Annotated in this window: 34 protein-coding genes, 2 tRNA genes and 2 pseudogenes (1 of these 38 cut by a window edge); 18 read left to right on the plus strand and 20 right to left on the minus strand. The window is 63.0% G+C overall.

From position 1 onward, the window contains the following. Positions 1 to 139: 139 nt before the first annotated feature. Both CS006_RS03295 and CS006_RS03300 read right to left on the minus strand, forming a co-directional pair. Complete coding sequence (locus CS006_RS03295; RefSeq protein ID WP_133119524.1) at positions 140 to 4,411, minus strand: SpaA isopeptide-forming pilin-related protein; 4,272 nt, start codon at positions 4,409 to 4,411, stop codon at positions 140 to 142. A 343-nt stretch (positions 4,412 to 4,754) separates the two neighbouring features. Continuing rightward, positions 4,755 to 4,828 (minus strand) — tRNA-Gly (locus CS006_RS03300). 187 nt (positions 4,829 to 5,015) lie between these two features. Here CS006_RS03300 and CS006_RS03305 point away from each other — a divergent pair. Continuing rightward, a complete protein-coding gene (locus tag CS006_RS03305; protein ID WP_100510316.1) occupies positions 5,016 to 6,503 on the plus strand; it encodes an AAA family ATPase in 1,488 nt (495 codons plus the stop codon). Further along, on the plus strand, positions 6,496 to 7,254 hold the full coding sequence (locus CS006_RS03310) for a hypothetical protein (RefSeq protein WP_100510317.1): 759 nt from the start codon (positions 6,496 to 6,498) through the stop codon (positions 7,252 to 7,254). The genes CS006_RS03305 and CS006_RS03310 overlap by 8 nt, the downstream gene beginning before the upstream one ends. Positions 7,255 to 7,331: 77 nt before the next feature. On the opposite strand, the gene htpX is transcribed toward CS006_RS03310, so the two are convergent. The 3 genes from htpX to CS006_RS03330 all read right to left on the minus strand — a co-directional run bounded on the left by htpX (position 7,332) and on the right by CS006_RS03330 (position 11,329). Continuing rightward, complete coding sequence (gene htpX / locus CS006_RS03315; protein WP_100510318.1) at positions 7,332 to 8,261, minus strand: zinc metalloprotease HtpX; 930 nt, start codon at positions 8,259 to 8,261, stop codon at positions 7,332 to 7,334. Positions 8,262 to 8,495: 234 nt separating this feature from the next. Further along, the gene (locus CS006_RS10930; RefSeq protein ID WP_243386645.1) at positions 8,496 to 9,542 is read right to left on the minus strand and encodes a LysR family transcriptional regulator; all 1,047 of its coding nucleotides are present in this window, start codon (positions 9,540 to 9,542) and stop codon (positions 8,496 to 8,498) included. Positions 9,543 to 9,880: 338 nt separating this feature from the next. After that, positions 9,881 to 11,329 carry an FAD-dependent oxidoreductase gene (locus CS006_RS03330; RefSeq protein WP_100510319.1) on the minus strand — a complete coding sequence of 483 codons (1,449 nt, stop codon included), beginning with the start codon at positions 11,327 to 11,329 and terminating at the stop codon, positions 9,881 to 9,883. Between the two features lie 376 nt (positions 11,330 to 11,705). Here CS006_RS03330 and CS006_RS03335 point away from each other — a divergent pair, with 376 nt between their 5' ends. Together CS006_RS03335 and CS006_RS03340 are read left to right on the plus strand one after the other, a co-directional pair. Further along, positions 11,706 to 13,232: an amino acid permease gene (locus CS006_RS03335; protein WP_100510320.1), complete on the plus strand. Its 1,527-nt coding sequence runs from the start codon at positions 11,706 to 11,708 to the stop codon at positions 13,230 to 13,232. A 210-nt stretch (positions 13,233 to 13,442) separates the two neighbouring features. Next, a complete protein-coding gene (locus CS006_RS03340; protein WP_100510487.1) occupies positions 13,443 to 14,438 on the plus strand; it encodes an asparaginase in 996 nt (331 codons plus the stop codon). A gap of 680 nt (positions 14,439 to 15,118) precedes the next feature. On the opposite strand, the gene CS006_RS03345 is transcribed toward CS006_RS03340, so the two are convergent. Both CS006_RS03345 and CS006_RS03350 read right to left on the minus strand, forming a co-directional pair. Continuing rightward, a complete protein-coding gene (locus CS006_RS03345; RefSeq protein WP_100510321.1) occupies positions 15,119 to 17,938 on the minus strand; it encodes an HAD-IC family P-type ATPase in 2,820 nt (939 codons plus the stop codon). Positions 17,939 to 18,434: 496 nt separating this feature from the next. Continuing rightward, entirely contained in the window at positions 18,435 to 20,429 is a 1,995-nt protein-coding gene (locus CS006_RS03350; RefSeq protein WP_100510322.1) for a S1C family serine protease, read from the minus strand. A 185-nt stretch (positions 20,430 to 20,614) separates the two neighbouring features. On the opposite strand from CS006_RS03350, the gene tgt reads away from it, so the two are divergent. The 4 genes from tgt to CS006_RS03370 all read left to right on the plus strand — a co-directional run bounded on the left by tgt (position 20,615) and on the right by CS006_RS03370 (position 23,930). Continuing rightward, entirely contained in the window at positions 20,615 to 21,946 is a 1,332-nt protein-coding gene (gene tgt / locus CS006_RS03355) for a tRNA guanosine(34) transglycosylase Tgt (protein WP_100510323.1), read from the plus strand. A gap of 94 nt (positions 21,947 to 22,040) precedes the next feature. Beyond that, positions 22,041 to 22,787 carry a nitroreductase family protein gene (locus tag CS006_RS03360; RefSeq protein ID WP_100510324.1) on the plus strand — a complete coding sequence of 249 codons (747 nt, stop codon included), beginning with the start codon at positions 22,041 to 22,043 and terminating at the stop codon, positions 22,785 to 22,787. Between the two features lie 184 nt (positions 22,788 to 22,971). Then, positions 22,972 to 23,054, plus strand: a tRNA-Leu gene (locus tag CS006_RS03365). Between the two features lie 528 nt (positions 23,055 to 23,582). Next, the gene (locus CS006_RS03370; protein WP_243386647.1) at positions 23,583 to 23,930 is read left to right on the plus strand and encodes a hypothetical protein; all 348 of its coding nucleotides are present in this window, start codon (positions 23,583 to 23,585) and stop codon (positions 23,928 to 23,930) included. 22 nt (positions 23,931 to 23,952) lie between these two features. Here CS006_RS03370 and CS006_RS03375 read toward each other — a convergent pair whose 3' ends face one another. Then, positions 23,953 to 28,224, minus strand: coding sequence for an AAA family ATPase (locus CS006_RS03375; protein WP_165777209.1), 4,272 nt, complete (start codon positions 28,222 to 28,224; stop codon positions 23,953 to 23,955). Between the two features lie 689 nt (positions 28,225 to 28,913). Between CS006_RS03375 and CS006_RS10725 the strand changes: the two genes are divergently transcribed. Further along, positions 28,914 to 29,081, plus strand: a complete 168-nt coding sequence (locus tag CS006_RS10725; RefSeq protein WP_165777210.1) for a hypothetical protein — start codon at positions 28,914 to 28,916, stop codon at positions 29,079 to 29,081. Positions 29,082 to 29,151: 70 nt separating this feature from the next. On the opposite strand, the gene CS006_RS03380 is transcribed toward CS006_RS10725, so the two are convergent. Both CS006_RS03380 and CS006_RS03385 read right to left on the minus strand, forming a co-directional pair. Continuing rightward, positions 29,152 to 30,228, minus strand: coding sequence for an AAA family ATPase (locus tag CS006_RS03380; RefSeq protein WP_100510327.1), 1,077 nt, complete (start codon positions 30,226 to 30,228; stop codon positions 29,152 to 29,154). Positions 30,229 to 30,412: 184 nt separating this feature from the next. Next, on the minus strand, positions 30,413 to 30,637 hold the full coding sequence (locus CS006_RS03385) for a helix-turn-helix transcriptional regulator (protein ID WP_243386649.1): 225 nt from the start codon (positions 30,635 to 30,637) through the stop codon (positions 30,413 to 30,415). A 120-nt stretch (positions 30,638 to 30,757) separates the two neighbouring features. On the opposite strand from CS006_RS03385, the gene CS006_RS03390 reads away from it, so the two are divergent. The 3 genes from CS006_RS03390 (at position 30,758) to CS006_RS03400 (ending at position 34,110) form a co-directional block, all read left to right on the plus strand. Then, positions 30,758 to 31,234 (plus strand): helix-turn-helix domain-containing protein, encoded by a 477-nt coding sequence (locus tag CS006_RS03390; RefSeq protein WP_165777211.1) that lies wholly within the window; start codon positions 30,758 to 30,760, stop codon positions 31,232 to 31,234. A 12-nt stretch (positions 31,235 to 31,246) separates the two neighbouring features. After that, positions 31,247 to 32,338 carry a site-specific integrase gene (locus CS006_RS03395; protein ID WP_100510329.1) on the plus strand — a complete coding sequence of 364 codons (1,092 nt, stop codon included), beginning with the start codon at positions 31,247 to 31,249 and terminating at the stop codon, positions 32,336 to 32,338. Between the two features lie 506 nt (positions 32,339 to 32,844). Beyond that, positions 32,845 to 34,110, plus strand: coding sequence for a hypothetical protein (locus CS006_RS03400; RefSeq protein ID WP_100510330.1), 1,266 nt, complete (start codon positions 32,845 to 32,847; stop codon positions 34,108 to 34,110). A 105-nt stretch (positions 34,111 to 34,215) separates the two neighbouring features. Here the strand turns inward: CS006_RS03400 and CS006_RS03405 are convergent, their stop codons facing one another. Next, positions 34,216 to 35,511 carry an O-acetylhomoserine aminocarboxypropyltransferase/cysteine synthase family protein gene (locus CS006_RS03405; RefSeq protein WP_100510331.1) on the minus strand — a complete coding sequence of 432 codons (1,296 nt, stop codon included), beginning with the start codon at positions 35,509 to 35,511 and terminating at the stop codon, positions 34,216 to 34,218. A 265-nt stretch (positions 35,512 to 35,776) separates the two neighbouring features. On the opposite strand from CS006_RS03405, the gene msrB reads away from it, so the two are divergent. Continuing rightward, on the plus strand, positions 35,777 to 36,793 hold the full coding sequence (msrB, locus tag CS006_RS03410) for a peptide-methionine (R)-S-oxide reductase MsrB (protein WP_100510489.1): 1,017 nt from the start codon (positions 35,777 to 35,779) through the stop codon (positions 36,791 to 36,793). A 135-nt stretch (positions 36,794 to 36,928) separates the two neighbouring features. On the opposite strand, the gene CS006_RS03415 is transcribed toward msrB, so the two are convergent. After that, positions 36,929 to 37,480, minus strand: coding sequence for an NADPH-dependent FMN reductase (locus CS006_RS03415; protein ID WP_100510332.1), 552 nt, complete (start codon positions 37,478 to 37,480; stop codon positions 36,929 to 36,931). Positions 37,481 to 37,690: 210 nt separating this feature from the next. Between CS006_RS03415 and CS006_RS03420 the strand changes: the two genes are divergently transcribed. Both CS006_RS03420 and dcd read left to right on the plus strand, forming a co-directional pair. Further along, positions 37,691 to 38,059: a GntR family transcriptional regulator gene (locus CS006_RS03420; RefSeq protein ID WP_165777212.1), complete on the plus strand. Its 369-nt coding sequence runs from the start codon at positions 37,691 to 37,693 to the stop codon at positions 38,057 to 38,059. Between the two features lie 117 nt (positions 38,060 to 38,176). Next, on the plus strand, positions 38,177 to 38,758 hold the full coding sequence (dcd, locus tag CS006_RS03425) for a dCTP deaminase (RefSeq protein WP_100510334.1): 582 nt from the start codon (positions 38,177 to 38,179) through the stop codon (positions 38,756 to 38,758). 19 nt (positions 38,759 to 38,777) lie between these two features. Here dcd and CS006_RS03430 read toward each other — a convergent pair whose 3' ends face one another. Together CS006_RS03430 and CS006_RS03435 are read right to left on the minus strand one after the other, a co-directional pair. Beyond that, a complete protein-coding gene (locus CS006_RS03430; RefSeq protein ID WP_100510335.1) occupies positions 38,778 to 39,866 on the minus strand; it encodes a LacI family DNA-binding transcriptional regulator in 1,089 nt (362 codons plus the stop codon). A gap of 110 nt (positions 39,867 to 39,976) precedes the next feature. Then, a complete protein-coding gene (locus CS006_RS03435; protein WP_243386651.1) occupies positions 39,977 to 43,027 on the minus strand; it encodes a cation-translocating P-type ATPase in 3,051 nt (1,016 codons plus the stop codon). Positions 43,028 to 43,535: 508 nt separating this feature from the next. On the opposite strand from CS006_RS03435, the gene rlmB reads away from it, so the two are divergent. Then, complete coding sequence (gene rlmB, locus CS006_RS03440) at positions 43,536 to 44,534, plus strand: 23S rRNA (guanosine(2251)-2'-O)-methyltransferase RlmB (protein ID WP_100510336.1); 999 nt, start codon at positions 43,536 to 43,538, stop codon at positions 44,532 to 44,534. Between the two features lie 241 nt (positions 44,535 to 44,775). On the opposite strand, the gene CS006_RS03445 is transcribed toward rlmB, so the two are convergent. The 6 genes and pseudogenes from CS006_RS03445 to CS006_RS03470 all read right to left on the minus strand — a co-directional run bounded on the left by CS006_RS03445 (position 44,776) and on the right by CS006_RS03470 (position 52,903). Further along, entirely contained in the window at positions 44,776 to 46,179 is a 1,404-nt protein-coding gene (locus tag CS006_RS03445; protein ID WP_100510337.1) for a DUF4032 domain-containing protein, read from the minus strand. A 446-nt stretch (positions 46,180 to 46,625) separates the two neighbouring features. Continuing rightward, positions 46,626 to 47,756 (minus strand): ABC transporter ATP-binding protein, encoded by a 1,131-nt coding sequence (locus CS006_RS03450; protein ID WP_100510338.1) that lies wholly within the window; start codon positions 47,754 to 47,756, stop codon positions 46,626 to 46,628. Between the two features lie 424 nt (positions 47,757 to 48,180). Beyond that, positions 48,181 to 49,147 (minus strand): annotated as a pseudogene (locus CS006_RS03455) (glycosyltransferase); the annotation flags it as partial. 99 nt (positions 49,148 to 49,246) lie between these two features. Further along, positions 49,247 to 50,263, minus strand: coding sequence for a LacI family DNA-binding transcriptional regulator (locus CS006_RS03460; RefSeq protein ID WP_207759991.1), 1,017 nt, complete (start codon positions 50,261 to 50,263; stop codon positions 49,247 to 49,249). A 150-nt stretch (positions 50,264 to 50,413) separates the two neighbouring features. Beyond that, the gene (locus CS006_RS03465; protein WP_165777213.1) at positions 50,414 to 51,679 is read right to left on the minus strand and encodes an oligosaccharide MFS transporter; all 1,266 of its coding nucleotides are present in this window, start codon (positions 51,677 to 51,679) and stop codon (positions 50,414 to 50,416) included. Positions 51,680 to 51,877: 198 nt separating this feature from the next. After that, positions 51,878 to 52,903 carry a glycoside hydrolase family 43 protein gene (locus tag CS006_RS03470; protein ID WP_100510341.1) on the minus strand — a complete coding sequence of 342 codons (1,026 nt, stop codon included), beginning with the start codon at positions 52,901 to 52,903 and terminating at the stop codon, positions 51,878 to 51,880. Between the two features lie 851 nt (positions 52,904 to 53,754). Here CS006_RS03470 and CS006_RS10935 point away from each other — a divergent pair. Further along, positions 53,755 to 54,735: pseudogene (locus tag CS006_RS10935) on the plus strand (serine/threonine-protein kinase); the annotation flags it as partial. A gap of 2,143 nt (positions 54,736 to 56,878) precedes the next feature. Next, a protein-coding gene (locus CS006_RS03480; RefSeq protein WP_100510343.1) for a DsbA family protein crosses the window boundary here: on the plus strand, positions 56,879 to 57,671 show its 5' portion. The gene runs 152 nt beyond the window's last position; 793 of the gene's 945 nt are visible here — the first part of the coding sequence; it begins with the start codon at positions 56,879 to 56,881; its stop codon lies beyond the right edge, outside the window.

A 57,671-nucleotide genomic window follows, 5' to 3' on the forward strand; every position in this document is an offset into this window, starting at 1 on the left:
GAGGAGCTGATTGTTGTTGGTTACCAACCGCAATCAACCCGTTCGGCGGCGTTTCTCACGCCAATGAACTCCGCTGCCGAACGGCCTAATCGCATCCGTCGCACGCAATGCCGCATGCCACGGAAGTCTCTTTTCAATGTCAGATCATCGTCACCGTCTTGCGACGACGCCATTCGTTCCAGATCGCCCCGGCGAGCGCGGCGATCAGTCCGATGCCGCCGCCGACGATCAGCCACGCGCGGGCCGTTCCATCGCCGCCGGTGAGGGGCAGGAAGGACAGGAACGGACGGTTCGGGACCGGAAGCACCTGACCTGCGCTGGCACGGTCCGTCCACTTCCACTGCCACTTGTTGGTGGACGTGGAGCTCGAGTCATACCACACGCTCAGCACGCGTTCGGTCGTGTCGAGCCGGTAGCCGTCCGGGGCCTTGGTTTCGACCAGTTTGTACTGGATCGGATCGTCCTTGGTGGCGTATCGGGTCGGGGTGATCTGCACCTTCAGCCAGCCATCCCGACTGTCGAGATCCGAATCTCCGTTGTCGACGACCGAGATGGTGTCATAGGAGTTGCGCGTGTTCGTCAGCTGCCATTCCGATCCGGGCAGCAGCTTCCCCGAATCCGCGGAGCTGATCTTCGTCCACATCGGCTGCACCGGCATCGAGTTGCCGATTCGACCGTTGTTCGAGCCCACTGCCGTGCCGACGCCCGGCTTGACGGTCACCGTGTACTTCGGCGGATCGGACGGCAGATAGTACCCGGTCGGGGCTTTCGTCTCCTCGAGCACGTAGTCGCCCGGCTTGAGGTTCGGCACCATGAACACGCCGTCCGGTATGCCCTGCGTCAGTACCGATGAACCGGCCTTGATGTCGCAGCCGACGCCGTACGAGCATGCGGACCAGTCCGTGCCCGTGCCGGCGACCGGCTTCACCGCGCGCAGCTTCCATTCCGAACCGGTGAGGAAGTTCGTGGACGAGGCATCCTCCGCATTGTCGACCTTGTACCACACCAGCGAGCCCGGCTTCAGACGGTTGGTGATGTCGATGCTCAGGTCTTCCGGCGTGGTGGTCGGCCCGGCCACGGTATCGCCGTTCGGCGCCAGCCACGAGTAGGCACGGGTGACCTTGCCCATGATCATGCTGCCGGTCCTCGTGGTGACGACCTGCAGCTTGTAGACGCCGGTGACCTTCTCGTATCCGTCAGGCGCGGTCTTCTCGGTCAGGGAGTATGTGGTCGTAATGGAACCGGTGGAAAACGGGGCGCCGGTCTCCTGAATCAGCACCCTGAAGGAACCGTCCTTCGAGTCCTGGTCGTACGAGCCGTTGTCCGACACGTCCACGCCGTTCTTGAACGGGTCATCCGACGGGCATTCGGACTCGCACTTGAGCGTCCATACGGAACCCTTCAGCAGGGTATCCGCATCTTCGGCATCGGTCTTACGCCAGCTAATCGGAATGCCCTTGTGGTTGACGATGCCCGAGCCGAGCGTAGACACTTCGGTGTCCTTGTTGCCCTCCACCGTCACCGTGTAGGTTTCGGTGCTCAGGATGTAGCCGTCCGGGGCCTTCGTCTCACGCAGGGTGTACCGGCCGGATGCGAGCGACCCGACCTTGAACTCGCCGACGGCCGAATTCGTGTCGTTTTCGCCGTCCGAGTTCGGGGTCTTGTCCTTCACCGTAATGGTCTTCGCGCCTGTGGTGCCTTCGGTGCAATCACCGGTCGAGGCGGCGCACGGTCCGGTGAGCTCCCACTCCGAGCCAGCCAGACGAGCGCTGATGCTGTCGGACGGGCGCTTGTACCAGCTGATAGAGCCGGTCTGCTTTTCGTTCGGTACGGACTCGTAGGTGGTGCCGGAAGGCTCGCCCCTCAGCTTGGCGGGATTGCTCTCGGTGGTGTTCGCCGTGATGGTGAACCTGTATATAGCATCCGACTTGTTGTAGCCGTCCGGCGCCTTGGTCTCCCAAATCTGATAGGTACCGGTCGGCAGGCCAGACACCAGGAACTCACCGTTGGTGTCGTTGCGATCGTGGTCGCCATTGTCGACCACGTCCCATTGCACGTTTCCATCGTCGCTGCTGATATGCCATTCGGAGCCGGCGAGACGGGTCTGCGTATCCGCATCCACCTTGTTCCACATCACCGCGCCCTTGATGCGCGTATTGGGCACCTTGCCGTCGGTATTGCCGTTCACGGTAAGGGTGGTGATTTTACCATTGGACACGGTAAACGTATAAGTGGTGTTGTCCTTGGTGTATCCGTCAGGAGCCCATGTCTCCTTGAGAGTCCATGTGCCCGCTTCAAGACCGGTCACCTGCAGGTAGCCAGGAAGTGCGTCCTTGTCGGAGCTTCCGTTGTCGACCACTTCCATGTTCGTGGAGCCCTTGGCGAGCTGCCACTTGGAGCCCGGCAGCGCCTGTCCGCGATCGTCGGCATCGACCTTCGACCACTGCACGCCGCCGGTATCGGAACCGCGGCAGGAGGTGATGGCGCTGCCGGTCCAAGGAAGATTGTGGTGTTCCTGAGCCATGCCCACACCAAGACCATGGTTGCCGTCCGCACGCTTGAGGTTCTGCGGGTAGAGCTGCGACAGCCACAAATCACCGCCAACATACAGACGTCCGTTGGTGCTCACCCACGTCTGCGTTTCCTTGGCATTTGCCGCAAGAACGCTGCCAAGAAGTCCGGCAGCGGAATCACCGCTGGCATTATCGTCCTCGTAGCCATTGGCATACATCTTGTAGTAATCGCCAAGTTCCTTCTTCGTGCTGTTCGGAACGGTCTTCCACTTGTCGCCATTGTGAATCTTCAGCGTGCCGGTCACATCAGGGAAGTTCCACATGATCGAACCGGACGCCACGGCAAAGTTATTGTCTATCTCACTACCCTTTTGAACGTCCTCGCCGTTCCAGCCGAATCGCCAGCCGGTGTTCATGGTCAGGTTGCCGTTGGAATCGGCACCGGTCACGTTCACCAGCACGGAGGCGCCGGAGGGGATGTCCTGGAAGTCGTAGTAGACACCGGTGGCATTGCTGCTTTTGAACAGCGCATTCACCTTAGCCATGTCCAGAGTGAATACCTGAAGCTTATTCTCCTTGCTGCCGTCGCCCTTGAAAGTGACATGCACCTCGCGAATATCTGACAACTGGGTGTATCGCCGATACGCATTTACACTCTGGACGAATTTACGATCGGTTCGCGGGTCGCCATCGCTTTGCCAATCGTATCGGGGTTCGTCTATACCCAGGTACCATTTACTCACACCGGCGCTGGGCGCCGCCTCAACAGAGGCTTTGGCGAAATGAACATTGTCATAGGCAATGCCGTTGCCGGACTTGGTATTGGCCAAGGTCTTTGAAAAGTCCTTGATTGCCGCACCGAAATTGTTGTAGTCAACACCGTTCACATCGCTGAGAGCTTTTTCAGTGCCCATGTTCTGACTGATTTGGCCGTCATCAGTCACATTCACAGCAGAAGACAGTGGAGAAAAATTACCGGCGTGATAATTACTTCCACCGATACGCGCATTCACGCCCAGCCATTTTTTCTGAACACTGTCGTATGAGCCAGGCGAATAAATACGGCCACCATAAGAATTGGCGGCCCCTCCCACTGCCAGTCCCGTTCCATGATTGGGTGTTGGATGACCCGATCCCCACGATACACGACCACCCATAAGGGTATCGGAATCATTACCGTAACCCTGCGTTCCCCTGTAGGTCGCTAGGTTTCCGCGAACCACGGTAACGCCTTCAGATTCGACAAAGTATCCGGCAGAGCCGGACTGGAAATTCACATTATCGCCATTCTTAAGGGTCTGCTCCGGCGGAACCGATGCAAACAAGTTGCCATCGACATAAATGGAAGCACCGGCATCCGTAGACAGCACATTCTCGCCGCCCCACTGCAGCTGATTACCAGGGACGCATTCCTGAGTGTTCGAAGCGGCTCGTGCGGCGCGACTGCTCTTGAACGTTTCGTAGGACTGCGTATCGTTCGTCGCGTTGGTGCCGGACGTCGCCGCACTGCTCGACTTCGACTTTGCGGCAGACTTGAAGCTGCTGCCATCGGCCGCCTTGCTCTTCTGAGCGGAGGCCTGCTTCTTCGCGGCGCTGGACTTGGACTGTGTGGCACTCTTCGAGGCGGCGTCACTGGAGGCGGAGCCGGAACCGGTCGTCTTCGACGTGTTCTTCGACGTTTCGGAATTCGTTGCCGAATTATCGCCCGCCTGCCCCTGCTGCGACTGCGACTGGGTTTGCTGCGACTGGGTCGACACGGTCCCTTCGGCTGCGGTCGGGTCGTCAGCGGCGAACGCGACCGGCACGCCGGCCAGCAGCATTGCCCCGGCAACCGAGCAGGCCGCAATACGGGAGATCAGACGAAAGCCCCCCCCCGGCATTTTCCTCATCTGGCTCATAACCTCTACTCTCCTTCACAATTCCTCACCGCACGGATGCCGGTTTTCCCCATCAGCGCCTATGCAGTTCTGGTCGAAAGTATAGGGTGCCCACCCCCCAGACTTTTGACAATACCCCGTCAATACCCCCGATATAATCGGCGCCCAATCCCCGATACCAGGCAAAACCCATGAATATTCAACGATTCACGCCATCCGCAGAAGGCCGGCACCGCCGTTCGGCGCAGCACCGTTCCCGATACCCCCAATGAACCGTGCCTTTTCCGCGCCTTTTTATGGACGCAACCGACGTTTTTCCATCCTCGAAAAACAAAAGGACCGTTGGAATTCCAACGGTCCCGAGTGGAGCGGACGACGGGAGTCGAACCCGCCTCTAAAGCTTGGGAAGCTTTCATTCTACCGATGAACTACGTCCGCAGAAACGCGCAATCATACGGCCATCAGCCGCACGTTTGCACAAAGCATCAGTCTAGCACAGCGTATGCCGAGTATCGAACGCTACGAAATAGATAAACCTCAGATAGCCTACATATAACTTCTGTTATATAATATTCACGCATATCAATAAAAAATTGATTTTTAGACTTTATAGAATGGCAATGCGATGATTCGTTTGAAAAAACTGGTTCTAGACAACATGAGGAACATATCGCACGGCGTCTTGAATTTCGATGACCTGCCCGCCGGCGGCAGCGTGACGGGCATCTACGGCCAGAACGGGTCGGGCAAAACCACCGTCATCGATGCCATCGGCATGTTACGTGCACTGCTTTCCGGAGCGATGCTGCCGGAGACCGCCGGCGATGTCGTCAACGCCAGCACGGGTCTGGCTGCCATGACGGCGACTTTCCTCATCGGAGAAAGGCAGAAGCCCAGCTATCTTGAATACAAAGTTTCCATACGTAAGGCGAATCCAGATTCGACACGAGCCCGAGTCGTGGCAGAGTCGATCCGCATCGGCGACAACCCCTCACGCCTGGGCAGGGAAGTGCTGGGACACAGAATGGAGGATTCCCAAACCGGAGGATTCGTATCGACCCCGGCCTACGTATGGCGCTCCATCGAGGCGATCGCCGCGGCAAAAACCGTCGTGCCCCGCACGGCGGATCGCGCATACATGGAGGGCCGCTCCTTCCTGTTCTCTCGATGCGCCACACTTGATGACCGAACAGATTCCGAATTCCTGATTGACTGGTTGGTGACGTGCGCATGCAAGACGAAGAGCATATCCTCCAGATCATTGGCGTACATCAACGAACATTTCGATGAATTCGTACATCTGCGCAAGGCTCTATGCGATTACGCGACCAACGACATATTCGTCTCCACCACCAGACGAGGCTCTTATGCCGCGTATGCACTTATCCCCATCATGGAAGAGAACTCCGAAGGACGTAACACGGAATTCCTGTTCGATCTGCTACAGCCCAATCCGCTGACCCCCGGCCAAGCGAAGCGGCTCGGGGAGACCGTGGAATCCTTCGATCGCATCCTGCCCACCATCGTGCCCGGACTGCATGTCTCGCTGAAGACCGGTACCGCACCATCCGGCAAGGATGGCGAGGACCGGGTTACTGCGGAACTGTTCTCGCACAGAGGCGACGTTACCGTTCCTTTCCGCTGTGAAAGTGAAGGAATCATCCGCATCACCGCGCTGCTTGGCTATCTGAAGCATGCATACAACGACGAGAGCGCGTTGGTTGCCGTGGACGAATTCGACTCGGGAGTGTTCGAACTACTGCTCGGCGACATGCTATACCAGCTCGCGAACGGTTGCGCGGGGCAACTGGTGTTCACGGCCCATAACCTGCGAGCGCTGGAGGTACTGCCGAACAGCTGCATCCGTACAACGGTAACGAACCCCGACAATCGGTTCACGACCATTCCACGAAAGTCCGCCACGAACAACCAGCGCAGGCGGTACCTGACGGCCAGCGAACTCGGCTGGAACGGTCCGGACATCTACGATTCGCCCACTCCCCGCATGTTCGGCAATAGCCTCTACGCCGCAGGTCATCCCGACGAGGATGACGACATCGACGGCGCTTTGGCCGAACTCAACAACGCCGGAACGGAGGAGGACCGTGGCTAAGCGCAAAATCGTGCTGCTGGTGGTGGAAGGCACAAGCGACGCCAACCTGCTTGTGCCCGCTTTCTCGGCATTGATTGAACATCGCCGGTTTCAGGGACAGGAATTCCACTGCGACGTATTGACTGCGCCCAACCACAGCGGGGAATTCTACAGAAGCAACGGATTCTACCCGGCGGACAACCCCTCTCAGACGGTGCGTGAACTTGTGGAGCACTATCTCAAAGACCGCGACTACACATGGAGTCAGCTCGGCCATGTTCTCCAAATATGCGATCTGGATGGAGCGTTCACGCCAGACGACTGTGTAGTGGAGAATCCCGCTGCCGGCGGTACCCAATACTCAACGACCGGCATCATTACACGGAATCGTACCGCCTTGGTAGCCGACCGAACGATTAAAAGAAACGGCGTGAACACTTTGCTGAAATTCAGCGGCTTCAAGAAAAAATCGGGCCGTTCCACGCTTATGATTCCCTACCGACTGTTCTATGTCAGCCGCAATCTCGAGCACGCGTTCCTCGGAAGAATCGATAATCTGGACGCTCGACACAAACAAAGCGGCGCCATCAAACTGGCGAATCGCTTCACGAAAGATCCGAGCCTGTTCGCAACGACTCTTCAATCATTACGCCGCATACATGGCAATCCAGAAACATGGGAGGAATCCTGGCGATACGCGATGCAGGACCTCCATTCGCTCGAACGCGGCAGCAATCTTGCCTTCGTGGAGCCCTATCTGGCAGGCGAGTAGCATGCAATGGGGGAATCATTCAATCGACGTGTTGTACAGTCCATACAACGGTCGTATCGGCTACCCATCGCAACCGTCTATCGCAGTGAGATGCGCTGGCCGGGCACGGCTCCGGCCTGCCGCAGCTCGTAGCTCATCTGCATGAGCCGGCGAATGCGCTCCTCGGTCGGCGGATGAGTGGAGAACAGCCGGCTGAAACCGCCGGCGGAGAACGGATTGGCGATCATCAGCGCGGCGGCGCTTTGCGTGCCGGCGGTCTGGCGCATCGGCGACATCTGCACGCCGGCGTCGATCTTGCTCAATGCCGAGGCCAGCGCCTCGGGATCGCCGGTCAGACGGCTGCCGTCCTCGTCGGCGTCGAATTCACGCGTGCGGCTGATGGCCATCTGAATGAGCGATGCGCCGATCGGCGCGAGAATCATGCTGACCAATAGACCGATGAGGCCGCCGCCGCGATTCTCGCCGTCTCGGTCGCTTCCGCCACCGAAATACATGAGCGAATAGCCGAGGTAGGTGATCACCGTGGACATGGCCGATGCGATGGCGCCGGTGAGAATATCGCGATTGTAAACGTGCATGAGCTCATGGCCGAGCACGCCGCGAATCTCGCGTTCGTTGAGCAGTTGGAGAATGCCCTGCGTGCAGCAGACCGCCGCATGGCGTTCGTTGCGGCCGGTGGCGAACGCGTTGGGCGACATCGTGGGCGCGATGTAGATGCGCGGCATGGGCTTGCCGGCACGGGCGGAGAGTTCGCGGACGATGCGGTACAGTCCCGGCGCCTCCTGCTCGGAGACCTGGCGCGCGCCCATCGATGCGATGGCGAGCTTGTCGGAGAACCAATACGAAACGAACGTGGTGCCGAGGCCGATGCAGATATAGATGCCGAGCGTTCCTCGGCTGCCGCCGGTGAGCCACCATATGAGCATGATGATCGCCCACATCAGCGCAAACAACAGCGTGGTCTTCAAACCGTTGAAATGACCACGCACGCGAATTTCTCGGTCCATGGGACCAAACGTAACTATCGAGACTGGAGATTTGCTGAATATCAGATGTTAACGCTGCTCATACCTGCGAAACGCCGAGCTTCAGATCAAAAATGCGAGTTGTGAGGCTTTGCTCCGAGAAACCGTGGAAATTCGCTCAACCACGGCCGAAAGAAACGTTGAAAAATCGCGGTTTTCGTTTTCGGACCATCGGATTGCCCAAAGGCAAAGCCTCACAACTCAACATTTTGCCGTTTATTCGGCGGCCGGGAGCGGCTGGAGGTAGTGCCGGGCGGTTTCGGCGAGCTCGCTGCGCAGCAGGCCGAGGGATTCGCGCGTATCGTTGGCGCGCGTGAGGATGCCGACCTGGCGGCTGGCGTTGGCGTCACGCAGCGTGCAGGCCACAAGATCGTCCTGCACATGGATCTTCGTGTCGAGCGTGGGCACGATGGAGACGCCCATGCCCATCTCCACCAGATTCTGCGTGGCCCAGTAGTCGTCGGTGGAGTGGCGGATGTCGGGCTGGAATCCGGCGCGGGCGGCGAGCTTGAGCAGGTTGGCGCGGCATGTGGCGCAGCCGGCGATCCATGCCTCGTCGTGCGCGGCGGTGAGGTCGACCGGTTCATGGTTCCGTTCGTACGCCTTGCCGATGGCGCTCGCACGGCGCACCAGCAGCCGTAGCGGGTCGGCGCCGAGCGGTTCGAAATGCAGGGATTCGTCGATGCGCAGGAAGTGCGGGAGCGTATCGTAGCGGAAGATGATGGCCGCGTCGGCCTCGCCTCCGGTCACCTGTTCGATGGCTTCCGGCGGCTCCATCTGTGCGAGGCTGATTTCAAGACGCGGCGTGGTGCCGGCAGCTGCGGCGTTTGCCACGGCTCCGTTTGCCACGGCCCCGTTCTCGCTGCCGATCGCGCCGGATTCGTCGGACCGCCGGGCCTTTTCGTTGGCGATGCTGAGGCGCACGACCGTCTTCGCCACGATGGTCGAGCAGATGGACGGCGGAGCGACGATGCGCAGATGGGCGAAGCTGCCGCGACGGTAATCCTCGAGCTGGCGCTGCGCCTGGGCGAGTTCGTCGGCCATGGCGCCGCCGTGACGGGCCAGCATGGCCCCGGCCGGTGTGAGTTCGACGCCGCGCGCGGTGCGGGTGACGAGCTGCATGCCGCATTGGGATTCAAGCTTCTTGATTTGCTGGCTGATTGCCGGTTGGCTCCATCCCAGCGCCTTCGCGGCGGCGGAGAACGAACCACAGCGTTCGATCTGCCATAGAGTCACCAGCATCTGGGGATTGAGTTCAGCCATGCCTCCCAGTGTAGCCGCTGGGCATTGCATGGCTTGGGAGCGGATGGCGGAGGTTTCGGGCTTGTTGTAAGGGAGCAAGCCGCGAAAGCGACCTGCGCGAGGGCGCCATCCTCCCCTCAGTCGGCCTGGGGCCGACAGCTCCCCTCCTTGCAAAGGAGGGGAGCCGAGCAAAAGAGGCCGAAAACCTAACCTCCTGCTCCCCCACTGAAGGGGGCCAAGAAAGCAGGGACGCGGGTCGGCCTACGCAACACGGCGCACCCGGCCCGCTCACCCCGGCCTGCGGCGCGCCTCGGTCTACGCGGCGCACTCGCCCCGGCTCGCAGCGCGGCGGCGCTACATCACTCGCCGGCGGCGAGCTTGCGCATCTGCTCGGGTTCGATGACCTTCTTGTGCTCGCGGCCTTCCTTCGCACCTTCGGCGCGCTCGAACTTGTCGATGCGCTTCCAGCCGGCGAAGTCGATGGGCCTGATGCCCTTGCCGGCAAGCAGCTCGTCGATGGACTCGGGGTTGCGGTCCTCGGCGAACAGGCCGTGCTCCGGGGCGGCGGCGAAGTCCTCGAGCATGTGGTTCACGATCATCAGCGCATCGGACTTGGTCGAACCGATGAGGCCGACCGGACCGCGCTTGGCCCAACCGGTGGCGTACAGGCGCGGACGCACCTCGCCGCCGTCGGCCTCGGTCGTGATGCGGCCGTCGCCGTTCGCGTTGGCAAGGTGTGCACCCTTCTCGTCGTAGGCGATGCCCGGAGCCTCGGCCGGCTTGTAGCCGATGGCGTGGTACACGGCCTCGACCGGGTAGTCCACGAATTCGCCGGTGCGGTGCATCTTGCCGTCGGCGCCGGTCTCGGTCACCTCAACGCGGATGCCCGTCACCTTACCGTCCTCGCCGAGCACCTCGGTGGGCGCGGAGTTGAAGTGGATGTAGTACTTGCGGTCGGCGGGGTTGCCTTCGAAGTCCACGTCGCCGTCGTCTTCCATGTCCTCGGCCATCTCGCGGATGGTGAAGAGCTCCTCGACCATCTGGCGGGCGAGCTTGTCCTTGCCGGCCACCTCGATGGTCTCCTCGTCGAGGTCGAAATCGTCCTCGTTGATGATGAGCTGCACGCCGGGCAGCTTCTCCATCTCGCGAAGCTCCTGCACCGAGAACTTGGCCTGGGCCACGCCACGGCGGATGAACAGGTGCAGCACCTTGGCCTTGTTCTTCTGGATGCCCTCGTACACGTTGTCGGGGATGTCGGTCTTGGCCTTGAGGTCGTCGGCGTTGCGCATGAGCTCGCGCGCCACGTCCATGGCCACGTTGCCGCCGCCGATCACGGCCACGTTCTCGGCGTCAAGCGGCCATTCGCGAGCGCCGGTGGGGTAGCCGTCGTACCATTCGACGAACTTGGCGGCGCCGTACACGCCTTCGAGGTCCGAGCCGGGCAGGCCGAGCGGCTTGTCCTTCACGGCGCCGGTGGCGAACAGCACGGCGTCGTAGCGGGCGAGCAGTTCGTCGAGCGTGACGTCCTTGCCGAACTCCACGTCGCAGTACAGGTGGATGTTCGGGTTGTCGAGCGTCTTCTCGAGCGCGCCGGCGATGAATTTGATGGACGGATGGTCGGGGGCCACGCCGTAGCGGACCAGGCCGAACGGCACGGGCAGCTTCTCGAACAGGTCGATGCGCGCGGTGGCGGGCAGACCCAGCTCCTCGCTGCGCTTGGCGAGCTGCTTGAGCAGGATGTCGGAGGAATATACGCCGGCCGGGCCGGAGCCGATCACGGCAATACGAAGTTCATTGTTTTCAGTCACGCATTACAGCGTAACGCATTTGAGGCTTACGGAACAGAGGGATTCACGAGGATATGACAATCGTCACAGGCCGTCGGTTCCCGCATCGACGACGATGTCAACTCCCATACGAAATCCCAAACCCCCTCAGTCCGCCTTCGGCGACCAGCTCCCCCTGATCCTCAGGGGGAGCCAAGACACCGGACCATCAACCATCGTTAACTCCGTTGACCAATCGCCGTCCTATGATGTTGACGTTTGTGCGTACATCGATCTACGACGGCCGTCGCGCCCCGCGCGCGGCCGATGCGCATGCCCGACACGATATCCCGTCGATGTCCCCAATACTGCGGATTCGCGGATATCCCCGATATATCAACCGATATAAGGACACGTCATGACAGAGAAGAAAGAAGAGGTGACGACGGCCACATCATCGACCGCCGCCAATCAGCCGGCCAACGCCGACGCAGCAACCACGACCGCGGCCACGAAGACCGCGACGAAGACCCACGTCACGCAGGACAAGAGCGACGCCGGCTACGCGAAGGACCTCAAGCCCCGCCACATCCAGATGATCGCCATCGGCGGCTCCATCGGCACCGGCCTGTTCCTCGGCGCCGGCGGCCGCCTGTCGCAGGGCGGCGCGGGCCTGACCATCGCCTACGCCATCTGCGGCGTCTTCGCGTTCCTCATGGTGCGTGCGCTCGGCGAGCTCGCCATCCGCCGCCCGTCCTCCGGCGCGTTCGTCTCCTACGCCCGCGAGTTCCTCGGCGAGAAGGGCGCGTACGTGACCGGCTGGATGTTCTTCCTCGACTGGTCCACCACCGTCATGGCCGACATCACCGCCGTGGCCGTGTACTTCCACTACTGGCAGGCGTTCCAGGTCGTGCCGCAGTGGGTGCTGGCCCTCGGCGCGCTGGCGCTGGTGTTCATCCTCAACATGATGAGTGTGAAGATGTTCGGCGAGGCCGAGTTCTGGTTCGCCGCCATCAAGGTGTTCACCATCATCGCGTTCATGGTCATCGCCATCTGGGCCATCGTCACGGGCGCCCCGGTCGGCGACACCCATGCCGGCATCGCCAACATCACCGAGCACGGCGGCTTCTTCCCGATGGGCATCGCCCCGGTCTTCGCCCTCACGCTGGGCGTCGTCTTCGCGTTCGGCGGCACCGAGATGGTCGGCGTCGCGGCCGGCGAGGCCAAGGAGGCCAAGCAGGTCCTGCCGAAGGCCATCAACTCGATGATCATCCGAATCTTCGTCTTCTACGTCGGCTCCGTCATCCTCATGGCGCTGGTGCTGCCGTACACCGCCTACTCGTCGAACGAGTCGCCGTTCGTCACGTTCTTCTCCGGCATCGGCATCCCGCACGCCGGCGACGTGATCCAGGTGGTCGTGCTCACCGCCGCCCTCTCGTCGCTGAACGCCGGCCTGTACGCCACGGGCCGTACGCTGCGTTCGATGGCCGTGGCCGGCTCGGGCCCGAAGTTCGCCGCCCGCATGAACAAGCATCACATCCCGTACGGCGGCATCATCATCACGTCCGCCCTCGGTCTGATCGGCGTGGTCCTCAATGCCGTGCTGCCGGCCGACGCGTTCGAGATTATCATGAACCTGGCCGGCATCGGCATCGCCGGCACGTGGGCCGCCATCCTCGTCACCCATCTTGCGTTCCTCAAGAAGGTCAAGGCCGGCGAGGAGACGCGTCCGGAGTACCGCATGCCCGGCGCCCCATACACGAATTACGTGTCGCTGCTGTTCTTCGCGATCGTCGTGATCTCGAACCTCACGAGCGCGTCCGGCCGTTGGACGCTCGCGCTGTTCGTGGTCGTCGTCATCGCGATGGTCATCGGCTGGTACTACGTGCGCGGCCGCATCGACGGCAACCTCATGGACGAGATGCTCGACACCAACGAGGACTGATTCCGTCCCCGGTCCTCCGGCGGCTCCCACGAATGGTGGGCGCTTGAACGGTGCGGAATGTTCCCGCCCTCTCCCCGGCTTCCCCGCAAATGGCGGGAGCCGCCGGACGTATGCGAGGCCGAAGGGCCCGCCAAGCCTATTCTGTCTATATATACGTATCCATATACGTAGTTCCCAATGCGGAATCCCAACCGTGGAAAGGACGCGATGATGCGCATTCATATCACGTATACCGGCGGCACGATCGGCATGGTCGATTCGCCGCATGGACTCGTCCCCGGCGCCGACATGCGCGGCTGGCTGTACGGCCTCATCAACGGCACGCAGATCGCTCCCGATCAGGTCTCGTTCACCGAGCTCGACCCGCTCATCGATTCGTCGAACGCCACGCCCGCGAACTGGCAGGCCATCGTCGACGACCTGCGCTCGCATTACGACGACGCCGACGCGTTCATCATCCTGCACGGCACCGATACGATGAGCTATTCGTCGGCCGCCGTCTCGTATGCGCTCACGGATTTCGACAAGCCCGTGGTGTTCACCGGCTCGCAGTACCCGCTCGGCATGGTCGAGACCGACGCGACGGCCAACGTGACGGGCGCGCTCAACGCCGTGCTCAGCGGCCGCGCGCATGGCGTCTCGCTGTTCTTCGGCCATCATCTCATCGCCGGCAATCGCGTGAGCAAGGTGTCGTCGTGGGCGTTCGAGGGATTCGCCGCGCCGTCGGTCGGCCTGCTCGCGCAGACGGGTGCGCCGTGGCATTGGGAACCGTATGAGAGCCGCGGCCTCGGATGGGCCGACCCGAAGCCGTATACGCGTCACGACGTGGCCGTCATCGACATGGCGCCGGGTATTACGGCGGCCCGTCTGGAGGCCATGTTCACGCCGCGACCCGAGGCCGTGCTGATTCGCGCGTATGGCGTGGGCAACGTGCCGTGCGACGAGCCGGGCCTGACCGATGCGATTGCCGCGCTGCTCGCCGAGGACATTCCCGTGGTCGTGGCGTCGCAGTGCCAGCAGGCCACGGTGCTGCTCGGCCATTACGAGGCCGGCGACGCCATCGCCCGCGCGGGCGCGATCGGCACGGGCGACATGACGCTCGAGGCCGCATACGCCAAGATCGTGTTCCTGCTTTCGCAGGGATTGCGCGGCCGTGAGCTCGCCGAATGGATTCCCAAGCCCATCGCCGGAGAAATCACCGCATAGCGTCGGTTACCATCGCCGGAGAAATCACCGCATAGCGTCGGTTATAACGCACCCATCCGTAAAACCCGTCTCGTAGGGATGCCACGAGGCGGGTTTTACGCATCCATGCGTTATAACCTCCCCTGGCACCATCCCAGCGTCGGCTTTTGCGCATGCTTGCGTTATAACCGACGCAAAGCTCCGCTAAGCAGTGGTTATAACGCACTCGTGCGCAAAAGCCGCCACTAAGTAGTGTTCAGCGTCGGGTTTTGCGCACGTATGCGTTATAACCGCTATGGCGGCGAGAACCACGGCACTCCCCCCGGTTCCCTTTCGTCGCTAACCTTCAACCGCGGCATCTTCTCAGGTCCCGTTGGTCATACAAAACGCAACCAATGGGAACCGCGGCACCTTTTCGGTTCCCGTTGGTTGTGCAGAACACGACCGATGGGAACCTACCATGTGTCACGGGTCCCATCCGTTGCATCACTCGCGACGAACGGGAACCGGCCCCATTCCCCGCTTCCTGTTGGTTGTGCAGGCTACGACCGATGGGAACCTAACGCACTTCTCGGTTCCTGCTGGTTGTGCAGCACGTAACGGATAGGAACCGGAAACGTCCCATGGTTCCCATCGGTTGCGTAAGTTGCAGCGGACGAGAGCCAACCCATGGTTCCCGTCCGTTGCGTGGAGCGTCGGCGTCAGTCGCGGTCCACGAGCGCGGTGAGGGCCCAGAGGATGCTGACCACGTCGATGGCCTCCTGCATGAACGCGCCGACGACCACGGGAATCAGGTTGAACGCGGCGCAGACCATGCCGACCAGCGCCAGTCCCAGTCCCAGCAGCACGGCCTGCATCATCACGCGCTTGGTGCGCCGCGCGATGGCGACGGCGTTCGGCACGGCGGCGATGTCGTCGTTCATGATGACCACCTGCGCGGACTGCGACGCGGCCGTGCTCGTGCCGTCGGTGATGGCCATGCCGATGTCGGCGACGGCCAATACGGGCGCGTCGTTCACGCCGTCGCCCACCATCATCGTCACGGATTTCGTGGTGGATTCGCCCACGAACCGCTGCAACGCGCGATCCCACCACGGCTGCTTGCGCGGCTGCTCGTCGGTGGCCGCGCGCACGGCCGCCACCTTGTCTTCGGGGAACAGTTCGGATTTGACGTCGTCGATGCCGACCTCAGCGGCGATGACGTTCGCCGACGCGGCCTTGTCGCCGGTGAGCATGGAAAGTCGATTGACGCCCAGCGAACGCAGTCGTTCCAACGATTCCCTGGCATTGGCGCGCGGCACGTCCTTCAGGACGATGCGCGCGACGAGCCTGCCGTCGACGGCCACGTAGGCGGCCATTTCGTCGGGTGCGAGGTCGGCGAAGTGGTCGGAAGGGAAGAGCGCATCGCGCATGGCATGGTTCCGGGCGCGAGCGGCGGCCTTGTCGGCCCGTTCGCGCAATGAGACGGCCGCCGACCGAGAACGGTCCGCCTTGAGAACCTTGCGGAAACCCGTGCTGCGCGGAACCTCACCGACGCCGCGCGGGCCGGAGTCGGCCGATGACCTCGCCGCCGCAGTCTCGGAAACCGATGCGGATACCGCGCGGAAGCCGCGCTCGGCCCGTTCCGGCAACGAGGGCGACGAATCCGATGGATCCGAAGAGCCTGTGGCCCCTGTGGCCACTGATTCCGCCGCCAACGCTGCCGCAGACGCCGATGCAGAAGCCGAAGCAGACACAGAAGCAGAAGACGATGCCGATGCGCCCGGCAGTACGACAAACTGTTCGGCGACCGCACCCATGCCGCGCATGCCGGCCGTTACGAAGCCGAATCGTCCGACGCGAACGGTATGGCCGTCGACCTCGCCGCTGACGCCGTTGCCGGCGTCCTCCTCGATATGCCTGACCACCGGATATGCGCGTCCATGGCCCGGACGTCCGTTTTCGGGGCAATTGCGCTGGCCGGAATCGTATTTCGCGTGAAGCCGTTCGACCGCCGCCGCACCCGCCTTGGCGATACCCTTGGCGAGGATGTGCACCGAATAGCTTTCCACCACGCCGGCGAACATGAGGATGTGATCCTCGTTGAGTGCGGCGGACCGGGGCCTTACCTGCTCGGCAGACACCGACGGCTGCGCCGCGCCTGATGCGCCCGATACCCCGACAACGCACGGCGCCTCGGCAGATCCCGCACCAGCCACAGCGTCCGCACCGACACCCGATGGCACGGCCACCACGCCGACCGGCTTGTCCACGCGCACGACCTGCGGCTTCTTGACGGTCAGCGTGCCGGTCTTGTCGAAGAAGATGTGCGAGACGCGGCCGAGATTCTCCAGCACCTCCTGCGCCTTGATGAGGATGCCGGCCTTGGCGAGCCGCCCCGTGCCGGCCATGTAGGCCACGGGCGCGGCGATGAGCAGCGGGCAGGGTGTGGCGAGCACGAGCACCTGGGCGAATCGCGTGGGCACGCCGGAGATGATCCACGCCGCACACGCGATGATGAACGAGACCACGGTGAACGGCACGGCCAGCAGGTCGGCGGTCTTGACCACGGTGGCGCGTGAGCTCTGCGCCGACCGCACAAGCTCGAGGATGCGCTGGTACTGCGAGTCGCGCGACAGTTCGGTGGCACGCATGGTGAGCATGGTGGCGCCGTTCACCGCGCCGGACATCACGCGCGCGCCGACGAACACCTCGCGCGGCATCGGTTCGCCGTTGATGTTGGAAAGGTCGAGCGTGGCCGAACCGCTGAGCAGTTCGCCGTCGACGGGCACGGTCTCGCCCGGCAGCACCTGTAGCACGTCGCCGCGTCGCACCCGTTCGACCGGCACCGTGCGCAGATGCGATGCCGCGCCGCCGCCCGGATTCGCTCCGTCCGCGCTACCAGCACCAGCCACCAAGCTCCCGACGTCCGCACCTCCCGCAGCAGCACCGTCAGCGCCGCCGCTCAGGTTCACCCCGTCCGCAGCTCCCGCAGCTCCCGCAGCTCCCCCGACGACGCCCGGCAGGTTCACCACATGCGCGGTCTGCGGCGCTGCCTCCATCAGCGCGGTCAGGCTGCTTTCGGCCTTGGCCTGCGCATATTCCTCGATGGCCTCGCCGGAGCTGATCATCAGCACCACGGCCCAGCTCGCCCAATACTCCTGCACGGCCAGGGTGGAAAGGATTGCGACGACGGCGAGCACGTCCACGCCCACATGACCGTGCCGGATATCGTCGATCATGCCACGCAACGTATCAATCACCGTGTAGACGACCAGCACGATGACCAGCCATTGCCCCACGCTCGGATCGACCCCCCAGAACGGCCTCCCCCACGGCCGCCAATCCCACAGTCCGGCCACGACGAACGCGGAGAGGATGGTGATCGGCAGCAGCGGCACCTGCCGGCAGATGCGGCCGCACGCGCGCACGACACGAACGGCGATGTTGGGTTTGATGGGGTTCCCGATGGATTTTCCACTAGACTCCCCGCCAGGCTTTTCGACGGGTCTTTCGTCGGGTTTCCCGATGGCTGTGCTCATCAGATGCTCCTTACACTGGTTGTAGGGGGCCGACATCAGCGTCAGCCACATCCCAGCCGGGAGCGTATGCGCGGGGATTCCGCGATATGCCGCGTATCGATGATATCGATGGATATCGAATCGGGTAGGACGTGATTGCGCGCTGTCGGCGCTGCAATAATCACGCCTTGTTAACCCACCCCAACGTGCGGCCGGCCGAAGGCCATGGCCGCCGTTGTGATACACGGCGTAAAGATTTCGATATTCAATTATTTCGGTAGCCACCATACCAGCGGCCGGCCGGCGGACACGCCGGCGCCGGCCGCAAATGCGATCACCGACGAAGCACGACCACGGCAAGCACGACCACGATGGAGCATGGTCACGATGGCAAACGCGATGAACGCAACCGACGAACGCGTATGCCGCAATCGCATAGAAAAACGGCCCGGGCAGTCGCCTGCCGGGCCGTTTTTCGTATCAGCGAATCAGCGGATTCTCAGATCAGCGGGAATCATCACCATCCGAAGTTGAACGGGTCGCTGCCGCTTCCTCCGTTGTCGGAGTTGCCGTTGTTGTCGGAGTTGCCGTTGTTGTTCTGGTTGTTGTTGCTGTAGCCGTTGGATTCGGAGCGGTTCGAGCCGTTGACCGCGCTTTCCTCCTTGTTCATCGTGACGGACAGTTCGATGGTCTTGCCGTCGCGGACGACCGTGAGCTTGACGGTGTCGTTGAGGGCCGTGGCGCGGACGTATCCGAGCAGCGAGGCGTTGGAGCCGACGGTCTTGCCGTTGTATCCGACGATCACGTCGCCCTTCTTGACGCCGGCCTTCTCGGCCGGGCCGCCGGAGACGACGCTCTGCACGGCGCTGCCGGCGCGGGTGACGCCGTCCGCCTCGGCGGTGTCGGTCTTGACGGTGACGCCGAGCGCCACATGCTTGACCTTGCCGTTCTTGATGATCTCGCTGGTCACGCGCTTGACGAGGTTGGACGGGATGGCGAAGCCGATGCCGATGGAGCCGCTGGACGACGACGAGCTGGAGCTGGACGACGACGTGGCGATCGAGGAGTTGATGCCGATGATCTGGCCGGCGCCATTGAACGTCGGGCCGCCGGAGTTGCCGGGGTTGATGGCGGCGTCGAGCTGCACGGCGTTGGTCACGATCTCGTTGTTGTCGTCATCCATCACAGTGACGGGGCGGTTCAGCGCGGAGACGATGCCGGTGGTGGCGGTGTTCTCGTAGCCGAGCGGGTTGCCGATGGCCATGACGTTCTCGCCGACGGCCAGTTCGTCGGAGTCGGCGAACTCGGCGACGGTGAGGTCGCTCGGGGCGTTCTGCAGCCTGATGACCGCCAGATCGGTGGTGACGTCGGTGCCGACGAGCTTGGCCGTGTAGAGCGAGCCGTCGGAGAGCGTGACCTGGATCTGCGTGGCGCCGGAGACGACGTGGTTGTTGGTCACGATGTCGCCGTCCTTGGAGATGATGGCGCCCGATCCCTTGGCGGTGCCGGTCTGACCGCCGGACTGAATCTGCGTCTGGATGGCGACGACGGAGCCGGAGACCTTCTTGGCGACGGACGTCCAGTCGACGGCCTGGCCGGATTCGGCCTTGGCGCTGCCGGAACCGGAGCCGGAGCTGAGCGACGACATGGACGACGACGTGGGCAGGGAGACCCAGCCGCCGGTCAGGGCCGCGAAGCCGAGACCGAGGCTGACGGCCACGGCCACGACCGCCGCGACCACGGCGGTGAGGACCGGGGAGATGCCGCGGGCGTTGCCGCCGTTCGGATTCGGTGGAAGCGGACCGCCGTTGTTGCCACCGTTGCCGCCATTATTGCCGCCATTCGGCTGCTGGCCGGGATTGCGGAACGGGTTGAACGGCGAGCCGCCGCCGTTGCCGGAGCCACTGCCGCCATTGCCTGCCGCACCGCCGTTGCCATTGGCATCGGGCTGCTGGTTCTGCGTGGGCACCGGACCGTAGGCGCCGTATTCAGGCGCCGGACGGTACAGCGGCTGGCCGTTCGGCTGCGTCGGCTGCTGCGCACCGCCGTTGGACTGCGACTGCTGCGGCTGGCCGTAGGCGCCGTACTGCGGCGCGGGCTGGTATCCGGCCGGGGAAATCTGCGAAGTCTGTGTCGGAGCCGCCGGCTGGGCGGGCGCGGCGCCGAACGGCGAGGGCACCGACGGCGCGACCGGAGCCGAAGTCGGTGCGGGGAACGCCTGCGTGGGCTGGACGTCGGCGGCGGGGGCCGCGGAGGCCTCCTCTCCCGAAGCGGCGGCAGCGCCCTGCTCGGCGCCTGCCGCAGTATCGGCGCCGGCGCCGGCGACCGGCAGCGCCTCGGTCGGCTGCTCGTTGTTGCGCTCGACCGGCGTGATGGATTCCGTCTCCTGCTCGGAGGTCGGGGTCGGGGCCTCGGTCTGCGCCAGCAGCGGATCGTGCAATGCGGCATTGGGCGTACGGCCCGAATCCGGCTGCTGAGGATCCCATGCGGGAACGTTGTTGTTTTCAGCCATTGTCACTCCTTGTTCGCTACATGGAGCTGGACGCCCATGTACTCGATGATTCCTGAACTATCTAAGAGTTAAGACTTCCCCTCTGGAAGTTTCCTGAATGTTCCTTGAAAGATATTGCCGAATAGTCTCCCGACTTGCCCATATTTCCCACATGGCGGATTATCCCTTCGCTTAGAGTTGTACGTATGACTGACGTGACAGACCCCACCAACACCACCATCGACCTTGTGGAACACCCTCGCGGCGCCGCCGAAGGCAGGCCCGGCGACCGCAGCGCATTCGGCTTCGAGATCACACGGCGTCTCGACCCCACCGCCGACGGCCTCGGCCGCGGCGGATTCCGCCATGGGCGCAGCGGCATCATCCACACCCCCCACGGCGACATCAAAACCCCGGCGTTCGTGCCGGTCGCCACGCAGGCCACGATGAAGGCCATGCTGCCCGAACAGCTGGTGGACCTCGGCGCGCAGTGCACGCTCGCCAACGCGTTCCATCTGTTCGAGCGCCCCGGCGAGGACATCATCGACGCGGCCGGAGGCCTCGGCAAGTTCATGAACTGGCATGGCCCCACGTTCACCGATTCCGGCGGCTTCCAGGTCATGTCGCTCGGCGTCGGATTCAAGAAGACGCTGGCGATGGACGTCACGGGACTCAAATCCGACGACATCATCGCCAAGGGCAAGGAACGCCTCGCGTTCGTGGACGAGGACGGCGTCACGTTCAAATCGCCGCTCAACGGCGACATCCACCGCTTCTCGGCCGAGATTTCGATGGGCATCCAGCACAAGATCGGCGCCGACATCATGTTCTCGTTCGACGAGTTGACCACGCTGATGAACACACGTTCATACCAGGAGCAGTCGGTGGAGCGCACGTTCCGCTGGGCGAAGCGCTGCGTCGCCGAGCATCAGCGACTCACGGCCGAGCGTCTCGGCAAGCCGTATCAGGCGCTGTTCGGCGTGGTGCAGGGCGCGAACTACGAGGATCTGCGTCGTCACGCGGCACAGCAGATCGCCTCGCTCGACTTCGACGGCGTCGGCATCGGCGGTGCCATCGAGAAGAACATCCTCGGCAACATCTGCGCGTGGATCTGCGACGAGATGCCGGAACTGCGGCCGCGCCACGTATTGGGCATCGCCGCGGTGGACGACATCTTCGCGGGCGTGGAGAACGGCGGCGACACGTTCGACTGCGTGGCGCCCGCGCGCACGGCCCGCAACGGCGCGATCTACACGCGCGACGGCCGCTGGAACGTGCTGCGCACCGCGCTGAAGCGCGACTTCCGACCGCTCGAGGAGGGCTGCGACTGCTACACGTGCACGCATTATTCGCGCGCGTATCTGCATCATCTGCTCAAGGCGCGCGAGATGAGCGGCTGCACGCTGGCCACGATCCACAACGAGCGTTTCTTTGTGAAGCTGCTCGACGACATCCGCGCGTCGATCGACGGCGGCTATTTCGACGAGTTCAAGCGCGAGACGCTCGCCCGCTTCTACGCCAACGGCTCCCGCGGCTGAGACGCTCCCAGCCACCGCCTACGATGGGAGCCGGCACACGTAATCGTCACGTATTTCGTCACCCGTATGGTTTTGGGGAACAGAAGGAGAACTCATGGACCTGCTCGAAGCGATGGAGGCGCGTCACGCCATCCGCATGTACACCGACGAGGCGGTCGACGCCGAGACGCTGGCCGCGGTGCAGAATGAAATCGACGCATGCAATGCCGAAAGCGGCCTGCACTTCCAGATGGCCCATGATCTGGACGATGCGTTCCTCGGACTGAAGACGCATTACGGCCGGTTCAAGGGCGTGCACAACGCAATCGCGCTGGTGGGTGCGCCGGTGCCGCCGGCCGAAGACGCCACCGCAGGCTGGGTGAAGGAAGGCACCGCCGACGAGGCGGCCACCGACCCCGGCGAAATCGCGCTGCAGGAGAAGGTCGGCTACTACGGCGAGCGCCTGGCGCTGAAGCTCGTGCAGCTGGGATTGGAGACCTCGTGGTCGGTGCTCGACAACGCCGATGCGGCGCCCGACGCCTGGTGGCGACTCGGCCCCGACGAGAAGATCGTGTGGGTGCTGGCGTTCGGTCATGGCGCACGTCCCGGCGGCAAGCACCGCACCAAGCCGATCGAGGAGCTCAGCCGCATCCCCGAAGGCACGGAGATGCCCGACTGGTTCCGCAGCGGCATGGAGGCGGCCATGCTTGCGCCCACGTCGCTGAGCCAGCAGCCGTTCCTGTTCACACTGCACGAGGACGGTTCGGTGAGCGCCGAGGCGACCGAGGGTCTGTTCGCCCACGTCGGCCTCGGATGCGCCAAATACCATTTCGAGGCCGTCTCCGGCCACCCCGTGCGCTGAGCTGCAATCCGCCGTTCTGCAGGTTATTCGCCAAACCCGTTGCGAAACCCTATAGGGCCGCACATGCAGCGGAATCGGTGAACGACCGCAGGATTGCTCCACAGCGTATACACAATCACGACACGCCGAAGACACGCCTGATTTGGCATATTCAAAACCGCAGTGCTAAATTAATCACTTGTCTGCGAGCGTGGCGGAATGGTAGACGCGCTGTCTTCAGGTGGCAGTGAGTGTATGCTCGTGGGGGTTCAACTCCCCCCGCTCGCACGATTGAGGAAAACCCCGAATCGTTGGAATCCCAACGGTCCGGGGTTTTCTCGCTGTTGACATCCTTGTTTTTGACAACACTTCTGACAACAATCAGAACTCTTCCAATGATATTCGGTGCGTAAGAATCATGTTCCTACACACTGAATAAAGCTGTTTCCACCAAGAAACATACGACATTGGCATTCCGTCAATGAAAGCCTCTACCATATTGCAATCATTGACTTGGGACACTTATCCCACTTAGGACATTTACTTAGGACATGTCTAATATATTGAAATTATTGACTTAGGACACTTGGGACAAATATTTATTTATTTATTTATTTGAAGATATTCCTCGGTAGGTGTTGTTTTGGGGCAAGCGAATCTTTGATTCGCGCGGCAGCGTTGCGTTTCTTGCGGCATGGATGCGGTGCCTGTATCCTGAAATGTTTTCCGTGGTTCCCGTGTGATTGGAGTGGCCGGTGAGACTGAGGTATCCCGTGGCTTTCGTCTAGGCATCTGTCGTCTGGATGAAAGGAATTCATGATGTCAAGGACGTTCAAGGACCGTCCGTATCGCATCCCGGCCCGCGAGGCCCTGGACCACGGTTTCGTCCGTGACTCGCGGCCGCCACGCCCCGTCACGGGTGATGTGTGGAGCGCGGATATGGCGGGGTACTTCCATTCGCGCCGCAACCGGCGGAACCATCTGCCGCTGCGTCGCTGGGGCGACTGGCGGTGGATCGAGGGCGACTGGGTCACCGACTATGGCAGCCGGCACGAAATCCGTGCCCGCCTGAGACTGGCCGCCGAAGCCTATAACCACGGGCTCATGACCGATGATTGGGACGACCCCGTCGTCTATCAGCGCCGCCGCTGCTGGCACCTGTGACCGTCACGCCGCCCGGGACCGGTCATATGCTGAAAACCGGGCCGCTGAAGGACGCCGAGGGCGACGAGGAGCCGTCGTAGCCGCCGCTGGCGGGGGTCTGGTACTGCTCCCTGATCTCCAGGCACTGGCGCACGTCGTTTTCGAGGGACGCCGCCCTGACCAGCCTTCCCTCGTCGCGGCCCTCCGTGAGGTCGGCGGCGTGTTCGACGTACGCGTCTCGCATGGTCATCTCCCAGCTGGACCGCACGTCCATGTCGTGCTCGTACTGCAGGGCGGCCTGCTCCATACGCTTCGGCCCCATGGCCTCCAATTGCTTCCGGCTGAGTCGTTCGACCGGCTTCACCTGTTCGTCGATGGCCTCGCCGAGCGTCATGACGCCGCCGTCCTTCATGCCGTATTCCCAGCCCCACATGCGGTTGCCGGGATCCCGGCGCTTCATCTCGGCCAGGGCCTCGCGCAGTCCCGGTTTCACGCTGAGACGCGGCCGCCAGTCATACCACCATGACGGCATGGAAGGGTAGTCGCCGGGCTCTTCGTAGAACTTCCGGGATCGAATACGCTCGTAATCATCCTGGTAGTTCCGCATCAGGCCGTACGACCACGGCGCGAACTGCCGGCTTTCCTCGCTGGGCGTGTCGACGATGCGTTCGTATCGTTCGATGGCCGGCTGCTGCACGTACCGGCGCAGCACCTTGAGGGCCGCGTCGTCGACCACGCCCCGTGCCGCCGCCTCACGTCCGTCCGCCACGGCCTGTTCCAATACGGCGATGTCACGCGCCCTCGCCACGGCCCTGTCGTGAAGGATGGGCCTCTCCTCGGTGGCCCGCAGGCGCTCCAGCGCCTTTCGGTAGATCCGCGCCCTGCAATACCAGATGGCCTCGTTCTCCCATGCGGCCCTCCACGCGCCCGTCGGCGGGTCGCGGAACGGCAGGGGCACGCGGTCGAGCGTCCCCCGCCCGGAGGACACGACCGGCATGTCCGCGTGCATGTCCAGTCCGTCACGGGGCGCCGTGATCGGACCGCAGCAGTACGCGTGCATGGCCTCCCGCCCGTTCATGGCCTTGACCGGGTCGGGGCGGCCGTGTCTCCAGTCGTTGGGTTCGCCCAGTTCCGCAAGCGTTCCTTGCAGCCTCGACTCCGCCTCGATCACGGCGGGGTCGTGGCCGATGACGTAATCGCGGTTCGCCCTCTCCCGCCGTTTCTCCTGCTCGCTGGGATGGTTGGGGTTCTCGTATTCGACCGGCCGCACCCCCCACCGCGTGTGGAACTCGTCGCGGACGCGCGCGATTCTCCTGTCGAAGCCGTCCAGTTCCTCCCGCCACTGGTCGAGTCTCGCCTTCTGCCGTCCCAGCAGGTCGAGGAACGGCTTCGGGGGACGGTTCATCGACCGCACCCACTTGTCCTGGAGCAGGCCGCTGATACGCGAGTCCCGTTCCAGGACGGCCTCGTCGTAGCGTTCGCCGGCCTGCCGTTTCGCCTCCTCCAGCCGTTCGCGGTCATTATCGACCCGGCGTTGCAGTTCGACGACGCGCTTCCACGCCCGGCGTCGTCTTCCGTCGGCCCGGCGCTCGGCCAGATCGGCCTCGTCGAGCGTCCTCCGGTCACGCGCCAGCCCCTTCCTCATGGATTCGGGCGTGTCCGACCATTCCCGTTCATCCACGTATCCGAGGTCATGCAACGCGATTCCGCTGTCGTCGAGCAGTTCTCGCATCAGGCGCAGGCGCTCCGGGTCGGCCGCCCCGCCCGTGTCGGGCATGCCGAGGTCGGCCGTGATCTCGGCCCTCGCGTCCCGTTCGAGCTCGGAGACGAGGCCCGTGCCCGTGTCGTTGCGGTAGGCGTCCTCGTACATGGCCTTCATCTGTTTCAGGTCGCCGGCCACGGCGTAGACGCGGTTCTCGCCCCGTCCTCGTGTCTGCCCGACGTACATGCCGTTCGCGGTCGACGCCTCGTCGAGCCAGGTGACGGACCGGGCTCCGGTGACGCCCTGGTTGCCGTATGTCGTGGCCGCGTACCCGTATTCCACGGCGTCGGCCACGTAGTCCATGGGCAGGGTCACCATCCGGCCGCCGTCCAACGGCTCGGCCCGCAGGCCGGTGTCGTCGATGGCGGTGACGCGCCAGCGGCGGCGGTTCGCGACCCCGAGGAACCGGTCGTTGCGTCGGGTGGCTATCAGATCGCCCCGTCTGACGCGGATGCCGTCGCGGCCCGTGGCCTCCGGCCCGTCGAGCACGCCTTCGTGTTCGAGTCGTGTATGAATGGCGGCGTTCACGGCCAGCGCCTGCGCGCGGGTGCGCACGCTGACCACGGTGCCCTCGCGCCATTCGGACGCGATGCGGGCCACGAGCCGTTCCGCGTCGTCGAACCGCTCCACCAGAGCCTTCTCCCCGACGGGGCGGCGGCATAGGATGTCGAACACGCCTCCGGGGTCCTCGCGGCCGCGCATGCGCAGGGTCAGTGCGGCGTACGCGGGGTCTCGGAACCGGTGGGTGATGGTCATCTCCGCGTGGCGGGGCGTCTCCTCCAGGGCGAGCTGCAGGACGCCGCCGGCGCCCACGGCGGGCAGTTGGGCGCGGTCGCCGACCATCCACACCGGGCATCCGTACCGGCCGGCCAGTTCGAGCACGGCCACGGCGACGTCCTGGCCGAGCATGCCGGCCTCGTCGATCACGATCGTGCGCGGCCCGTCCGGCCCGTCGAGACGGTATGCGTCGTCCCCCGGCGTGCGGCTGTCCCCCCGCCGCCATATGCCGTGCCCGTCCATGCGCCAGCCATGCTCCCAGATGAGCTTCTGCACGCTGTCCGCCGGCAGGTCGAGTTCCCCGCCCAGCACGTTCGCGGCCTGTTTCGACGGGGTCAGGCCGATCACGTCAAGCCCCCGCACCGCCGCCTTGAGCATGGTGGTCTTGCCGGTGCCGGCCGCGCCCTCGACGACCTTCAGCCCGCCGCCCGAACGCAGGTATCCCACGGCCGCGCGCTGCTCCCGGTCCAATCCCCGCACCGTCTCCCCGTCCAGCGGCGGCACGGCCGTGGCGGGGCCGGCGGCGTTCAGGCCGAGCAGCAGGGAGCGGATGCGCTGCTCGCGCTCCAACACGAGCGGCGACGTGTAACGGCGATGGTAGCCCCGGTCCGGCGCGCCCATGCCGGCCGCGAGGTCCATGCTGCCCCCGACCGCGCGGGCCGCGATCGCCCCGATACGGTCCATCATGCCCAGCACGTCGTAGCGGCGTTCGCCCAGTATCGTGACGACCTCGGCCTCGACCTCCCAGCGCGAATACGCGCTCCGCCCCCTCGCCACGAGCCGGTCCACGGCCAGGCGGGACACCTCCACGTCGTCGATCAGGGCCGGGTCCGGGGCCACGGGCGCGGGCAGCGGCGGCAGGTCGGGAAGACGGCCGAACTCCGCCAGCCACTCCCCCACGCCCTTCTCCCCCGTCTTGGCGGGACGCCCCTTCTTCCACGCCAGCCGTCGGAACGCGTGCAGGGTGCGCGCCGGCGGCATCTCGTCCGGGTCGGCCCCGTTGCGCTCCCGCCATTCCGCGATCAGCCGGTCGAGCTCATGTTCGGCCTGGTCGCGCCGCTTCGACGCCCTCGCCGCCATGTCCTCCAGTTCGGGCACCGAACCATCCGCCATCAGCGTCAGCCCGTGCGCCGCGAACAGCCGCCGGTACTCGATGTCGTTCGCCATGCCGTACGTCTCCAACGCCGCCAAAAGGGGCGCGAGCTCCCGCATCGGCTTCGTGCGGAACGCGTGCCACCGGCCGTCCGGCCCCTTCGTCCGGTTCACGACCACCGTGTGCAGATGCAGATGCGGGTCCCCCGCACGCGACGTGTGATGCACCGCCACCGCAGCCTCCATGCCCAGGCCATGCACGTCCACCTGCTCGCCCCGGCCGCCCACACGCGTCACCAGACGCGACGCCAGCACCCCAATCTTCCGCTCGTTGACCAGACGGGCCCGCGACTCCACCGCCCCGCGCAGGGACGCGTCCCCCAACGCCCACGCCAGCGACTGGGCCTTGCCCACCGTGAACGTCCAATCCGCTGCCAGCACCGAATTCGCCCGCACCACGCCACGCCTCTCCACACCATCCGCACTGCGGAAACGCAGCAGGTTCGAGAACCCGTCCCGCTCCAGATCACGCCGGGCCGTCAGCGCCCCTCCGGCGTCATACGACAACCCCATCACACGGCCCACATACCCCGGATACGCCTCGGCCGCATCCCAGTAATACGACGCCACCGCCGACGACGAGCCCGAAGCCGACGCATGGACCAGCCGGAAACCATACACCACCACGCACCACCACCCCGACCAAGCCGGCCACAAGACCCCGCACCTACCAACGGTAGGCAGAGCACATTCCCTATATGCGTTGAATCGTATGGTCTTCGTCCATATGCTGCTGGTACAAGACATAGTTGGATTTCATGGACTACTTTTCGATGACAATGGGTTATATCAATGGCATGTCGCCATCCATTTCCCCGTGTGCTCTTCAAGCGATACGAGGAAATGACACGAACCGACTGACATTGAAGTGTAGAGACATGCAATAGCAAATGGGTGGCGGAGGGAATTCCTTCCGCCACCCATATCCAGAAACGGGCCGGTTAAGCCCAGCGGCTTCGACTCCGTCCGGTCAAGTCTTAGGTGCAGGCCTTCAAAACACCGAACAGGTGGAACTGTCTCCGCCACCACTTCCATTATCCATCATCATCCGACACGGCGGTTACGCGGTCGGAAAAACAAGAACTCTTATCCATGAGTGACGAACCATATAATCGGCCAGTTTGACTCTTCCGGTTTGCTTCAAACCTCATGTTTTCCAGTACGCGGAAGCATTCCCTGCCCCTTGGAACGCCGGATGCCGGCCTTTCACCCGCTAAAGTGGGATGCGGCTCTGCCTCCGACGTGGAACTCGGACGTGGAGCGGCGGAATCGTTCCGTCAACATCCAGAAACAAACAGGTAAGGAGAAGTCTCATGAAGACCAATCCGCAGGGGCCGCATGACGGCTCATCACAGTTCACCATCATCGCTACGGCCTCGACCGTGGCCCTGGCCGGGCAGATGTCGCCGACGCTCGCATGGATCGCTTTCATGGCGGTTCTCGCGTACGCCGCGGTATCCGACTGGCGTGAACGCAGGTAGGCCGGCATAGCCTCTGTCGGCGGCCGCAGCCTGTGGGCTGCGGCCGCCTTCCTTTTGACCGGTATCATGCTCAGCCGTTGGTGTTCCTCAGGAATGTCTCACGTGCTTCATCAGCGGAAGAGTATCGCTCGGTCAGATACCAGATGGTGCGGGCGGCCGTCTCCCGGAGTCGGGCCGTTTTGACCAGTCCCATTCTTTCGAGCTGCTGCCGGGCGCGGGTCAGCCGTTTCACGTCCGACTCCCGTTTTCCGTGGCAGGCCTCGATGATCTCGCTCCTCAACGCGACCCCTCCTTTTTTGAGCAACGCCTCGTAGACCTCGTGCATGGCGTCACTCAACGCGTCGGGGTCCACGGCCTTGTCCAGCGCATATTGACGTGCGAGAATCTCGTTCAGGTCCTCGCCGGGGGCCTCGCACACGTTCTCAGCGATGGCGAATCGGGCGGGTTCGCCGTTGATGATGCGCGTGATCTCCTTGATATCGTAGGCGTATACGGCCCCGGCCCGGCCTTCGTTCGCTTTGGTCACCTCGAGAAGATGCTTGCGCCGGCTCTCGTCGAAGACGAATCCGATCGCCTGCCTGGCACCGTTGCGCCAGGCCGCCGATCCGATGTACGAGTCCTTGAGGGAACGTGGCTTACGGTTGCAGTGACTGACCATCACGATGGCCAGATCGTGTTTGACCGCGAAGGCGCTGAGGCTGACCATGACCTTGTTGACGTCGTCCTGACTATTGCTGTTCTTACGGCCGATGTATTCCGTGACGGGGTCGAATATCACCAGACGGACGTCGTTGTCGTCGACGTATCGGCCGAGCTCTTTTTCCAGATTTCGGCAGATGTCCAGATTGTAGTCGGCCCCCAATAGTGTCAGCCGGCTGGTATCGGCTCCGCAGGCTTCGAGTTTCGCACGCATCGCCCCGGGCTCGGTCTCACGGTTCAGGATGATGACGTCCTTGCCCTGCCCGTCATATACGCCTTCCGCCTTGCCTAGGGTAACCTGGGTGGCCAGCCAGTTGAAAAACGTGGTCTTGCCGACTCCCCCGTCCCCGTAGGCCAGGGTGACGGCCCTGAGCGGGATGAACGGGGCCAGCCATCTGACAGGGGCCGATGGCTGTATTTGGTTGGCTTTCACTAGTTTGCTGTTCATGATTATCCCGTATATACATGTCCTAAGTGGGTTAAGTGTCTCAAGTCAATGTTTTCAACGACTGTTGCATGTCCTAAGTACGTCCCAAGTAGATTCGGAACACGTCGCAACTGACATGTATACTAAGTTTGGTTGGTTTTCGATAACTGATTTTTGAAATGCCGCTGTGTCAGCAGCGGCATTTTTATCGCAGTTCAGCAGTGGAGATGTGTTCATTGGCGGCCAGCCAATCATCAACGTCTGAACGACGGTAGATAACCAGCTTGGACGACGGCTTGATGAACTTCGGTCCTTTACCCGTATAGCGCAACTGCGCAGCAAGCGCTCGGGTCATCCCTGGCACATATTCGCAGAATTCTTTAATGTTCAAGAACTGGGCTGAATTTGATGATTGCGTCGCATTATCCATAATTACTCCTTTTCAATACGAAATCGTAGAGATTTTTTTCCATACGATATCGTATGTATTATTTTAATCACAAAAAGTCCAATTCCTTCAGGGAAGGGCGGCAAGGATAATATGGGCTCCATGAACAATGATGACGCCAACATTATCGTCGGGCAGAACTTAGCGCGCCTTCGCGAGAATAGGAACCTCAGCCTCGAAGACGTCGCACGACTCATGCGACAGCAAGGGTATAAATGGAAAAAAGACACCGTTTACACTATCGAGCAAGGCCGTAGAGCATTGAAAATCGCCGAAGCCCACGATCTGCTGGGCTGCTTAGGCGAAGACCCGACAGACATAGGCAGTCTTTTCCGGAGGAACAACGAGCATATTCTTTCTCTCAAAATCAACCAATTAGATAGTCTCTCCCGAAATATTCAGCGAGAACTCGAACAATTCGAGCAGCAGAAGCAAGTGATTGGACTCACTATATACGCAGACACCAGCAACGGATATCTTTCGGATGTATTGGCAAAGCATTACGCCGATAGATTTACAGGCATTCTGGACGACATGACGCAGACTCTAAAAAAACACATTCCTGAATCCAAAGAATAAGCAAGGAAATCAATGACCACAAACGTTTATCCGTACCAAACCACCAAGGGAGAACGACGCTACCGAATCGCCTACCGTGATAGCCAACACGTACAACACACAAAACGTGGATTCAAAACGAAAAAAGAGGCCCAGGCATATCTCGCCGAAAAATCGGTCTCCCTTAATCAGGGAACCTATACGGATCCTCGCGCAGGTAACATTACCATCGGCGAACTGTACGACGTATGGTATGCGGGAAATAAAACCGTATGGTCCAAGTCCTATGCGCACAACATCGACTCCAGCTGGAAAACGCACGTCCAAGGATATTGGTCGGAGCGTAAGCTCAACACAATACAGCATTCCGAAGTACAGATATGGGTGTCAGAACTCGCCGCCAAGCGGTCGCCCACCATCACCATGCGTGCATTCGGAATCCTTAAAGGTGTTTTTGAAATGGCAGTGGCCGACCACCGTATAGTGGAGATACCGACGAAGAATGTCAAGCTACCCAAGAAAATAAAACGCCCCCACCGATACCTCACGCACCAGCAGCTTCTCCGACTTGCAAATGCCAGTGGAAGATATCGAACCCTGATTCTGGTCCTTGGATTCTGTGGCCCCAGATGGGGCGAAGCCACTGCCTTGCGACCAAGCGACATAGACTTCGTTGCCAACCGCATATCAGTCAGCAAAAGCGCTGACTGGATTGGCGGAAAAGTACATGAAGGACCGGTCAAAACCTATCAAAATCGCACCATACCCATGCCTTCCCTCGTCGCCGAAGCACTCAAAGAACAGATAAAGGGGCTCCTGCCAAATGATCTAGTCTTCACCGACGCTGATGGCCAATATGTGCGGCAGCAGAGCATAGGAAAGAATCATGTCAGCTGGTATGCACATGCCTTAAGAAGAGCGGGAATCACCCCACTGAAACCGCATGACCTCCGTCACACAGCGGCAAGTATCGCCATTCGCAGCGGGGCCAGTCCAAAAGCAGTGCAACGAATGCTCGGGCACCGTTCGGCCGCTATGACCCTAGACACGTATGCCGATCTCTTCGATAAGGAACTCGATGATGTTTCCTCAAGCATCGACAAACTGCTAAAAGACGAATCGTGACAACATTTTGACAACAATCGGCTTAAATTCAATACCACACAGCAGAATTGACGATGCTCAATATCGGCGTATTTTCAATCGTTTCAGCCATTATGTAATCAGCCATGAGTGTTAGCGGAGTTTTCAACTCCCCCCGCTCGCACGATTGAAAACCCGAATCATTGGAATCCCAATGATTCGGGTTTTTTCGTTTTTCAACCGACTATGCGCAAGCAACCAGGGTTAGGGTTATAGGCCAAATTGTGTGTCTGAGGGTCTAGTCGTTTGATGGCCATTCGACTCGGGGGTGGAAGTCGTTCCATTCGATGTATATGAACGCCATCATCCGGATTCCGCAAGCGCATACACCCTTGAATCCACTCCTGAAACCCTCACCGCTCCCCCATATGCTGAACGGTCGATGAACATGACGCGAAATATTACAGAACGGCGGAAAGCCGCCGCATCACGCATCACGCCACGCGGGAGAATGGTCTCAGGAAGGTCATGACGACCGAAGGAGACTCGTGAGCACCGATTCCAACCCGCATCCATCCAACGAATTCGACCGTGCCAACAGCGCCGCCGACAATGCCAGGCCTGACATCACTGCTGCCAGAAGCAACGTCCCCGGCAGTAACCTCGATGACATCAACAGCAACACCGGCAACACCGGCAACGTCACCTCGTTCCCTGCCCCTTCATGGCAGGATGCCATCAAGCTGACGCAGCCCAATGCGGGCCAGCCCGACCTATCACAACCGGTCACACCACGACCCGACCTGTCACAGCCCGTCACCACCGGCCAGCAAACTTGGCAGGCCCAGCCTCAGTCCCAGGCCTACCGGCCCCAGCCACAGCAGCATATGGGTCCGCCGCCCACCGGCCAGCCGATCGCAACGCAGACTCCCCAGCCGACAACTGCGCAGCCGCCCCTGTGGCAGCCGACCGTGTGGACCGGCACCGACCAGCCCCGCGCCGACGCCGAGAAGGAGTCCAAGGGCGAGGAGCTGCATATGGCCTGGTTCTATACCAAGTTCGCCCTGTTCTGCTGGGTGTTCGCCATCGGCGGCCTCTACTTCCAGCTGGACCAATACGACGGCCGAATCGCCCTCGACACCATCATGCCGGCCCTGCTTTTCGGCATACCGGCGATTATCACCACGGTCGTCGCCGGAGCCTCGTTCTACCGCTGGTACGGATTGCACAGAACCAGGAATCCCTATCAAGGCCTCATCGGCGTGGTCGGCAAGGACATCGCCGCCGCAGTCGGCGGCAAATCGTTGAAGATGCCCAATTACGATCAGGACGGCGACCCGGCCCATGACAAGATTCGCCGCGTATTGTTCGATCCGACGGCGAACGCAACCGTGCGCTTCCCCGTGTTCATTCCCGTCGATTTGTGGCGTCGGTGCGCCGAAATCGCCGAGCGCAACGCCACCGGCAGCAGCGCCGGCAACGCCGATTCCAACCTCACCGGCCTTGACAAGGCGCTCAGCGATCATCTCGACCAGATGGAGGCGGCGGGAAAAATCTCGCCGTCATTCCGCGAGCATCTTGACCAGAAAACGGATGGCGAGCGCCGTCATACCGCCTACATCGTGCTTCATGTGGCGAACGGTCAGGCGTCAATCGTCGGCATCGACCCTCTTCGCACGTTCGAACAGCGTGCGGAATTCGACGAGAAGGGCGCGTCCAAGTGCGTGACCGGCGGCCGATACGACGGCTATGCCAAGGCCATCATCGTCGGCAGGCAGGCGAACGATCATGACGATTTGATGGCATCACGCTAATCGTCCGTTCCAAATCGCCCGTATGCTAATTCGCCTGCGGCCTGATTGCGCCGGCCACGCCTCCGACGCCGGTCACGCCTCCGACGCCGGCCGTCCGGCGCGACGTCAGTACGCGCCGGCGATGGCCTGGTCGAGATCGGCGATCAGATCGTCGACGTCCTCAAGGCCGATCGACAGACGAAGCATGTTGTCGGTGACGCCGGCGGCGCGACGCGCCTCGGCCGGCACCTCGCGGTGGGTGATGTGCGCCGGGTCCACGATCAGCGAGCGCGCGTCGCCGATGTTGGGCACGTAGGAGAACAGTTTCGTGCCGTCGATGATGCGCCGCACGTTCTCGGGGCTGCCGTCGACGAGGAACGACATGATCTGGCCGACGCCGTTGGGGAAGTATTTGCGCACGAGCTCGTATTGCGGCGTGGTGCCGAGGCCGGAGTAGTTGACCTTCGTCACATGCGGATTATGCGTGAGGTGTTCGGCGATGCGAGTGGCCGTGGCGACCTGCTGCGAGACGCGCTGCGGCAGCGTCTCAAGGCCGACGAGCGACAGGTACGCGTTGAACGGGCTTTGCACGGCGCCGAACGTGCGCAGGTATTTGATGCGGATGCGCTTGATGAACGCGGCCGAACCGTATTTTTCGCCGAAGCTGTGCCATTCGCCGGCGCGGTCGTCGCTGATGACCTGCTGGCGCATGGTGAACTGGGGGAAGCGGCCGTTCGTCCAGTCGAAATGGCCGCCGTCGACGATGATGCCGCCGATGGCGTTGCCGTGGCCGGTGATGCCCTTGGTGGTGGAGTGCACGACGATGTCGGCACCGAATTCGATGGGGCGCAGCAGGTAGGGGGTCGGCACGGTGTTGTCGACGATCACCGCGATGCCGTGCCTGTGTGCGAGCGCGGCCAGCGGTTCGATGTCGAGGACCTCGGTGGAGGGGTTGGCGACGGTTTCGGCGAAGATGGCGCGCGTATCGGGACCGATCTTCGATTCGACCTCGTCGAGGTCGTTGATGTCCTTCACGAAGTCGGCGTGGATGCCGAACTGCGGCAGGAAGTCGCCGAGCGCGTCGACGCTGGCGCCGTACAGGTCGGTGGGCGCGATGATGCGTCCGCCGCCTTCGCCGGCGCACATGAGCGCGTAGGTCACGGCCGCCATGCCCGAGCCGACGGCGACGGCACCGATGCCGCCCTCGAGAGCGGCGACGCGGCGTTCGAGCGCGTCGACGGTGGGGTTGGCCACGCGGGAGTATTCGAATCCGTCGAGTTCACCGGCGGCGAGCGCGTCGCCGCGCAGGGCGTCACCAAGGTTGAAGGCTGCGGATGCGTAGATCGGCGGCACGGCCGCGTGATCATGCTCGTCGTTCGGTTCGTATCCGGCGTGAATGGCCTGTGTTCTGAAATTCGTCATGACTTCTTCCCGACGTCTCTCTACAACGTTGTCGTTGTCCTCGTTGCTGCCAGGCGCTGCGCAATGATAATGATTATGACGCAACGCGACTGAGACACAGTATAAGCATGAAGCACCGCAGCGGTCAGCCCTACCGGCCCTATCGTCATGGACTGGCGACCCATCGTCACAAACCGGCGGTTCACCTGCGATCGACGGCACGAACGCATAGTCGAGGGTCACGTTGTGACGGTGCTCTGACGGCATGAGCACATACACTGGCAGCATGAGTGATGAGAATCTGCATGCAGACGTGACGGCCGACGATACTGATACGACCGCGCCCACCCCCTCCACCGCCGATGCGACCGAGACCGCAACCGCCTATTTTGCGGGCGGCTGCTTCTGGGGTCTTGAACGGTATTTCCAGGAGGTCGATGGCGTGACGGCCACGACGGTGGGCTACGCGCAGTCGAATACGCCCGATCCGACGTATGAGCAGGTGTGCTCGGGCGAGACGGACGCCGCGGAAACGGTTCGCGTGGAGTTCGACCCGTCCCGCGTGACGCTGCGCACGCTGAGCCTGCTGTTTTTGGAGGTCATCGACCCGTTCTCCGTCGACAGGCAGGGCAACGATACCGGCCGTCAGTACCGCACGGGTATGTTCTTCACGGATCCGACGCAGCAGACGGTGTATATCGCCGCGATCGAGCAGCTGATCGACCGTATTCCGCAGCGTCCGGCCGTGCTTATCGAACCGTTGCGCAACTTCTATCCGGCCGAGGAGCATCATCAGGATTATCTGGAGAAGAATCCGGGCGGCTACTGCCATATCTCGTTGGAGAAGATTCGCAATGTGAAGCGTCGTCAGAAGTACGTCGACCGTATCTGGGATCTGACGCTGGAGCAGTTCGCGGTCACGCAGAACGCGGCGACCGAGCGGCCGTTCGTCAACGAATACGACCATACGTTCGAGCCGGGCATCTACGTCGATATCGTCAGCGGCGAGCCGTTGTTCTCTTCGGCCGACAAGTTCGATTCCGGCTGCGGCTGGCCTGCGTTCTCGAAGCCGCTGCGCACCGATCTGGTCACCGAGCATGAGGACGACCGCGTTCCGGGCCGGCCGCGCATCGAGATTCGTACGGCTGAGACGCAGATTCATCTGGGCCATGTGTTCGATGACGGCCCGGCCGAATTGGGCGGGCATCGATACTGCATGAATTCCGCCGCATTGCGTTTCGTGCCGTTGGAGCGCATGGAGGAGGAAGGCTACGGCGACTACATCGCCCGGTTCATGAAGTAGCCATGAAGTAGCCGAACGCAAACGAAAAGCCGCCCCGGAGGACGGCTTTTCGTGGTTTTGACACCGAATATCACTCGATGTGCGTCTGATATTACCTGATTACCCGGAATCAATCGCCCGGGTTTTCAGCCCCGATTACTCGGCGATGAACTTGAGGAAGGCGTCGGCCTGGGCGCCGAGCTTGGCGCGGTCCTCGTCGGACAGGCCGAGTTCGCCGGTGCCCCAGGCTTCGGGAGCCAGCGTGACGCCGACCTGATCGTCAAGCAGCTCGGCCTTGTTGAAGCCGAGCACCTCGGTGAGCTTGCCGCGGGTGCCGGCACCGGCGGACTGGCCGGCGACGGAGCTCAACGCGATCTTCTTGCCGGCGAGCACAGAGGCGGATTCGGCCGGGAACGGCTCCAGCGGGCGGGACAGCCAGTCGAGCAGGTTCTTCAGCACGCCCGGGTAGCTGTAGTTGTATTCCGGGGAGAAGATCCACACGCCATCGGCGAGCACGACCTCGCGGCGCACGGCGGAGACGGCGTCGGGGGCCGGATACTCGTCGTCCTGGCTGAAGAACGGGACGTTGGTGTAGTCGAGGAACTCGACTTCGGCGCGGTCGCCGATGAGCTTCTTGGCTTCCTCGGCGAGCTGCTTGTTGAAGCCGTTCTTGTGCAGAGAACCGACGATGAACAGAATCTTGGCCATGTTTCCTCCTACGAACTCGCAAATACTTACCTATAAGTATTTGAATCAGACATATAACATTTCGAATCCATTGTCTCGCAACGGGTACCCACACTCCGCCCTGAGAGAATCGCCGCCGGCAACCGTTGAAATTTCAACGAAATGGATTTTCGACTGTATTATTTAAGCGATACAGTTCGCTACAGCAACCAGTTTGGAATCGAGGACCGGATGACGTTCGCCATAGACCGTAATAGCCCCACACCGGTATTCAATCAGATCTACGTGCAGTTCGAGGGACTGATTCGCTCCGGGCTTATGGAGGCGGGCTCGCCGCTGCCGTCCATCCGCCAGCTCGCGCAGAGCCTCGACGTTTCGGCGAATTCGGTGAAGCACGCGTACGAGGATTTGGAGTCGAACGGGCTTATCGTCACCAGTCCCGGCCGCAAGGCGCGCGTGGCCGAGCAGTCGCGCCTGGCATGCGACGTGCTGGCGGCCATCCAATGCCTCGTCATGGCCGCGCACAAGCACAACGCCGACCTCACCGCCACGCAGAACGTGCTCAGCACCGTCTGGGAGATGGAACCCGAGGAGGACTAGAACGCCCACGGTGCCGAAGTTTCGCGGTTTCTGACCGGTCCACTAGACTTGGGGCACAGAACATACTTGCCGCGCGACGACCACGCGCGGACAACGCCCGCGTAAGGAGAACGCACCATGCTGCTTAGTGACCACGACATCCTCGCCGCCCATGAGAACGGCAATATCTCGCTCGACCCGTGGACCCCGGAGATGGTGCAGCCGGCGTCGGTGGACGTGCGTCTCGACCGCTTCTTCCGCGTGTTCAACAGCCACAAGTACACGTACGTGGACCCGGCCGAGAACCAGGGCGACCTGACCGAGCAGTTCGAGGTGCCGGCGGACGAGCCGTGGATCCTGCACCCCGGCGAGTTCATCCTCGGCTCCACCTGGGAGTACGTGAAGCTCGACGCCTCCATCGCCGCCCGTCTTGAGGGCAAGAGCTCGCTCGGTCGACTCGGCATCCTCACCCACTCCACCGCCGGATTCATCGACCCCGGCTTCGAGGGCCATATCACGCTGGAGCTTTCGAATGTAAGCACGCTTCCCGTGAAACTGTGGCCGGGCATGAAGATCGGTCAGATGTGCTTCTTCTCGCTGAGCTCCCCCGCCGACAACCCGTACGGCTCCGGCAAGCTCGGCTCGCACTACCAGGGCCAGCGCGGCCCGACCCCGAGCCGTTCGTACATCAACTTCTACCGCGCGGACGTGAACGATTGATCACTTCTCGTCGTACGGGTCACTTCTCGTCGTAGGGCGAGGATCGCCAGAAGAGCTCGGGCTTGAGCAGCCGGTGCCAGCGTTCATCGTTTGTCACCGGCTGGCCGTCGAGAATGTCGCAGGTCATGCGCAGCAGCTCCTTGGCCACCACGTCGAGCGGCTGCTGGATCGACGGGAACGAGAACGCCTTCGCGATCGCCGAATTGTCGAATCCGGTGACCAATACGGGCCGGGAAAGAATGTTCACGTCGGGATTGCCGTCGATCACGGCGTGCTTGACGATGTGGCTGATGCTCGAAAGCGCGCCGACCGCAAGATTGTCGGACGGGCAGACGATGGCGTCGAGCCCCGGATGCCGCTTATACAGTTCGGCTGCGGCCTCCTCGCCGGCACGCATGGCCTCGACGGTGCCGATGGCCCACGAGCCCAGCGGCTGGCCCTCGTATACGCCGTCCACGATGAGTCCGGCCTCGTCGAGCGCGTCACGCCAGCCGGAATAGCGGTTGATGGCGGTGCCGGTGCCGGAATTCCATCCGATGTAGCCGATGCGACGGCGTCCGGCGTCGATCAGCCGATGCGTCATCTCCTTGATGGCGCTGTAGCCGTCGACGTCCACCCACGGAATCTTCGCGGCGGTTTCCTCGTCGATGTTCCACGGCCGCCCGAACAGCACGAACGGCTGCTTGTGCTCCATAAGCCACTGCGGGCGGGTGTCGCCCACCTCAAGCTCGTTGAGGATGATCATATCGACGTCGGACTGCTCCATCAGGCTTTCGATGTGCCTGAGCTCGCCGGCCTCGTCGATACGCGGGTACAGCATGATCTGCTTGCCGTCGTTGTTGGCCTCGGCGGCAAGCAGATGCAGGAACGCATCGAAGATCGGCGACGGCGCGCGATGGGCGCCGGCAGCGATGCCGACCGCCACGACGTCCGACCGGCCGGAACGCAGACGACGGGCCGAGGCGTTCGGCTTGTATCCAAGCTCCTTGATGGCCTCCTGAATCTTGGCCCGAGTGGATTCGGAGACGATATCCGGGGAGTTGATGGCATTCGATACCGTCTGGTGCGAGACACCGGCCCTGCGCGCCACATCACGGATGCTGACCATATGTTCACCTCTGTTTCGTTATCGGCGGCTATCGAAACCGTTTAACACTGCCACCGATTATCCCACAGCATGTGAACGTTCTAGCCGCGTTGCCGCAACATGCAACAAACTCACACGTGACGCTTCGACACCGTACGAAGGACGAGCTTGTAGAGTTCGCTGCCGACGAGAACGAAGGCGGCGAGGCCAAGGCATTCGAGCCACTGATGCGGGTCGAGCGGCGTGGTGCCGAAGGCCACGTTCAGCGCCGGCACGTAGATGACCACGAGCTGCAACGCCACCGACAATGCGATGGCGCCCCACAGCCACTTATTGGCGAACATGCCCCTGAACGCGCTTTGCGTGGCCGACCGTGCGGCGAGCGCGTTGAACAGCTGTGCGAACACGAGGATGGTGAAGCCCATGGTTCGCGCCATCACGATCTGCTCGTCGTGGGTGGCGCCCATGGCCGAGTCGTCGGTGAGCAGTCCGCCGGGCAGATACAGGTCCATGCCGACGAGCGTCACGGCGGCCATGAGCAGGCCGACGACGATGACGTCGCTCCACATGCGTGCGTCGATCACGCGGTCGCCGGGCTTGCGTGGCCTGCGGTTCATCACGTTTTCGATGGAGGGGTCGACGCCCATGGCCATGGCGGGCGCGGCGTCGGTGAGCAGGTTGATCCACAGCAATTGCACGGCGAGCAGCGGCACGGTCACGCTTTCCGCGCCCGGTTCGCTGATGCCGAGGAATCCGGCGAGCAGCACGCCGCCGAACACGGTGAGCACCTCGCCCATGTTGGAGCTGAGCAGATACCGCAGGAACTTGCGGATGTTGTCGAAGATGGAACGGCCTTCGCGCACGGCGGCGACGATGGTGGCGAAGTTGTCGTCCGTCAGGATCATCTTGGCGGATTCCTTGGTCACTTCGGTGCCGGTGATGCCCATGGCCACGCCGATGTCGGCGGATTTGACGGCGGGAGCGTCGTTCACGCCGTCGCCGGTCATCGCCACGATCTCGCCCTGCGACTGCAGGGCGTCGACGATCTTCATCTTGTGTTCGGGGGCGACTCGCGCATACACGGAGACGTCACGCACGGCCTTGTCGAAGTCCTCCGGCCCGAGTCGGTCGAGTTCGTCGCCGGTCAGCGCGGTGCCGGATTCGTCGATGATGCCGAGGTCCTTGGCGATGCGTGCCGCGGTGAGCGGATGGTCGCCGGTGATCATGACGGTGCGCACGCCGGCGGCATGCGCCTCGGCCACGGCGTCACGAACCTCGGTGCGCGGCGGATCGATGATGCCGACCATGCCGGCCCATATCATGTCGTGTTCGATAACGTCCGCCTGGTCGGCGATGTCGACGGCGAGCGCGCCGGAGTCGTCCAACCGTATGCCGTCGATGGCCGTGAGCGAGTCGACCTCCAGCGGTCGGTATGCGGAGCCGAGCGTGCGGTACGCCTCGCCGGAAAGCCGTTCGACGTCGGCGAGAATCCGCCGGCGATCGTCGTCGGTGAGCGGCCGCACCGCTCCCCCGACGGCGATACGCGAACAGTACGAGAGCAGCACGTCCGGCGCGCCCTTGGCGTATGCGGTCAGCCGCCCGCCGTTCGTCGCATCCGTCGCATCGGCCGCGATGACGGTCATGCGTTTGCGGTCGGAGGTGAAGGGAATCTCGGCCACGCGAACCGGGCTTTCGGAATCCTTCTCCTCGCCTCGACGAATCTTCCTGTCTCCCACGATCAGCGCGACTTCGGTGGGGTCGCCGACGATACTACCGTCGTCGTTCAACTGTCCGTCGTTGGCGACGGCGCCGATGCGCAGCACGGCCGCCGCCTCGCCGAACCGTACGGCATCACCGTCGTCGGCATCGCGAGTAGCACCGCCATCGGTGCCGCCGTCACTGCCGTCACCGGCAATCACCCGCCCGTCCACATCGGTCATCTCACCGACCGGTTCATATCCGGTGCCGGTGAGCAGTACCTCGCCGGAGGCCGTGACCACGCGCTGCACGGTCATTTCGTTGCGCGTAAGCGTGCCGGTTTTGTCGGAGCAGATCACGGACGCCGAGCCAAGCGTCTCCACCGAGGAGAGCTTCTTCACGATGGCATGGTGCCTGGCCATGCGCTGCACCCCAAGCGCCAGCACAACGGTGAGAATCGCGGCCAGGCCTTCGGGCACGGCCGCCACGGCCAGCGAGACGGCGAGCAGCAGCGATTCGATGATGTCCTGCGTGGAGTTGAAGCCGTAGACGACGGCCAGCAACACGAGCACCAGCACGGCGATGGCGCACACCGCCAGTCCGAGCACCTTGGAGACGAACGCGATCTCCTTCTGCAGCGGCGTCGGCTCCTCCTTCTGTTCGGAAAGCATGCCGGCGATCTTGCCCACCTGCGTGTTCATGCCGGTGGCGGTCACGATGAAACGGCCGGTGCCCTGCGTCACCGACGTGCCGTTGAACACCATGTTCGTCCGGTCGCCGAGCGCGACGGCCGTGGCCAGCATCCCCGCGTTCTTGGTCACGGGTACGGATTCGCCGGTCAGCGAGGCCTCGGCCACGTGCAACGCGGCGGCCGAGAACAATCGGCCGTCCGCCGCCACGGTGTCGCCTTCGGCAAGCAGCACCACGTCGCCCGGCACCACCTCGCTGGTCGGCACGGATACGGCCACGCCGTCGCGCAATACGGTCGCGTGGGCGGCGGCCATGCGCGAGAGCGCGGCCACCGCCTGCTCGGCCTTGGCCTCCTGCGCGTAGCCGAGCACGGCGTTCACGATGAGAATCAATACGATGACGATGCAGTCGAACGGCAGTTTCTCCGCCTCGGCGGGGTTGCTCGCCCGCTCGATGAACCATGCGACCAGTGAGATCGCCGTGGCCGCGAGCAGCAGATAGACCAGCGGGTCGTTGAACTGCGCGAGGAACTTCTTCCACTTGGGCACGGGCGGCGCGCCCGCGAGCTGATTCGGTCCGAATGCCGTCAGTCGTCGGGAGGCCTCGTCGGCGTCCAATCCCCGTTCGATGTCGGTGTGCAGCGCCGCGGCCACGTCGTCCACGGCGGCCAATGACGGGTCGTCGGGCACATGGAAATCGGCTTCGGCCCCGACGGTCTTCGTCCCGGTCGTCGTATCGGTCTCGTCCGGCGTCGGGCCGCCGGTCGTTGTCTCGGTCGTCATGATCCTGGTCATGATATCCCCTTTGGGTTCCGCCGCAGAGTGGTCAATCCCCTCGGAATCGGAACCATCGGCGGGGCCGCCGTCGCTGTTGCCGGCAGGCCGTCGGTACGTTCCGCATTCCGCGGAATTGTGCGGATACCTTCCCCGCGCCATACTTCACACGCGGTTACCGGTATTCTAGCGGCAACGAACATCCAACACGACTGACATTTTCGCGGATTCTGTCGGCTTGCCGGTCCCCGCGCGGCGCGATGCGGCCAATGCCCCCATCGATACGACAACCCGCCGAATCCTGTCCATTGCGCCGCCTCAAAACGTGGATTATAAACGAAATCACGGCGCCAACAACGGCGTTGACGCCGGCCAAAAACTCTCGGCTAGTGCACGGGAACCGGCGGCAGGCCCGCAACCGCGAAATCCCGTGACGTCCCCAAAACGTCACACCGATCGGCGAAAACCCCACAGAACCCCTACGTCAACCGCCAAACCCTACGGAACCCCTTGTGGGACAATGGAATCTATGGCTATGAAGAAAGGGCCGACCAAGGGGTCTGGCGGAAAACATCGTAATAAGCTGCGCGGGCATGGGCCCACTCCCAAGGCCGAGGACCGCGTGTACCACAAGGCATATCGGGCCAAGAAGGCGGCCGACCGCCGCAAGATGGCCGATCCTCGCCTGGCGGCGAAGCGTCGTGCGGCGAAGTTCACCTCGGATTCCGATGATCTGGTCATCGGCCGCAACTCGGTGCTCGAGGCGCTGCGCGTAGGCGTTCCCGCGAAGGAGCTGTACATCGCGGCCCGCATCGAGCATGACGACCGCACGCGCGAGATCGTGCGTCTGGCGGGCGCCCACGGCCTGCATCTGCTCGAGGCCGACCGTCTGGAGATCGACCGCATCGCGCGTTCGAGCAACCATCAGGGCGTGGTGCTCAAGGCCATGCCATACCAGTACCATTCGCTGCAGGAGCTGGCCGATCGCGCCGACAAGAAGGCACGCGCCATGGAGGCCGCCGGCCCCGCCGCGCAGATCAAGGCCCGTCCGCTGTTCATCGCGCTCGACGGCGTGACCGACCCGCAGAACCTCGGCGCGGTCATCCGTTCGGCCGCCGCATTCGGCGCCAACGGCGTGATTCTGCCGGAGCGTCGTTCCGCCTCGGTGACCGCCGCCGCGTGGAAGGTCTCCGCCGGCGCCGCCGCGCACATGCCGGTCGCCCGCGTCGTGAACCTCACCAAGGCCATCGAAAGCCTAAAGGAACGCGGCTACTACGCCGTCGGTCTGGACGGCGGCGGCGATGCGCTCGTCGGCGAGACCAACTTCGAGACCGACCCGCTCATCGTGGTGCTCGGCTCGGAGGGCAAGGGCCTGAGCCGTCTGGTCCGCGAGGCCTGCGACTCCATCGCCGGCATTCCGATCACGTCGATGGTCGAATCGCTCAACGCCTCCGTGGCTGCGGGCATCAGCCTCTACGCCGTGGCCCGCGCCCGCCGCGAGGCCGCCGCAGCCGCTGCCGCGAAGTAAGCGCAAAGGTAAGAGGCGGCAGGTAGACGCCGCCCCGGAACAAAACGCAATATGCCCCATGTCGCATCACGCGGCATGGGGCATATTCGGTTCCTGCCCGTCGTATCGCTACAACCAACAGGAACCCATCAGCCAATACGGTTCCCATCCGTCGTGCATTCACGAACCAACAGGAACCGTACCGGCCGTTTTCATCTCCTCAGTGCATCGGTACGCCACTACCAGCCACTACCAGCTTGTGCTAGCTCGCCCATACGGCGGCGTCGGGATCGTAATCGGGATCGTATCCGTCGTCGCCGTACGACGATTCGTCGTCGATTACGCCGGCGTCGGCGTCGGCGTTGATGGCGTCCATCACCTTGGCGTCGATCTTGTACTGGGGCAGTACGTTTTCGATGTAGCTGTTCACGGCCTCCGCCATCGGCACGTCATGACCGACCTTTTCGGCGAGGAACCAGCGATGGTCGAGGATCTCGTGGAAGAACTGCGCCGGCTCGATCTGCGAACGGTATTCCTTCGGAATCATGCGCACGGTCGGTTCGAACACCTCGCGCATCCAGTCGGTGGCCACGATCTCCAGGTCCTCGCCCTGACGCCACGTCGACGTGCGGTAGGCGTCCAGATCGTTGAGCAGTCGGCGCGCCTGGTTCTCCTGCACGTCGAGGCCGGTGAGCCTCAGCAGCTTGCGCGAGGCGTAACCGGCGTCGACCACGCGTGGCCGCACGCGCACGCGGTTGCCGTCCTCCGACGTGTTCATCTCGAGCTCGTCCACGTCGAATCCAAGCTGGTTGAGTTTGTTGACGCGCTTCTCGATCTTCCACATCTCGTCGGGGCTGAAGCTTTCCACGTCGGTCAGCGCACTCCACAGCGAATGGTAGCGCTCGACCAGGCGGTTGCCCACCTCGATCTCATCCACGTCGTCGGGCAGCAGCTTGCCGGAGCTCAGATCCATCAGTTCGCCGATGATGTTCGTACGCGCCAGGTCGATGTCGTATTCGCGCTGGCCTTCCGTCAGCGTCGGGTAGAGCGCGCCGGTCTCGGCGTCCACAAGCACGGCGGCGAAGCAGTCGGCGTCGCGCAGGAACAGCACGTTCGACAGCGACACGTCGCCCCAGTAGAAGCCGATGAGGTGCAGGCGCACGAGCAGCACGGCGAGCGCGTCAATCAGCCGGTCGGCGGTGTCCTCGCGCAGGTTTCGCGCGAACAGCGCACGGTACGGCAGCGAGAACTTGAGGTGCTGGGTGACGAGCATGGCTTCGAGCGGCTTGCCGTCGCGGTCGTGCCGGCCGGTGACGACGGCGATCGGCTTGACGGACGGCACGTCGATCTTCTCGAGCTGGCGCAGCAGTTCGTACTCGCGCTGTGCCACCGATTGCGTGATCTCCTTCATCGCATACACGTCGTTGCCCACGCGCACGAATCGCACGACGTGGCGGGAGATGCCGCGCGGCAGATTGGCGAGCAGGTCGTCGGGCCACTGCGAGAGCGGCTTGTGCCACGGCAGCGTGAACATCTTCGGGTTCGAACTCGCGGCGGTGATCTTCAACGCCTTCGGTTCGCTAGGCCGTTTGCCGCCGACCGCTTCGTCGACGGCCTTCACCGATGTGGCCTGTACAAGTCTGGGGTCCAATTCCACGTTTTCCATAATCACCAACTTACCCAATCCGCGTGATTTGACGCATGAATCACCAGATACCCTCGCATATCCCGATTCATGCGCATCCTCGTTGCGCACGAATCATCCGATGCACTCATATATCCGCATTCGTGCGAAATAGGCATATGCACGAATCACGCGATATATCGATAAGCATCGATTCATGCCGCGAACGCATAGGGAAGCCCCGCAACCAGCGTTGGCTGCGGGGCTACACTGTTCGCGAAGCGAGTCAGAGAGGAAGAGAGGGGACCTCGCCTCGCGTATCGGCAATCGGACCGTCCCACAACAGTCCTCACGCCGACGTCTGTGATTATGCGGCCGTGCCGCCACGCCGTCCGAGAACGGACGAGCGAACGGCCGCCCGACAAGAACGGACGGAAGTCCGAACAGCCGGATGGACGGCAAGCCGACCGAACCAGGCGACCGAACGACTAGTTCAGACGCAGCTCCGTGCTCGGGGAGAAGAGATGCATCTTCTCGGGATCGATCTTGATGCGCACCGTCTCGCCGACCTTCGGCAGCAGGCGCGGGCTCACACGGACCGTGGTCATCTTGTCCTGGTCGCTCATGACGGCGCTGGCCTGCTCTGCGGCGGAGCCGTCGGTCACGATGTTGCCGTAGATGTAGCCGTCGGAGCCGAGATCCTCGACGTTGGCGACGTACAGCTTGAAGGCGTTGTCGTCGTCCGGACCGGCGAGGGTGGCGTCCTCCGGACGGAAGCCGACGACGATCTTGCCGCCGTCCTCCGGGGTGAGCTTGGCGACGACGTCCTTCGGCAGGTCGACGGTGTCGTCACCGATCTTGGCCTGGCCGTTGACGACCGGATGAATGTTGAGGTTCATGGACGGCGAGCCGATGAAGCCGGCGACGAACACGTTGGCCGGACGATCGTACAGCTCGGTCGGGGCGCCGACCTGCTGCAGCACACCGAGCTTGATGACGGCGATGCGGTCGCCCATCGTCAGGGCCTCGGTCTGGTCGTGGGTCACGTACAGGGTGGTGACGCCGAGCTGGCGCTGCAGGGCGGCGATCTGCGTACGGGTTTGCACGCGAAGCTTGGCATCGAGGTTGGAAAGCGGCTCGTCCATGAGGAAGACCTTCGGCTTGCGCACGATGGCGCGGCCCATGGCCACGCGCTGACGCTGGCCGCCGGAGAGGGCCTTCGGCTTGCGGTCGAGGAACTCGGTGAGGTCGAGGATCTTCGCGGCCTCTTCCACGCGCTTGCGGATCTCCTCCTTCGGGGTGCCGGCGATCTTCAGGGCGAAGCCCATGTTGTCGGCGACGGTCATGTGCGGGTACAGCGCGTAGTTCTGGAAGACCATGGCGATGTCACGGTCCTTCGGCTGCATGTTGGTGACGTCCTTGTCGCCGATGAGGATCTTGCCCTTGTTGACTTCCTCAAGACCGGCGAGCATGCGCAGCGTGGTGGACTTGCCACAGCCGGAGGGGCCGACGAGCACGAGGAACTCGCCGTCCTTGATGTCGAGATTCAGATTGTCCACCGAGGGCTTGTCGTTGCCCGGGTAGATGCGGGTGACATGGTCAAAAACCACTTCTGCCATGGTAATCAGTTCCTTTCAGAGGCAGGTACGTGCCTCACGATCCGTTGTAAAAGGGGGTGTATATGGGTATTCAATTATCCCGTCTTTGGATTAACTTCGCTTCGCGCGTCCTGCTTTGGATTCGCCAAGGTTCGTTGCACCGCTAACAGCGTTGTTTGTGGTCGAGGAAATCACTCTCCTGTGAGCCACTGCCCAATATACACCATAAATCACGAAAAGAAACCGGTTTCAAGAAATTGGAGGGTTTTTCGAAACACTTGGGAAATATCAGATTCGGCCCCAATATGACGTCAATCGATTGCCATGGATTATGCGCGGAACCCGTCGCGGAACTCCACGCGCAGCTGCCGCCATTCGTCGCGCATCCCGTGCAGCCCGGCCTTCATCTCCGCGGTCAGGTCGTCGACGGTCTCGCTCAGCCAGCCCTTGAGCGTGCCGAGCAGCTCGCTCGTCGATTCCGGCACCTCGTCCACATCGCCGTTGTCCTCCACGTCCTTGGCGAGGCCCTCGATGCGCCGGCGCATGGCGTCCGCATCCTCGGGGTCGATCTTCAGGCCGGCGATCAGCGACTGACGGATGGTCTCGTAGTCGAGGTTCGCAAAGAACGTGAGCTGCTGCATGGTCATGAACCGCTTGAGTTCGGGGTATCGCGCCGCGATGTACGCCTCGCGGTCGTCGGCCGCGCGCCGCCAGTCGCGCGAGAGGTTCGGGTCGAGCGTGGCCGTGATCGACCCCTTGCGCATCCGGTAGTGGTACAGCACCTCGGGAATGCGCACGATGCGCGTCGCCTCGCCCAGTACGTTGCAGATGCGGGCCATGTCCTCGATCTTCCGTCCGACGGGGAACGAGAAGTCATGGTCCTTATATATGGGCGTCGCGGCCACGAACGCCCAGAAATACCCGTCGATCTCCGAACGCACCTGCGCCTTGATGGCCTCCTGCGGCGTGAGCACCTGCACGTCGTCGAATTCGTTGTGCTTGTACGACGACAACAGCGGACGGCCGGCTTCGGAGATGGTGTCGAATTTGAACATCACGACGTCGGCGTCGTATTCGCGCATGGCCTTGAGGCACACGCCGACGAGATTCGGCTCGATGGCGTCGTCGGAGTCGACGAAATAGACGACGTCGCCGCGTGCGGCGGCAAGGCCGGCGTTGCGCGCGTCGGAGAGCCCGCCGTTGCGCTTGTGGATCACGCGGATTCGCGAGTCCTTTGCCGCCCATGCGTCGCACATGGCCGGGCAGCCGTCGGGGGAGCCGTCGTCGACGAGGATGATCTCAATATTGCGGTAGGTCTGCGCGACGATTCCCGCCACGCATTCGTCGAGGAATTTTTCGACCTTGTATACCGGCACGATCACCGAAACGAGCGGATTGCGACTGTCGACCATATTCACCTCCGAGGCGACGACAACACTCCCCGCCATACTACCCCGCAGCACTCTAATAACCGTCTGATAATCATGTTGACGTACGGTCGACCATGCGTTCTAGCGCGTGGTGTCGCGCACGACGAGCTCGCACGGCAGCGTGACGCCGACGGGCCGCTCCCCCGCGATGATGCGCATAAGCTGGTCGACCAGATGCTTGCCGATCTGGTCGAACGGCTGACGGACGGTCGTCAGCGGCGGATCGGCGAGCATGGCGGCCGACGAGTCGTCGAAGCCGACGATCTGCATGTCGTCGGGCACGACGATGCCGCGTGCCCGCAGCGTCTTCATCGCGCCGACGGCCATGGCGTCGGACGAGATGAATACCGCGTCGATGTCGGGCTGGGAGTCGAGCAGTTCGGCCATCGCGCGTTCGCCGCTTGCCGAGGAGTAGTCGCCATGGACGATGGGCGCGGCCGCGTCTGCGACGCCGGCCGCGGCCAGGGTGTCGAGAAAGCCGTGGACGCGGTCGCGCGTGCCGGACGGACCCTCCGGGCCGGCGATCATCGCCAGCCGTCGGGCTCCTCGCGACAGCAGGTATTCGCAGGCCTTGCGCGCACTGCCGTAATCCTCCACATGCACATATCCGACGGGCAGCGTCTCGTCGGACGGCTGTTCGGCGACGACGGTGGGGATGCCCGCCTTGACGAGCGCGGCGATCATCTTGCCGGAGTCCTGATGCCATGCGACCTGGATGACGCCGTCGACGTGGCCGGCCTGCAGGTAGGCGATGTTGCGCCGCTCCTCGTCCTTGTTGTCGGTCGTCATCAGCAGGAACGAGGTGCTGCGCTTGCCGAGTTCGTCGGCCACGGATCGCAGCAGCGTGGCGAAGTTCGGGTCTTCGAAGAGGAGTTTCTGCGGCTCGCCGAGCAGGAACGCCACGGATCCGGCACGGCCGGTGACCAGTGCGCGGGCATGGGTGTTGGCCACGTAATGCGTCTGCTCGATGGCCGCCTTGATCTTGGCGGCGGCATCCTCGCTCACCCATTTGCCACCGTTGAGATACCGCGAGACGGTGGCGCGGGACACGCCAGCGATGCGGGCGACGTCGTGGATGGTGGCCTTATGCTGGTTCACTCTGCTTCCTTCAAGCCTTGGGATCGGCGGATACGTGACCATGATACCGACCCGAGTTCCGGCAACGAAAAACCCTGCGGGGCCTTTGGAAGGGGAAGGCCCCGCAGGGTGCTGCTCGCCATGCGGCACGGCGGATGGCGGAATGATGCGCTACTTGGCGATCTGCTCCGTCTTGGCGTCGGAACGCATGAGCAGCGAGCCGACGATCACGAACACGGCGATGAGCGCGGCGAGCAGCAGGTACGCGTGGTGGAAGCCGAGCGCGGTGTACATGTTGCCCATGAACAGCGAGAACACGGTCAGACCGATCTGCTTGGCGGTGCCGAAGCCGTACATGTACACGGTGGCGGAGAGGCGCTTGTCGAACACGCGGGTGATGTACTTCATGACGGAGACCAGCATGAACGGCATCTCAAGCGCGGCGAGCAGACGCCAGAACACCAGCATCGGGATGGTGTTGATGAACGCGCAGCCGAGCACGCGCACGAACAGGATGCCGCCGTAGATGAGCAGGCCGGTCTTGGCGCCGATCTTGTTGATGAGGGCGGGCATGAACAGCATGCAGATGGCCTCGAGCAGGATCTGCACGGAGACCACGCGGCTGAAGAACGTGGCGCCGGCGGTGGCGTCGGAGAAGAAGGAGGCGAAGTAGTTCGGGAACTGCTGGTCGAACACGTCGTACATGGTGGCGGATCCGATGATCAGCAGGCAGAAGCCCCAGAAGCTGCGGTTCTTGAAGATGGAGAGCCATTCCTCGCGGGTGATGGGCTCGTTCTTGGCGGCGTTGCCCTGCTCGTCCCTGACCTCGCCGGCCATGTGGTCGTCGGGCAGCTTGACGACGGTGAGCAGCACGAACAGCACGGCGGCGCAGAAGGTCATGGCCCAGAAGATGGAGCCGGTGTTCTTCGCCCACATGATGCCGCCGACGAACGAGGCGGTGGCACCGGCCAGCGAGCCGAACAGGCGTGCGTGGCCGTATTCGAAGCTGTAGGCGCGGGAGGAGCGTTCGTTATAGGCCTCGACCACGCCGACGCCGCCGTTGAGGCAGAGGCTCAGGTACGCGCCCATGACGACCGCACCGAGGATCTGGTTCGCGCCGACGAGCGGCAGGAACACCCACTGGAACAGCGGTCCGAGGAACAGGATGCAGCAGATGACGAAGTAGAACAGTCCCTTCTTCAGGCCGAGACGGTCCTGGATCGGGCCGAAGATCGGCTGGAGGATCAGCGCGCCGAACGACATGATGGAGAACACCAGGCCGGAGGTGGTGGTGTCCATGCCGGCGGGGCCCTTGAGCCAGTACGGCAGGAAGGTGAAGATGAGCTGCCAGACGGCGAAGTAGAAGAAGTAGAGTCCGCCGAAGTTCCAGAAGATGCCGCGCTTGAGCGACTGCACGAGCGAGTTTTCCTGTGCCATGTTTACTCGATTCCTTATATGGCCGGTATGCCCGATGCGCCTTGGTATGCCTTATATGGGCGGTTGGGCGGCGAGCACGCCGGCGATGCGAACGATTGGTCTTATTGGGTGAAGGTGCGAGGTCGGGTGCGGAGCGGTTCCCGGATGCGGGCCGTATGGGCCGGTCACCCGGGCGGTCCGATTACCCGAACGGTCCGATTACAGCGATTCGTCCACGTTGAGACGACCGTCCGAAGGCAGCACGTCCGTGGTGGCGGGCGTGAAGCGGGTGGCCATCTGCGGGGTGCCGAAGCGCGGGGTGCCGTCCTCGGCCCATTCGATGAGGCCCATGTAGGCGTGGCGGTTCGGGTCGAACAGCGGGTCGCCGAGGATCTCCACGTAGTTGCGGCAGTGGTAGATGAGCACGTCGCGGCCGTCGTCGGTCTTGGTGAACGAGTTGTGGCCGGGGCCGAACTGGCGCACGGTCTCGTCGGACGTGAACACCGGCTCGGGGGACTTGGTCCAGCTGGCCGGGTCGAGCAGGTCGGCGTCGGCGCTGGCGGTGAGCATGCCCATCGCGTATTCGGGGCCGGTGCCGGAGGCGGAGAACGTGACGAAGATCCTGTCGTCGTACTTCAGGACGGCGGGGCCCTCCTCCACGATGAATCGGATCTTCTCCCAGTCGAGCTCGGGCTTGGAGAGCATCACCGGCTCGGTTTCGAGCGTCCACGGGTTGGCCATGCGGGCGATGTACAGGTTGGAGTGGCCTTCGATGGCGAGGTCCTGCTGCGCCCAGATGAGGTACTGGCGGCCGTCGGTGTACACGAACGTGGTGGCGTCGAGCGCGAAGGTGTCCATGCCGGTGTCGACCTTGCCGCGTTCCGTCCAGGTGCCGGTAATCGGGTCGGCGTCGTCGCAGGTGAGGCAGAAGACGCGATGCTGGAAGGTGTCGGCCTGCTGGTCGATTTCGGTGGTGGGCGCGGCGGCGAAGTAGATGACCCACTGGCCGTCAACGCGGTGGATCTCCGGCGCCCAGATGAGTTCGCTCATCTCGCCGCTGCCGCTGTCGTGCTTGCGCCAGATGGTGTGTTCCTCGGCCGCCTGCAGCCCGGAGAGCCTGTCGGCGCGACGCAGCGTGATGCGGTCGTACAACGGGTACGAACCGGTGAACAGGTAACCGTCGTCGGTTCGCAGCACGTATGGGTCCGCGCGCTGCAGAACAATCGGATTCGGCAGCAATGCCATGATTCCTCGATTCCTTGAACTTCTCTTCGTATTCGGGCGCCGGCTTCGGCATGCGTTGCGTCATGCCGGCCCCCTCGTCAGGTCCCGGCATCCGCCGCCGCCGGAGTCATCGTCCGAACGACATCCGCTGATGTTCGTTTCAGGGATGCGGATGTGGGTGTACAGCGTTGTGTGCGAAGTCTTGAACTCGGCCGTGATTTCAAGACTGTGCACGTTCTCAGTGGTTACAGTATATAGCGTTTGCCAGCTTTTGCAAAAACTGTTGAGAGCGCTAACTTTTATCGGCGTGTCATGTACTGAAACCGTGCACAGTACTTGCATCAAATCCAGGTCCTGCGTCGATTCCGCAGGTCTTGACTGACTCGATACGACAGGTCCCGCGTTCCCGACCTTGACCGAATCGATACGCCAGCCCCCACGTCCCCGGCCAAACCGATACGACAGGCCCCACAGCCTTCCCCGACCGTCGCACACAACCAGCCGCCACGCACAACCGACCGCCCAAAAATCGGAAAAGCGGGCCTACGGCATCACCAAAATTGAAAAGTGGGTCTAGCGCATCGCGAAGAGTCGGTTTTCGGCGCCTATATATACTCCTTAGACCCACAAACCCCTTAATGAACGAATTTGCCCACGATTATTGAATGGTGCAGACCCACAAATTGATTTCATGAACAACTAGGTCCACAAAACCGTTTGAGTAGACCCACAAACCTCACGAGTAGACCCACAAACCCTGACTCCAGCAGAGGGAAATGCTTCGGGGAGCCCCACAACATCATCGAACATCGCGCGAAACTTGCGTAATAAAGCGACGCGGCACACGGCGGGAATCGAACATACGTGCCACAATGGGCGGCATGAGTGATTTGACTGCGCTGAATCTGGAATCGGGTAGCCTTGTCGGCGGCTATACGCTGATATCCCGCCTTGGCGGGGGCGCCATGGGTTCCGTATGGCGCGTCAAGGACGACGGCGGCAACATCTACGCCATGAAGATCCTGCGCGATTCGCTGAACGAGGACGGCGAATCGGACGGCGCCGCCGCATCCAACGACTTCCAGCCCGGCGCCGAGAACAACGCCGCGACGGCCCGCGAGCGCCTGCGCCGCGAGGCCGCGGCCCTGCGACGGGTGAATCATCCCGGCGTATGCCAGATCATGGATATGGAGCTTGACGATTCGGTGGCGTTCATCGTCACCGAACTCATCGAGGGCAAGAACCTGCGTGCCGATGTGGCGGCGAACGGTCGGTACGTGGCCGGCGACCTCGAACGTCTGACCCGAAAGCTCATCGACGCGGTAAGCGCGGTGCATCGGGCGGGCATCATTCATCGCGACATCAAGCCGACGAACGTGATGATCTCACGTACCGGCCCGGTGCTGGTGGATTTCGGCATCGCCATGGGTGAGGGGGAAAGCCATGTGACCCGTACCGGCCTGGTGATGGGCACGCCCGGATTCATCGCGCCGGAGATCATCGACGGCGCCGAATCCGATGAGCAGACGGATTGGTGGAGCACGGCGGCCGTGCTGGCGTTCGCCGCCACCGGTCAGCCGGTGTTCGGCACGAATCCGATGATGGCCGTGCTGGAGCGTGCGGCGACCGGTCACGCGAATCTTGCGGGACTGCCGCCACGCACGACGGCCGCGTTCCGCAGCGCCCTGGATCCCAAGCGCGAGAACCGCTGCACGCCCATGGAACTGTTGCAGGTGATCGAGCAGGATGCATTGACCCCGCAATTGTGGACGGCCGTTGGCGCCGCCGGTTCCGCCGTTGCCGGCTCCAGCCTCGCTGCCGGTACCGCCGCCTCGGCCGACTCGGCGTCCGCCGCGAGCACGCCTATCGGCGAGTCGAAGCCGCTTGCCCGGCCGCTCGCCGGCACGGGCGCGCCCATGGCCGCCGATGTGCCGCCGGTTCCGCTGCCGCCTACCGCCGCGGCCGGAAACATACCGACGCCGAACACCACCGAAGCCGGTGACGGGGTGATGCGCCCTTTTGGAAAAAACTCTTCCGAAACAGCTGACGACCCGGATGCCGGCATCGACAATCCCCGCTCGCTGTGGAAGGCGCTGGATGAACGCCGCGCCGCCGCAACGCAGCTGATCGATGTCTCGTCGGATTCGGATGCCGACCATGTCGACGCCTCGCCGGCTTCCAATACAGCGAATGCCGTGAATGCCGTGCTGGATAAGCCGGTCGCCCTTGCCGGCCAGACCCGCGATATCCCGACCATGGTCGCCCACGCCTTCCCGACGCTGGCCGCGCCGACTCTGTCCCCGACGTCAACGCCTCCGACGACGGCCGTATCGGCAACGCAGGTGCTGCAGGCCCCCTCATCGCCGGCAGAGACATCGATGGCAGAGGCACCAACGGCCGCGATGCCGGCAACCGCAAATGCCGCGGGCCCGTCGGGTACCACGGTGATGCCGCAATCCCCTGAAGCCGCCACCGAGACCCTGTCGCAAGCGGCGCAGCCGCCGCAGCCGGCCGTGGCCATCCGCCCGGTCGGACGCGAGCCGCGCACGTTTTCCGGCGCCGCGCAGCCACAGCAGTGGACGAACGGCGCGGCGAACGGCCGTGTGGTGGAATCCCATCCGGCCATGTCCGTGCCATCCGCCGGCGGCATGAGCCCCGACATCGCCGGCGTCACCCATGCCGCCGGCGATGCAGCCGCAAACGCCGAGACAATGGCCATGACGTTCGACCCGGAGGCCACCGCCGTGCTGACGCCTTCCGGTGGTATTCCCCGCGTCAGCAGTTCCACGGTTCCCGCAAATACGAGTGCCGAAGCGTCGCCGGCGACCGCGACCGACAGCGACGCCACCACCGTGCTGCCTGACGCACAATCGCCGTATCCGCAGCCGTTCCAAACACAGCAGCAGCCGCTGCGTCCCCAGCCGCGCGTCGCCTCCAACGACCCGCTCATCGGCGACCCAGTCGACGAGCCTCCCATCGACGGCGTGCCCGACATCACCGCACCTCCGATGCCACCGGCCCCCGAACCGCAGCAGCCCGCCATGCAGCCGTTCCAGCCGATGAGCCCGTATGAATATGTGACGGCCATGACCTCGTGGCTCATCCCCCGCGGCCGTATGCTCCTGTGTCTGCTCGCCGTACCGCTATGCCTGTTCGCCGCGGCCGCCCCGACCGGCGGACTGATCGTGGCCATGGCCACGCTGTGGCTGCTGACCACGGCCGGCCTATCCTGCCAGTCGCAGCTCAACCGCGAATCCAAGCGCGGCGGTATGCGCAAAGGCACCGACGGCGCCCTGATCGTCGGCTCCCTGCCATGGCATCTCATCAAGGGTCTGGCACTCACCTTCGCACCCATCGCCCTGATGGCCGCGCTGTTCATGGCGCTCGCCGCGTTCCTCGCCGTCGCGCTCGGCCTGCCGCAGGCCACGGTCTCCGTCGAAGTGTTCAGTCTGCCGATTCGCATCCCCGTGGTGGCCGGACGGCCGCTGTCGTCGTCAGGCATGATTCTGGCCGTCTGCATGGCGACCGGCTGGTTCATCGCCGCGCTCGGACCGTACTCGCGGCTCGCCCGGCTCGGCGCCGGCATCACGCGCGGCACATTCGGCTCTCCTCGCGACGCCCAAGACCCCGGCATCAACGACGGCGACATCAACGACTATCCGCAGTACCGGCAGCCGGACGACGACGAGATGCAGGACGCCGCGCAGGAGGCGCAACGGCGCAGCTGGACGCTCACCATCATCTGGACGATCCTCATCCTCGCCGGCCTGGCGCTGCTCATCACCGGCGACAGCATCGACTGGTCGCCCCTGCTGCTGACGAACGAATAGGCCGCCCTATAACCGCGGCTTATCGCCCACCACGTCGAAAACCTATGAGGGGCACAGTTCACGAGGCGTGAATCATCACCGTTTATTTACCTCCCGACGCTAAACTTTCCATTCGTAATCGAGCTGTCGCGCATCGTTCGCGACGTCATGAGGAGATCACCCGCACATGGCCAAGACCACCAAGAAACCCACGAACCGCAAGGCGAGGCAGGCCGCCGAGGCGGCGGCCGCCAAGGCGCGCGCCGAGCAGGCGCAGCGCGACCGTCGCAACCAGACCATCATCGGCGCAGTCGTCGTCGCCGTCGTCATCGCCCTGATAGCGGTCATCGGCTTCAACATCTGGAAGGCCAACCATCCCACGCAGGATGCCGGCGAGCTCAACGACGCCTGGTCGCAGGTCGAGGCGGCGTCGCCGAAGCCGGCGAACAGCACCGAGAAGGGCGGCTTCGTCATTTCGAAGAACGGCCTGAACAAGCCGGTCAAGGGCGTTCCCACCGTGGCCGTGTACATGGACTTCATGTGCCCCGGCTGCGGCGCCATGGAACGCGCGCTCGGCGACACATACTCGCAGCTGGTCGATGCCGGCCAGATCAACATCGAGATTCATCCGATGAGCTTCATGGACCGTTACTCCACCGACGAATACTCCACGCGCGCCGCCAACGCGGCCATCGAGATCGCCGAGAAGGAGCCGGAGCATCTGCTGAAGTTCATCACGCTCATGTATGCCGAGGACTTCCAGCCGAGCGAGAGCGACTACAAGCCGGTTTCCAACGCGCAGATCAAGCAGCGGGCCATCGACGCCGGCGTGAGCGAATCCGTCGCCGCATCGGCCACCGACGGCAAGCATGTGTACGGCGACTGGCTGAAGGCCATCAGCAAGTACACGCCGCTGCGTCAGGAACTGTGGAACGTCGAAGGCCAGCTCAAGGGTCAGATGAGCACGCCGACGATCACCG

This window comes from Bifidobacterium primatium (assembly GCF_002802875.1).
GTDB classification, from domain to species: domain Bacteria; phylum Actinomycetota; class Actinomycetes; order Actinomycetales; family Bifidobacteriaceae; genus Galliscardovia; species Galliscardovia primatium.

Coding starts and splice junctions, on each gene's coding strand:
- CS006_RS03430 (WP_100510335.1), bottom strand. CDS start 39,866: ATGGTCAGCATCCGTGATGTGGCGCGCAGGGCCGGTGTCTCGCACCAG.
- dcd (WP_100510334.1), top strand. CDS start 38,177: ATGCTGCTTAGTGACCACGACATCCTCGCCGCCCATGAGAACGGCAAT.
- CS006_RS03380 (WP_100510327.1), bottom strand. CDS start 30,228: ATGAACAGCAAACTAGTGAAAGCCAACCAAATACAGCCATCGGCCCCT.
- CS006_RS03390 (WP_165777211.1), top strand. CDS start 30,758: ATGAACAATGATGACGCCAACATTATCGTCGGGCAGAACTTAGCGCGC.
- CS006_RS03395 (WP_100510329.1), top strand. CDS start 31,247: ATGACCACAAACGTTTATCCGTACCAAACCACCAAGGGAGAACGACGC.
- CS006_RS03385 (WP_243386649.1), bottom strand. CDS start 30,637: ATGGATAATGCGACGCAATCATCAAATTCAGCCCAGTTCTTGAACATT.
- CS006_RS03360 (WP_100510324.1), top strand. CDS start 22,041: ATGGACCTGCTCGAAGCGATGGAGGCGCGTCACGCCATCCGCATGTAC.
- htpX (WP_100510318.1), bottom strand. CDS start 8,261: ATGGACCGAGAAATTCGCGTGCGTGGTCATTTCAACGGTTTGAAGACC.
- CS006_RS03445 (WP_100510337.1), bottom strand. CDS start 46,179: ATGGAAAACGTGGAATTGGACCCCAGACTTGTACAGGCCACATCGGTG.
- CS006_RS03415 (WP_100510332.1), bottom strand. CDS start 37,480: ATGGCCAAGATTCTGTTCATCGTCGGTTCTCTGCACAAGAACGGCTTC.
- CS006_RS03450 (WP_100510338.1), bottom strand. CDS start 47,756: ATGGCAGAAGTGGTTTTTGACCATGTCACCCGCATCTACCCGGGCAAC.
- rlmB (WP_100510336.1), top strand. CDS start 43,536: ATGGCTATGAAGAAAGGGCCGACCAAGGGGTCTGGCGGAAAACATCGT.
- msrB (WP_100510489.1), top strand. CDS start 35,777: ATGAGTGATGAGAATCTGCATGCAGACGTGACGGCCGACGATACTGAT.
- CS006_RS03305 (WP_100510316.1), top strand. CDS start 5,016: ATGATTCGTTTGAAAAAACTGGTTCTAGACAACATGAGGAACATATCG.
- CS006_RS10725 (WP_165777210.1), top strand. CDS start 28,914: ATGAAGACCAATCCGCAGGGGCCGCATGACGGCTCATCACAGTTCACC.
- CS006_RS10930 (WP_243386645.1), bottom strand. CDS start 9,542: ATGGCTGAACTCAATCCCCAGATGCTGGTGACTCTATGGCAGATCGAA.
- CS006_RS03340 (WP_100510487.1), top strand. CDS start 13,443: ATGCGCATTCATATCACGTATACCGGCGGCACGATCGGCATGGTCGAT.
- tgt (WP_100510323.1), top strand. CDS start 20,615: ATGACTGACGTGACAGACCCCACCAACACCACCATCGACCTTGTGGAA.
- CS006_RS03370 (WP_243386647.1), top strand. CDS start 23,583: ATGATGTCAAGGACGTTCAAGGACCGTCCGTATCGCATCCCGGCCCGC.
- CS006_RS03435 (WP_243386651.1), bottom strand. CDS start 43,027: ATGACCAGGATCATGACGACCGAGACAACGACCGGCGGCCCGACGCCG.
- CS006_RS03350 (WP_100510322.1), bottom strand. CDS start 20,429: ATGGCTGAAAACAACAACGTTCCCGCATGGGATCCTCAGCAGCCGGAT.
- CS006_RS03405 (WP_100510331.1), bottom strand. CDS start 35,511: ATGACGAATTTCAGAACACAGGCCATTCACGCCGGATACGAACCGAAC.
- CS006_RS03335 (WP_100510320.1), top strand. CDS start 11,706: ATGACAGAGAAGAAAGAAGAGGTGACGACGGCCACATCATCGACCGCC.
- CS006_RS03345 (WP_100510321.1), bottom strand. CDS start 17,938: ATGAGCACAGCCATCGGGAAACCCGACGAAAGACCCGTCGAAAAGCCT.
- CS006_RS03470 (WP_100510341.1), bottom strand. CDS start 52,903: ATGGCATTGCTGCCGAATCCGATTGTTCTGCAGCGCGCGGACCCATAC.
- CS006_RS03295 (WP_133119524.1), bottom strand. CDS start 4,411: ATGAGCCAGATGAGGAAAATGCCGGGGGGGGGCTTTCGTCTGATCTCC.
- CS006_RS03420 (WP_165777212.1), top strand. CDS start 37,691: ATGACGTTCGCCATAGACCGTAATAGCCCCACACCGGTATTCAATCAG.
- CS006_RS03465 (WP_165777213.1), bottom strand. CDS start 51,679: ATGGCACAGGAAAACTCGCTCGTGCAGTCGCTCAAGCGCGGCATCTTC.